The 57,671-nt window shown below is 40.4% G+C and carries 45 protein-coding genes (2 of these 45 only partly in view); 20 read left to right on the forward strand and 25 right to left on the reverse strand.

The features are described from left to right. From NDN11_RS12935 to NDN11_RS12945, 3 genes are all read right to left on the reverse strand, one after another. On the reverse strand, positions 1–774 hold the 5' end (the start) of the coding sequence (locus tag NDN11_RS12935) for an ESPR-type extended signal peptide-containing protein (RefSeq protein WP_251119280.1). 18,297 nt of this gene lie to the left of the window's left edge; only the first 774 of its 19,071 coding nucleotides appear in the window; its start codon is at positions 772–774; the stop codon falls past the left edge of the window. A 412-nt stretch (positions 775–1,186) separates the two neighbouring features. Continuing rightward, positions 1,187–1,978, reverse strand: coding sequence for a trimeric autotransporter adhesin/peptidogylcan-associated protein TpgA (gene tpgA, locus NDN11_RS12940; RefSeq protein ID WP_251109868.1), 792 nt, complete (start codon positions 1,976–1,978; stop codon positions 1,187–1,189). 62 nt (positions 1,979–2,040) lie between these two features. Continuing rightward, a complete protein-coding gene (locus tag NDN11_RS12945) occupies positions 2,041–9,795 on the reverse strand; it encodes an ESPR-type extended signal peptide-containing protein (protein WP_251109869.1) in 7,755 nt (2,584 codons plus the stop codon). Between the two features lie 482 nt (positions 9,796–10,277). Here NDN11_RS12945 and NDN11_RS12950 point away from each other — a divergent pair, with 482 nt between their 5' ends. The 5 genes from NDN11_RS12950 (at position 10,278) to NDN11_RS12970 (ending at position 16,414) form a co-directional block, all read left to right on the forward strand. After that, entirely contained in the window at positions 10,278–10,865 is a 588-nt protein-coding gene (locus tag NDN11_RS12950; protein ID WP_167250610.1) for a 5-formyltetrahydrofolate cyclo-ligase, read from the forward strand. A 144-nt stretch (positions 10,866–11,009) separates the two neighbouring features. Next, entirely contained in the window at positions 11,010–13,439 is a 2,430-nt protein-coding gene (gene lon, locus NDN11_RS12955; protein ID WP_251109870.1) for an endopeptidase La, read from the forward strand. Between the two features lie 324 nt (positions 13,440–13,763). Further along, complete coding sequence (gene rlmH / locus NDN11_RS12960) at positions 13,764–14,243, forward strand: 23S rRNA (pseudouridine(1915)-N(3))-methyltransferase RlmH (RefSeq protein WP_167250614.1); 480 nt, start codon at positions 13,764–13,766, stop codon at positions 14,241–14,243. A 100-nt stretch (positions 14,244–14,343) separates the two neighbouring features. Continuing rightward, complete coding sequence (locus NDN11_RS12965) at positions 14,344–15,117, forward strand: DODA-type extradiol aromatic ring-opening family dioxygenase (RefSeq protein WP_251109871.1); 774 nt, start codon at positions 14,344–14,346, stop codon at positions 15,115–15,117. Between the two features lie 190 nt (positions 15,118–15,307). After that, positions 15,308–16,414 carry an META and DUF4377 domain-containing protein gene (locus tag NDN11_RS12970; protein WP_251109872.1) on the forward strand — a complete coding sequence of 369 codons (1,107 nt, stop codon included), beginning with the start codon at positions 15,308–15,310 and terminating at the stop codon, positions 16,412–16,414. Between the two features lie 88 nt (positions 16,415–16,502). On the opposite strand, the gene gdhA is transcribed toward NDN11_RS12970, so the two are convergent. After that, a complete protein-coding gene (gene gdhA, locus NDN11_RS12975; protein WP_167250620.1) occupies positions 16,503–17,849 on the reverse strand; it encodes an NADP-specific glutamate dehydrogenase in 1,347 nt (448 codons plus the stop codon). A 375-nt stretch (positions 17,850–18,224) separates the two neighbouring features. Here gdhA and NDN11_RS12980 point away from each other — a divergent pair, with 375 nt between their 5' ends. Both NDN11_RS12980 and nth read left to right on the forward strand, forming a co-directional pair. After that, positions 18,225–19,022, forward strand: a complete 798-nt coding sequence (locus tag NDN11_RS12980; protein ID WP_251109873.1) for an RnfABCDGE type electron transport complex subunit B — start codon at positions 18,225–18,227, stop codon at positions 19,020–19,022. Further along, positions 19,023–19,709 (forward strand): endonuclease III, encoded by a 687-nt coding sequence (gene nth, locus NDN11_RS12985; protein WP_216076286.1) that lies wholly within the window; start codon positions 19,023–19,025, stop codon positions 19,707–19,709. Here the strand turns inward: nth and NDN11_RS12990 are convergent. The 4 genes from NDN11_RS12990 to NDN11_RS13005 form a co-directional block, all read right to left on the reverse strand. Further along, complete coding sequence (locus NDN11_RS12990; RefSeq protein ID WP_251109874.1) at positions 19,706–19,888, reverse strand: hypothetical protein; 183 nt, start codon at positions 19,886–19,888, stop codon at positions 19,706–19,708. The two genes, nth and NDN11_RS12990, sit on opposite strands and share 4 nt — an antisense overlap. A 61-nt stretch (positions 19,889–19,949) precedes the next feature. After that, positions 19,950–20,603, reverse strand: coding sequence for an adenylate kinase (gene adk, locus NDN11_RS12995; protein ID WP_004801251.1), 654 nt, complete (start codon positions 20,601–20,603; stop codon positions 19,950–19,952). Positions 20,604–20,686: 83 nt separating this feature from the next. Then, positions 20,687–22,000, reverse strand: coding sequence for a DUF445 domain-containing protein (locus NDN11_RS13000; RefSeq protein WP_167250624.1), 1,314 nt, complete (start codon positions 21,998–22,000; stop codon positions 20,687–20,689). 61 nt (positions 22,001–22,061) lie between these two features. Then, complete coding sequence (locus NDN11_RS13005) at positions 22,062–22,580, reverse strand: hypothetical protein (RefSeq protein ID WP_251109875.1); 519 nt, start codon at positions 22,578–22,580, stop codon at positions 22,062–22,064. Positions 22,581–22,819: 239 nt separating this feature from the next. On the opposite strand from NDN11_RS13005, the gene mrdA reads away from it, so the two are divergent. Next, positions 22,820–24,859 (forward strand): penicillin-binding protein 2, encoded by a 2,040-nt coding sequence (mrdA, locus tag NDN11_RS13010; RefSeq protein ID WP_251109876.1) that lies wholly within the window; start codon positions 22,820–22,822, stop codon positions 24,857–24,859. After that, positions 24,859–25,407 (forward strand): 16S rRNA (guanine(966)-N(2))-methyltransferase RsmD, encoded by a 549-nt coding sequence (gene rsmD, locus NDN11_RS13015; protein WP_251109877.1) that lies wholly within the window; start codon positions 24,859–24,861, stop codon positions 25,405–25,407. The genes mrdA and rsmD overlap by 1 nt, the downstream gene beginning before the upstream one ends. On the opposite strand, the gene NDN11_RS13020 is transcribed toward rsmD, so the two are convergent. After that, positions 25,404–25,808: a hypothetical protein gene (locus tag NDN11_RS13020; protein WP_251109878.1), complete on the reverse strand. Its 405-nt coding sequence runs from the start codon at positions 25,806–25,808 to the stop codon at positions 25,404–25,406. The two genes, rsmD and NDN11_RS13020, sit on opposite strands and share 4 nt — an antisense overlap. A gap of 300 nt (positions 25,809–26,108) precedes the next feature. Between NDN11_RS13020 and NDN11_RS13025 the strand changes: the two genes are divergently transcribed. Together NDN11_RS13025 and NDN11_RS13030 are read left to right on the forward strand one after the other, a co-directional pair. Next, the gene (locus NDN11_RS13025; RefSeq protein ID WP_251109879.1) at positions 26,109–26,459 is read left to right on the forward strand and encodes a hypothetical protein; all 351 of its coding nucleotides are present in this window, start codon (positions 26,109–26,111) and stop codon (positions 26,457–26,459) included. 41 nt (positions 26,460–26,500) lie between these two features. Beyond that, positions 26,501–27,139, forward strand: a complete 639-nt coding sequence (locus tag NDN11_RS13030; protein ID WP_251109880.1) for a DUF2238 domain-containing protein — start codon at positions 26,501–26,503, stop codon at positions 27,137–27,139. Between the two features lie 24 nt (positions 27,140–27,163). Here the strand turns inward: NDN11_RS13030 and blp2 are convergent, their stop codons facing one another. The 6 genes from blp2 to NDN11_RS13060 all read right to left on the reverse strand — a co-directional run bounded on the left by blp2 (position 27,164) and on the right by NDN11_RS13060 (position 35,496). After that, on the reverse strand, positions 27,164–29,305 hold the full coding sequence (blp2, locus tag NDN11_RS13035) for an Ig-like repeat protein Blp2 (RefSeq protein WP_251109881.1): 2,142 nt from the start codon (positions 29,303–29,305) through the stop codon (positions 27,164–27,166). A 249-nt stretch (positions 29,306–29,554) separates the two neighbouring features. After that, positions 29,555–30,517, reverse strand: a complete 963-nt coding sequence (sohB, locus tag NDN11_RS13040; protein WP_251109882.1) for a protease SohB — start codon at positions 30,515–30,517, stop codon at positions 29,555–29,557. 148 nt (positions 30,518–30,665) lie between these two features. Continuing rightward, positions 30,666–31,580, reverse strand: coding sequence for a phosphate ABC transporter ATP-binding protein PstB (gene pstB / locus NDN11_RS13045; protein ID WP_065343367.1), 915 nt, complete (start codon positions 31,578–31,580; stop codon positions 30,666–30,668). A 14-nt stretch (positions 31,581–31,594) separates the two neighbouring features. Continuing rightward, positions 31,595–32,989 (reverse strand): phosphate ABC transporter permease PstA, encoded by a 1,395-nt coding sequence (gene pstA / locus NDN11_RS13050; RefSeq protein WP_251109883.1) that lies wholly within the window; start codon positions 32,987–32,989, stop codon positions 31,595–31,597. Continuing rightward, positions 32,986–34,365, reverse strand: coding sequence for a phosphate ABC transporter permease subunit PstC (pstC, locus tag NDN11_RS13055; RefSeq protein ID WP_167250645.1), 1,380 nt, complete (start codon positions 34,363–34,365; stop codon positions 32,986–32,988). Before pstC ends, pstA begins: the two co-directional genes overlap by 4 nt. Before the next feature lie 99 nt (positions 34,366–34,464). After that, the gene (locus tag NDN11_RS13060; RefSeq protein WP_004652127.1) at positions 34,465–35,496 is read right to left on the reverse strand and encodes a substrate-binding domain-containing protein; all 1,032 of its coding nucleotides are present in this window, start codon (positions 35,494–35,496) and stop codon (positions 34,465–34,467) included. A 355-nt stretch (positions 35,497–35,851) separates the two neighbouring features. Between NDN11_RS13060 and NDN11_RS13065 the strand changes: the two genes are divergently transcribed. Next, the gene (locus NDN11_RS13065; RefSeq protein ID WP_251109884.1) at positions 35,852–36,301 is read left to right on the forward strand and encodes an SRPBCC family protein; all 450 of its coding nucleotides are present in this window, start codon (positions 35,852–35,854) and stop codon (positions 36,299–36,301) included. A 49-nt stretch (positions 36,302–36,350) separates the two neighbouring features. On the opposite strand, the gene NDN11_RS13070 is transcribed toward NDN11_RS13065, so the two are convergent. The 3 genes from NDN11_RS13070 to NDN11_RS13080 all read right to left on the reverse strand — a co-directional run bounded on the left by NDN11_RS13070 (position 36,351) and on the right by NDN11_RS13080 (position 40,063). Then, on the reverse strand, positions 36,351–36,539 hold the full coding sequence (locus NDN11_RS13070) for a hypothetical protein (protein ID WP_251109885.1): 189 nt from the start codon (positions 36,537–36,539) through the stop codon (positions 36,351–36,353). Between the two features lie 282 nt (positions 36,540–36,821). Beyond that, entirely contained in the window at positions 36,822–38,204 is a 1,383-nt protein-coding gene (locus NDN11_RS13075; protein ID WP_167250649.1) for an amino acid permease, read from the reverse strand. Positions 38,205–38,341: 137 nt separating this feature from the next. After that, positions 38,342–40,063, reverse strand: a complete 1,722-nt coding sequence (locus NDN11_RS13080; protein WP_251109886.1) for an alpha-keto acid decarboxylase family protein — start codon at positions 40,061–40,063, stop codon at positions 38,342–38,344. 135 nt (positions 40,064–40,198) lie between these two features. Here NDN11_RS13080 and NDN11_RS13085 point away from each other — a divergent pair, with 135 nt between their 5' ends. Further along, positions 40,199–40,684, forward strand: a complete 486-nt coding sequence (locus NDN11_RS13085; protein ID WP_251109887.1) for an Lrp/AsnC family transcriptional regulator — start codon at positions 40,199–40,201, stop codon at positions 40,682–40,684. A gap of 72 nt (positions 40,685–40,756) precedes the next feature. On the opposite strand, the gene NDN11_RS13090 is transcribed toward NDN11_RS13085, so the two are convergent. After that, positions 40,757–42,187: an aldehyde dehydrogenase family protein gene (locus tag NDN11_RS13090; protein WP_251109888.1), complete on the reverse strand. Its 1,431-nt coding sequence runs from the start codon at positions 42,185–42,187 to the stop codon at positions 40,757–40,759. Between the two features lie 434 nt (positions 42,188–42,621). Here NDN11_RS13090 and NDN11_RS13095 point away from each other — a divergent pair, with 434 nt between their 5' ends. Beyond that, positions 42,622–43,677: a Rieske 2Fe-2S domain-containing protein gene (locus NDN11_RS13095; RefSeq protein ID WP_251109889.1), complete on the forward strand. Its 1,056-nt coding sequence runs from the start codon at positions 42,622–42,624 to the stop codon at positions 43,675–43,677. 87 nt (positions 43,678–43,764) lie between these two features. Here NDN11_RS13095 and NDN11_RS13100 read toward each other — a convergent pair whose 3' ends face one another. Together NDN11_RS13100 and NDN11_RS13105 are read right to left on the reverse strand one after the other, a co-directional pair. Next, entirely contained in the window at positions 43,765–45,297 is a 1,533-nt protein-coding gene (locus tag NDN11_RS13100; protein WP_251109890.1) for a pyridoxal phosphate-dependent decarboxylase family protein, read from the reverse strand. A 3-nt stretch (positions 45,298–45,300) separates the two neighbouring features. Next, complete coding sequence (locus NDN11_RS13105) at positions 45,301–46,671, reverse strand: diaminobutyrate--2-oxoglutarate transaminase (protein ID WP_004652118.1); 1,371 nt, start codon at positions 46,669–46,671, stop codon at positions 45,301–45,303. A 464-nt stretch (positions 46,672–47,135) separates the two neighbouring features. Between NDN11_RS13105 and NDN11_RS13110 the strand changes: the two genes are divergently transcribed. From NDN11_RS13110 to NDN11_RS13120, 3 genes are all read left to right on the forward strand, one after another. Then, positions 47,136–47,837 (forward strand): SIMPL domain-containing protein, encoded by a 702-nt coding sequence (locus NDN11_RS13110; RefSeq protein WP_251109891.1) that lies wholly within the window; start codon positions 47,136–47,138, stop codon positions 47,835–47,837. Between the two features lie 186 nt (positions 47,838–48,023). Continuing rightward, positions 48,024–50,240: a TonB-dependent receptor family protein gene (locus NDN11_RS13115; RefSeq protein ID WP_251109892.1), complete on the forward strand. Its 2,217-nt coding sequence runs from the start codon at positions 48,024–48,026 to the stop codon at positions 50,238–50,240. A gap of 249 nt (positions 50,241–50,489) precedes the next feature. Continuing rightward, positions 50,490–52,646, forward strand: a complete 2,157-nt coding sequence (locus NDN11_RS13120; protein WP_251109893.1) for a TonB-dependent receptor family protein — start codon at positions 50,490–50,492, stop codon at positions 52,644–52,646. Between the two features lie 32 nt (positions 52,647–52,678). Here NDN11_RS13120 and NDN11_RS13125 read toward each other — a convergent pair whose 3' ends face one another. Together NDN11_RS13125 and NDN11_RS13130 are read right to left on the reverse strand one after the other, a co-directional pair. Continuing rightward, positions 52,679–53,140: a GFA family protein gene (locus NDN11_RS13125; RefSeq protein WP_251109894.1), complete on the reverse strand. Its 462-nt coding sequence runs from the start codon at positions 53,138–53,140 to the stop codon at positions 52,679–52,681. A gap of 25 nt (positions 53,141–53,165) precedes the next feature. After that, positions 53,166–53,795 carry a TetR/AcrR family transcriptional regulator gene (locus tag NDN11_RS13130; protein ID WP_251109895.1) on the reverse strand — a complete coding sequence of 210 codons (630 nt, stop codon included), beginning with the start codon at positions 53,793–53,795 and terminating at the stop codon, positions 53,166–53,168. Between the two features lie 111 nt (positions 53,796–53,906). Between NDN11_RS13130 and NDN11_RS13135 the strand changes: the two genes are divergently transcribed. Continuing rightward, positions 53,907–54,374, forward strand: a complete 468-nt coding sequence (locus NDN11_RS13135; protein WP_251109896.1) for a hotdog fold domain-containing protein — start codon at positions 53,907–53,909, stop codon at positions 54,372–54,374. Positions 54,375–54,427: 53 nt separating this feature from the next. Here NDN11_RS13135 and NDN11_RS13140 read toward each other — a convergent pair whose 3' ends face one another. Both NDN11_RS13140 and NDN11_RS13145 read right to left on the reverse strand, forming a co-directional pair. After that, entirely contained in the window at positions 54,428–55,522 is a 1,095-nt protein-coding gene (locus tag NDN11_RS13140) for a fatty acid desaturase family protein (protein ID WP_251109897.1), read from the reverse strand. Positions 55,523–55,536: 14 nt separating this feature from the next. Beyond that, positions 55,537–56,604: a ferredoxin reductase gene (locus NDN11_RS13145; RefSeq protein ID WP_251109898.1), complete on the reverse strand. Its 1,068-nt coding sequence runs from the start codon at positions 56,602–56,604 to the stop codon at positions 55,537–55,539. A 140-nt stretch (positions 56,605–56,744) separates the two neighbouring features. Between NDN11_RS13145 and fabR the strand changes: the two genes are divergently transcribed. Both fabR and NDN11_RS13155 read left to right on the forward strand, forming a co-directional pair. Beyond that, positions 56,745–57,440, forward strand: coding sequence for an HTH-type transcriptional repressor FabR (fabR, locus tag NDN11_RS13150; RefSeq protein ID WP_167250675.1), 696 nt, complete (start codon positions 56,745–56,747; stop codon positions 57,438–57,440). An 85-nt stretch (positions 57,441–57,525) separates the two neighbouring features. Next, positions 57,526–57,671, forward strand: the beginning of a protein-coding gene (locus NDN11_RS13155) for an AI-2E family transporter (protein WP_167250677.1). 871 nt of this gene lie beyond the right edge of the window; the window shows 146 of its 1,017 coding nt (coding positions 1–146); it begins with the start codon at positions 57,526–57,528; the stop codon falls past the right edge of the window.

A 57,671-nucleotide genomic window follows, 5' to 3' on the forward strand; every position in this document is an offset into this window, starting at 1 on the left:
CACCCCAATACTTACAGCCCCTGCACCCGTTGTTGTAGACATATACTGACTTGTATCTGTCGTATTCGTTGACCCATCAAAGTTTACTAAATAATCACCTGTCAAATTTTTATATGTTTGTGCGGCACTCGAATTATTGAGGATGGCATTTTTCTGAGCTTGAGTAGAACCACCAGGTACTGTCGGATTACCTGTAGTAGCTACGCGATCTAAATCATCTCCACCAATTGCGACAGATGAATTACCTTGAGCAGTTACATTATTACCAATAGCAGTCGATTGATCTCCGACTACTTTAGTGCCAGAACCTAATGCTAGACCTTGACCAATCCCTGAACTAACAGTTGCACCATCACCGATTGCAATACTTCTAGCTGAACCTGCATATGAACCTTGACCAATTGCAATTGCCTGAGCGGCTGGTGCACAAGCTTCACCATTCGCATTATTTCCGCTATTTGCACTTCCAATAGCAATAGCACTGCTACTCTCTGTTCCTGACCCTGCAGCAGAGGAGGTACAGTCAGTACGCGTGCTTCCTCCTCCTCCTTCCCAACCAGCAAATACATATGCAGGCGCAATTACCGTCAAAATGGCAAGAGATAACGCTTTGTAATTAAATAATTTAGCTAAGCTATTTTTCTGTTCGTGCTGATCTAAACAAGCTACCTGGCCAACGCTTCCGCTCTTTTTTGTTTTTCCTCTAGCAAGTTCCGAAACCGCTACCCAAACACCCAATGAGGCGTTCCATACAACCTTATAAACCTTATTCATAATATTTTTCCAAACGCAGATAAAAGTTACAACATGTTCACTTATGTGTACAAGTCTGTCTGTTAAGTAAAGAAATGTAATTTATTGCAGTTAAAATAACTTTTTTAAAATGAGATGTAAATCACATTAGTACAAGTTACACATCTATCAATTCACCAATTTAAATTAAATTTTTAATTTTTATTTCTATAATTAAATATTATAAATCAATAGTTAATTTTTAATTAAAAGTAAAAAACTCATCTCACAATTTTCAGATTATGCAAATCTGTATACAAAAAAAGTCGATACATGACGCAAATTGACATTCTTCTCCTAAATTTATGTTCAAATTTTGCATTAATATTTGTATCTAAATGTCAAAAATAAAAAAAGCCAGTATTTATACTGGCTTTTTTTATTCTCAGATATCTTACCAAGTAACGTTGACACGTCTATTTGGTGCTAAACAGCCAACGAGTTGTGCATTTGCTTTATTGCCTGCGCATTGTTGATATAAATCAGTCTGACTATTGGCTTGAATTTGAATACGATTTGCATCAATTCCCTGATTAACCAATAACTTCGCCACTGTATTGGCACGTTGTGATGAAAGTTGTTGGTTATAAGCGAATTTACCTAATGGATCAGTAAAGCCTGCGACAACGATCGGGCCAGTCGAATTACTTTGTTTAATACGTTGTGCAATTGAAACTACAGAACTTGAGCCTTGTTCGATCGCACCAGCATTAAAACGATCAAATGCAAAAAATACACTTCCTGAACGTTCACTATTCACATTGGCATTAGTGGGAACTTGGTTATTCGCACCCCAAGCCATTAAGCCTTCACACGCCTCACCTTTCCAAGACAGTCTTTCTGAAAGATATTTCTTATCAAAATCGACACGTAGCTGACAACGTAAATAGTCTTGGCTATTCGGCTGACGAATATCTAAAACATAGTTCCAAGTTTTTACAAAAAATACACCTTCGCTAAATTGAGGATGACCTAAGATATGGCGAATCTGATCTTTGGTTAAACCTGTATCTAAGCGCGCTACATTATCGTATTCATAACGTTGAACTTGCTTTAAATAGCTTTTATCGACCGCTGGAAATTTGATTTCCTCTTGTTGAGCGGCATCAGCTTCTTGTGCAAACGTAGTAGTTGCAGTCAAACCAACTAACGTTGCCATCATCAAAATTTGAATATTTTTGTTCATTTCTTTACTCACAATATCTGTTGAAGATAAGGAGAGCTTTTGACTCCCCTTATTGAAGGCAATTAGTCGATAATTGTACTTACACCAATACGCACTAACGGACTACCTTGGCTACCTAATGCAGCACCAGTCGTTAATGACCAACGACCATTATCCGCAGTACGACGGAACGTCACACCCACCGCATTTTGATCATTGTAATACGCAGCACCTACTGCCATGGTTAACTTACCAGGAACATAAGGCGCTTGCTCAAGCGCAGCAGTCGCAGCAATACCAGCAGACATTTTGTCTTCCAAGTTATCGATACGCTTGTTAGTGTCATAGAAGACTTGTTGTAACTGATCACCAAGATTGTTGATTTTGTTACCCAACTCTTGATTCGATTGATTTAGGGTTCCAATCGCATCATTGATATTGTTTTTACCCGTACCGCCGATATTGTTGGTCGTGATACTACCATCTTGATTAACAACTGTTTCACCACCAATGCTGTTCTTGATACTGTTCGAGATGTTATGGATCTGACCACCATTCACGGCTTGGTTAGAACCTGCTTTGATTTCACCATCCTTAACACCCTGTACAACACGATCACCGTCTTTTCCAGCCATATTGATACTTGTACCGCCAGTATCTTTACCAACAGTAATTTCACCATTCGGTGTCTGTTGCTGAACTAAACCAGATTTACCATTGTTGATGTTATTGATGTTGTTATTGATGTTCTGAATATCATTTGAGTTTTTATCAACTTGCTTCTGAACATCCCATAACTGACCACCATTTACAGCGTCTTTAGAACCTTCCTCAACCTTACCATCAGCAACATTCTTCAAATTCGTGCCTTTATCACCACCGCCTAAAGTCACAGAATTTTTATCGACATTGCCATCTTTATCTTTGTCATACTTCACAGCATTATCAGACAAATCACCGATCTCTTTACCAATTTGGTCTTTAACATCATTGATTTGCTTATCAAGCTGACCTTTATTTACTGCATCTTTAGCATCAACACCATCAGCAACATTGGTAATTTTCTTACCACCTGCATCGATACCATTAATTGTGATGCTTGGGCCACCTTTAATCGTCAAACCGTTGTTATTAATGACTGTATTGCCAGTTGTAATGCTGTCGAACTTCGCATCTTTCAACAATTCAATCTGGATACCATCTTTCGTTGTACGGGTAATCACGTTCTCACCGCTGGTTTTGTCTTCTGCTGTCGAAGCATCAGCACCACCAACAATGTTTAACTTCTCACCCAACTTACGATGAACATCAGCACCTGTATTACCTGCAAAGTTCAAGCCTTTGTTGGTGAGGTCATTTACACCATTGGTGACTTTCTCATCAACTGATTTGATTGCATCATTGACGTTGTCTTTACCAGTTCCACCAATGTTATTGGTCGTGATGCTGCCATCTGGATTAACCGTTGTGTTTCCACCAATGCTGTTCTTGATGCTGTCAGAAATATTCTTGATCTGACCACCATTCACCGCATCTTTAGAACCATTCGAGATTGAACCATCTGCAACATTGCTAATGACTTTATTACCCGCATTGATGCCATCTTTAGTGATGCTTGGACCATCTTTAATGGTTAAACCCTTGTCGTTTAATACCGTATCGCCAGTCGTGATGCTGTCTAAATTAAGGTCTTTCTTGGTTGAAACTTCGTAGTTAGTACTACCATCTTTATTGGTCGTCTCTTTAACAACAATGTTGTCGCCTTCAGTCACTGTGGTTTTCGCTTTAGTTGCAGCGTCTTTCACATTGCTGATCGCATCATTGATGTTGTTTTTACCTGTACCACCAATGTTGTTGGTCGTGATGCTACCGTCTGGGTTAACAATCGTGTTTCCACCAATGCTGTTCTTGATGCTGTCAGAAATATTCTTAACCTGACCGCCATTCACTGCATCTTTAGAACCATTCGCAATTGAGCCATCTGCAACATTGCTAATGACTTTATTACCCGCATTGATGCCATCTTTAGTGATACTTGGACCATCTTTAATGGTCACACCTTTGTCGTTTAATACCGTGTCGCCTGTCGTAATGCTGTCGAACTTCGCATCTTTCAACAATTCAATCTGGATACCATCTTTCGTTGTACGCGTAATCACGTTTTCACCGCTGGTTTTGTCTTCTGCTGTTGAAGCATCAGCACCACCAACAATGTTTAACTTCTCACCCAACTTACGATGGACATCCGCACCTGCATTACCTGCAAAGTTTAGACCTTTATTGGTCAGGTCATTTACACCATTGGTGACTTTGTCATCTACCGACTTGATTGCATCATTGATGTTGTCTTTACCTGTTCCACCAATGTTATTGGTCGTGATGCTGCCATCTGGATTAACCGTTGTGTTTCCACCAATGCTGTTCTTGATGCTGTCAGAAATATTCTTGATCTGACCACCATTCACCGCATCTTTAGAACCAGTCGCGATTGAACCATCTGCAACATTGCTAATGACTTTATTACCTGCATTGATGCCATCTTTAGTGATGCTTGGACCATCTTTAATGGTCACACCTTTGTCGTTTAATACCGTGTCGCCTGTCGTAATGCTGTCGAACTTCGCATCTTTCAACAATTCAATCTGGATACCATCTTTCGTTGTACGCGTAATCACGTTTTCACCGCTGGTTTTGTCTTCTGCTGTTGAAGCATCAGCACCACCAACAATATTTAACTTCTCACCCAACTTACGATGAACATCCGCACCTGCATTACCTGCAAAGTTCAAGCCTTTGTTTTCCAACTCAGTCTTGGTGTTGTCAATCTTGGTGTTCAGTTCTGTTTTGGTGTTATTGATCGTGTTGTTGAGCTCAGTCTTGGTATCTGTAATCTGATTACCTAAGTCTTTCTTCGCATCATCTAACTTGTTGTTAGTATCCGTGATTTGGTTACCCAAATCTTTCTTCGCATCATCTAACTTGGTATTAGTATCAGTAATCTTGCCATCTAAACCATCTTTAACCTTGGTTAACTGGTCAACATTCACCGCATCTTTACCATTCACACCATCTGCAACATTGCTAATGACTTTATTACCCGCATTGATGCCATCTTTAGTGATGCTTGGACCATCTTTAATGGTCACACCCTTGTCGTTTAATACCGTGTCACCAGTCGTAATGCTGTCGAACTTCGCATCTTTCAGTAATTCAACTTTGATGCCATCTGCCGTAGTTCGGGTAATGACGTTTTCACCGCTGGTTTTTTCTTCTGCTGTTGAAGCATCAGCACCACCAACAATGTTTAACTTCTCACCCAACTTACGATGTACATCCGCACCTGCATTACCTGCAAAGTTCAAGCCTTTGTTGGTGAGGTCATTTACACCATTGGTGACTTTGTCATCTACCGACTTGATTGCATCATTGATGTTGTCTTTACCTGTTCCACCAATGTTATTGGTCGTGATGCTACCATCTGGATTGACCGTTGTGTTTCCACCAATGCTGTTCTTGATGCTGTCAGAAATATTCTTGATCTGACCACCATTCACCGCATCTTTAGAACCATTCGCGATTGAACCATCTGCAACATCGGTAATTTTCTTACCACCCGCATTGATGCCATCTTTAGTGATGCTTGGGCCATCTTTAATGGTTAAACCCTTGTCGTTTAATACCGTGTCACCAGTCGTAATGCTGTCTAAATTAAGATCTTTCTTGGTTGAAACTTCGTAGTTGGTACTACCATCTTTATTGGTCGTCTCTTTAACAACAATGTTGTCGCCTTCAGTCACTGTGGTTTTCGCTTTAGTTGCAGCGTCTTTCACATTACTGATCGCATCATTGATGTTGTTTTTACCTGTACCACCAATGTTGTTGGTCGTGATGCTACCGTCTGGGTTAACAATCGTGTTTCCACCAATGCTGTTCTTGATGCTGTCAGAAATATTCTTAACCTGACCACCATTCACCGCATCTTTAGAACCATTCGAGATTGAACCATCTGCAACATTGCTAATGACTTTATTACCCGCATTGATGCCATCTTTAGTGATGCTTGGACCATCTTTAATGGTTAAACCCTTGTCGTTTAATACCGTATCGCCAGTCGTGATGCTGTCTAAATTAAGGTCTTTCTTGGTTGAAACTTCGTAGTTAGTACTACCATCTTTATTGGTCGTCTCTTTAACAACAATGTTGTCGCCTTCAGTCACTGTGGTTTTCGCTTTAGTTGCAGCGTCTTTCACATTGCTGATCGCATCATTGATGTTGTTTTTACCTGTACCACCAATGTTGTTGGTCGTGATGCTACCGTCTGGGTTAACAATCGTGTTTCCACCAATGCTGTTCTTGATGCTGTCAGAAATATTCTTGATCTGACCACCATTCACCGCATCTTTAGAACCATTCGCGATTGAACCATCTGCAACATTGCTAATGACTTTATTGCCCGCATTGATGCCATCTTTAGTGATGCTTGGACCATCTTTAATGGTCACACCCTTGTCGTTTAATACCGTATCACCAGTCGTAATGCTGTCGAACTTCGCATCTTTCAGTAATTCAACTTTGATACCATCTGCCGTAGTACGGGTAATGACATTTTCACCGCTAGTTTTGTCTTCTGCTGTTGAAGCATCAGCACCACCAACAATATTTAACTTCTCACCCAACTTACGATGTACATCCGCACCTGCATTACCTGCAAAGTTCAAACCTTTGTTTTCCAACTCAGTCTTGGTGCTGTCAATCTTGGTGTTCAGTTCTGTTTTAGTGTTATTGATCGTGTTGTTGAGCTCAGTCTTGGTATCTGTGATCTGATTACCTAAGTCTTTCTTTGCATCATCTAACTTGTTGTTGGTATCCGTGATTTGGTTACCCAAGTCTTTCTTCGCATCATCTAACTTAGTATTGGTATCGGTAATCTTGCCATCTAAACCATCTTTAACTTTGGTTAACTGGTCAACATTCACCGCATCTTTACCATTCACACCATCTGCAACATCGGTAATTTTCTTACCACCCGCATTGATGCCATCTTTAGTAATGCTTGGACCATCTTTAATGGTCACACCTTTGTCGCTTAATACCGTGTCACCAGTCGTAATGCTGTCGAACTTCGCATCTTTCAACAATTCAATCTGGATACCATCTTTCGTTGTACGCGTAATAACATTTTCACCGCTAGTTTTGTCTTCTGCTGTTGAAGCATCAGCACCACCAACAATATTTAACTTCTCACCCAACTTACGATGTACATCCGCACCTGCATTACCTGCAAAGTTCAGGCCTTTGTTTTCCAACTCGGTCTTGGTATTGTCAATCTTGGTATTCAGTTCAGTTTTAGTATTATTGATTTGATTACCTAAATCTGTTTTAGCATCATTCAAATTGTTATTGGTATCTGCAATCTGGTTACCTAAATCAGTTTTGGTATCATCCAATTTTTGATTCAAATTCGTAATATTTTGGGCATTATTACTGATATTTTGAGCATTATCATTAACACGAGAATCAACATTTTTAAGCTGACGAACCGTCACTGCATCTGAATCAGCAGAGCCATCTTCAACATTGGTAATACGGCGCTCTTTTCCAGCAGAACCTACTGACACAACTCCATTTGACATTGAAGCGTCGCGATTCGTAAGGAATGAGTCACCAGTCGTTGCCGTTGCAATAGCATCTTGACCCAATGCCACACTATTTTCAGCTTCAACACGGCTGCGGGCACCCAAAGCCACACCGCCAACAACCATTGATTGCGCACCTTGACCAACAGCTACCGCATTTTCTTGGTCAGCTACAGCACCGCCACCAATCGCAGCAGAGTTTTTGCCTGACGCTTTAGCACCACCACCAATCGCAGCTGCATTTTCATTGCTTGCTTCAGCACCTTTACCAACTGCAGCAGCATTATCACCAGTCGCTTTGGCATTACTACCAATTGCAGCAGCACCATTACCTGTTGCCGTCGCACCTTCACCTGGTTTATTACCCGAACCAATTGCGGTTGAATTGGTACCAGAAGCAACTGAGTTAATCCCCATTGCTGATGCACCATCACCTGTCGCTTGAGCAACAGCACCAAATGCAGCAGCACCTTTGCCCGCTGCATTCGACATTACACCGAAAGCAGATGAGGCATCACCCGTTGCCTTAGAGGTCATACCAAATGCAGATGAAAATGCACCAGTACCAACTGCCTGAGTACCAACTGCTGTTGAACCATGATTCGCTTCAGTTGTTGGATAACGACCCGCTTTTAGCAATCCACCAGTGATATCCGTATAGGTTTTACTCAGTTCAGCATCTTGTGCAATTTTATCAACATCATCACCACCAATTGCAACAGATGAGTTACCACGTGCAATTACATCTGCACCAATTGCAATAGATTGGTCACCGATGGCTTTGGTTTGATCACCAATTGCTATCGACTGATTGCTATATCCAGCCGCAGTACCAGCCGCACCTTTTGTTGATGCATTACGACCGATCGACACATCACCGCTGCCTACTGTTTCACTTGCGCTACCAACAGAAATAGCACCTGTACCAACACTTCTTGCGTTTGACCCAACCGCAACCGACTCAGAACCTTTTGAGGTTGTATTAACACCGACTGCAATTGAATTACGGCCTTCTGCACCATCATTTTCGTAGTTACCGCCTTGTACACCATTATCATTTACACTGACATAATGGGTACGTGCTGCTTTTAACTGACCAACTGTTGCAGCATCAGAATCTACAGCACCATCGGCAACATTTTGGATACGACGTTCAGCACCTACATCACCGACAGATAGAACACCTGTTGGTGCAGCTTTTTTAGTAAGGAAACTTTCACGCGTTGCTTGTGTTGCTTTTGAATCTTTACCTAGAGCAATACTGTTTTCAGCTTCTGAACGTGCGCCTTTACCAACGGCAACACCACCATCGAAAGTTGTTTCTGCTTGATCACCAATAACAACAGCATTATCTTTTTTAGCTTTTGCGCCAGTACCAATTGCTACAGATTTTGCACCCGTCGATTCAGAGAATGCACCAATCGCCAACGAGTTTTCTTGAGTTGCAACAGCACCACCACCAAATGCGATCGAGTCTTTACCTGTTGCTTTAGTTGCCATTTTTGATTGATATTCAGCACCTGCTTGCCCTGCAACTGAACCCGCATTTTCAATATCAGGTGAACCAATTGCAATTGCACGATAACCTTCTGCTGTTGCAGAATGACCAATTGCTAAAGAACCCTTACCTGTTGCCGCAGCCACGTTACCAATTGCTTGAGCAAAATCAGCAGTTGCTGCTGATTGACGACCAATAGAGAGGGCTGTATTACCTTTTGACAAAGCCCCAGTACCAATAGCCACCCCTGCAATATCAGTAGTCGTCGCATATGAACCAATTGCTGTACCTAAACCTTTTTCAGTACTAGCGCCTGTACCTAAAGCAATTGATCCCCCTTCTTTATTTCCACCAGCAAATGCACCAGTTGAATTGTTATATGGGTTTTTACGATCTGCAATCGTTGTCGCTCTTGATGTTGTCGCTGTTTGAGATGCACATCCAATTGCAATATCAGATCTATTCCCTGCACTTGCAGGATTTTCTAAGCATTTAGCTGATGAAATCCCTGTTCCTGGGCCTTTTCCATTTTCTATGCCCTCTGCAGCAAATGCAGCAGGAGAAAAACTAATGGCACCAACTAAAACTGCAGCAGATAAATTGAGAACTTTTGATTTAGTTTTTGTTTTGCTTTTTGCAAGTTCAGATGTTGCAACCCATGCGCCAATCGATGCATTCCAAACCACTTTATATACTTTATTCATAAAAATTCTCAGATAATTACTACAGTTATTGATGGTCTAAAAATGCCAATGAGCATTTTTAGTTTCGGTGCCAAAAAAGAGCTGCGGATGCTAATAAAATCGAGTAAATTGGTAAAGATTAGATAAATATTGTTATTAAAAAAATGAGACATATTTCTCATATTCACACACAAAACAATAAAACAAATGTATGATTTAAATCACAAAAATATAAAAATGTTTTATTTTGTTCTGCTTTTGTTTTATTTTATAAAGAACATGAAAAATAGAGCAATTGCTCCATAGTAAATAATAAAATATTATTCAATACCTAAAATTCACATTAGTGATTGGAATAAATTATTAAAATTTAATTTATTAGAAAAAATACAAATAATGCTACAAGTTTGAAATTTTACTTATAAATAACAGTATTTTTGATTTTAGAATTCAGGCAATAAATCAGGTAAGATTGCTTTTACCTCGAAACAGTTTTTGAACTTATGAGCCAGACATTAAACTTATTAAGAAAACAACTCCGCTCAAAAAGAAGACAACTATCCTATTACGAACAAAAGAAGACCGAACAGCAAGTTTTGGTTCGTCTCAGACAATTCTCTCGATTTAAATCCTCATCAAAAATTGGACTTTACCTTCATGCCTTTGGGGAAGTACATACCGACCAACTGCTAAAGCTTTGTTTTCGGCAAAACAAGCAGGTTTATTTACCTATGATTTGTAATATGAATCAAAATTTGGTTTGGGTGCGCGTAACGTCAAGACAATATTTAAATAGACGTTTTTCTCACCATCCGCTAGGGATGAAAGAACCAATGGCTAGTCGTGGCAAACATGTTTCTCATTTAGACCTACTCATCCTACCATTGCTAGCTTGTGATCCTCTTGGAACACGAATTGGTATGGGTGGTGGCTACTATGACCGAACATTAGCATCCGCTAAACATCACCCCTATCGTCTTGGTCTTGGCCACGAATTTCAATATGTTGATACCCCACTATTCAGGCAAAAATGGGACCAACCACTAAACGCCTTGCTTAGCCCTAAAAAGTTTTATTATTTCATGCCTTAGCATGCTTTTTTTCTTATTTCCGCAATGAATCTTGAGTAATTTAGTCTTTTTTTTATATTTTCTAATCCTACCCCCTTGTATTTTTTCAAATGCACATCACTATAAAAAACATGGCAACACCGTTGTCACTCATTAGGAGTGCCCATGTCTGAATATATTTTAAATAATGAAACTAGCTTAGAGCCACAGGTTCCAAGTGTATTACCACTATTAGCGTTACGTGATGTTGTGGTGTATCCGCACATGCAAATCGCGCTATTCGTGGGTCGTGAAAAATCGATCAATGCAGTGGATGTGGCTCGTAACAGTGACAATTTAGTATTTGTAGTTGCGCAAAAAGATTCGCTCACAGAAGAAATTGATCACGATAATCTCTATCAATATGGAACCGTGGCTAAAATCGTACAAGTAGTCAATCATGAAAATGATGAGAACTGCATTAAAGTACTTATTGAAGGTCTACATCGTTCTAAGTTAGAACGCATTATTGACGGAGAAGAATACTTAACAGCTGAACATCATTTAAGCCCAATGACCTTGCCTTTGGACGAAGAGACCCAAGAGACTCGCTTAAATGAATTACGTACCCTATTCGCTCAATATGCAGAAGCGAAACTACGTAATGCACGTGAACTCGTTGCAGCAGCAAATAAAATTGAAGACTTATTGCAGTTGATGTTCTTCGTTGCAACTCGTGTGCCTTTAAATATTGAAGTGAAACAAAAGTTTTTAGAACACGACGAGTTTGAAGATCACTTGCAAGAGTTGATGAGCTATTTGATGAATCAATCTGCTGAACAGCAAATTGAGCAAACGCTACACGACAGCGTAAAACGCCAAATGGAAAAGAACCAACGTGAATACTTTCTAAATGAAAAAATGAAAGTCATTCAACGTGAACTTTCCGATATGAATGGCGGTGCGGAAGATGACGTTGCAGAAATTGAAAAACGTCTTGCTGAAGCCGATTTACCTGAACACGTGCGCAAAAAAGCTGAAGCTGAGTTTCGTAAACTTAAAGCAATGCAACCAGCTTCAAGCGAAGCTGCCGTAGTTCGCAACTATCTAGAAGTGATTTTAGATACGCCTTGGAACAAAGCGAGCAAAGTCAGTATTAACCTTGCTAAAGCGCAAGAAATTCTTGATACAGATCACTACGGCTTAGATGACGTAAAAGATCGTATCGTTGAATACTTGGCGGTTCAGTCTCGTGTTAAAAAACTCAAAGGCCCGATCCTTTGTTTAGTTGGCCCTCCTGGTGTAGGTAAAACTTCGCTTGGTGAGTCAGTTGCTAAAGCAACAGGTCGTGAGTTTGTTCGTATGGCACTTGGTGGTGTACGTGATGAAGCTGAAATCCGTGGTCACCGTCGTACTTATATCGGTGCGATGCCAGGTAAAATCGTGCAATCGCTGACTAAAGTCGGTGTCAAGAACCCATTGTTCTTACTCGATGAAATCGACAAGATGGCGCAAGACTACCGTGGTGATCCTGCATCTGCATTGCTTGAGGTACTCGATCCATCACAAAACAACAAGTTCAATGACCATTACTTAGATCTTGATCTTGACCTTTCAGAAGTCATGTTCATCTGTACAGCAAACAGCATGAATATTCCTGAAGCTTTGCTGGATCGTATGGAAGTGATTCGTCTTCCAGGTTATACCGAAGATGAGAAAGTGAATATTGCTGAACGCTACCTTGTTCCGAAAGCAATCAAGAACAATGGTTTACGTACAAAAGAATTGACTGTTCACGAAGAAGCAATCCGCGACATCGTACAACGTTATACACGTGAAGCGGGTGTTCGTAGCCTTGAACGTGAAGTCTCGAAAATTGCACGTAAAGTGGTAAAAGAAGCGGTTAGTAAAAAGTCTAAGAACTTACAGATTGATGTAACTTCTGCCAATCTTCCAGAATACTTAGGTCCACACAAATTTGACTTTGGTATTGCCGAAGATGAAGCACAAGTGGGTCGCGTAAATGGCTTGGCTTGGACGTCTGTCGGTGGTGAATTACTTACCATTGAAGTTGCAGCAGTAAAAGGTAAAGGTAAATTCATTACTACGGGTTCACTCGGTGATGTAATGAAGGAATCGATTACCGCTGCAATGACTGTAGTACGTACCCGCGCCGATGAATTGGGAATTGAAGCATCTCGTTTTGAAGAAACTGATGTGCATGTTCACTTACCTGAAGGTGCAACGCCAAAAGATGGACCATCTGCTGGTTTAGCACTCACAACTGCCCTTGTATCGGCATTTACAGGTATCCCGATTCGTCCAGATATTGCGATGACAGGTGAAACTAGTCTTGGTGGTCGTGCGATGCGTATTGGTGGCTTAAAAGAGAAACTTCTTGCAGCACACCGCGGTGGAATCAAACTGGTATTTATTCCACAAGATAACGTCCGTGATTTAGCTGAGATCCCTGACAATGTCAAAGAAGGATTAGAAATCAAAGCAGTGAAAAGCATTGATGAAATCCTACCTTTAGCATTGACAGATACACCAAAGCCTTTGCCGAAAACACCTATTGTTAAACCAGTAGAAGATGCAAAAGCTGCACGTCATTAATCAGTAAGTAATTGGAAATAAAAAAGAGAGCTTCGGCTCTCTTTTTTTGTTACACAATATGGTTGAAAAATAACCAACATGCGGCATAATAAAATAGAGTCGATAAAAACAAAGGCTAAATTTGACTCATGAACTCATTTTAGTGCCATCCGAACTCCAGACGGACGGCATTTTGATCGCAGCTCATACGCGTTTTGAGCTGCGTTTTTTATGAGTACTGTATAAGTGCTTGTTGTATTTTTTATGACTAGATAAATCGCACTTCCCGACATGGAAGAGACAACAGCGTTATAATATTGTTCATTTCCTCAATCACACACGCCTATGAAAATCCGCATTCTCACCATTGGTCAAAAAATGCCTGCTTGGGTGCTGACTGGATTTGAAGACTATTTCAAACGCATTCAGCCTTTTGTACAAACTCAGGTCGTTGAGCTTCCTATGGCAAAACGCGGCAAAAATGACTCCGAAGCAGATATTTTGAAATACTGTCAAATTGAAGGTGAAAGTATTCTCAATGCACTCAAATCCAATGAAACCTTGATTGCTTTAGAAGTGGGTGGACGTGAATTAAGTACTGAAAAGCTGGCAGATACCATGAAGCTATGGATGCTTGAAGGTAATGATATTGCGATTGCGATTGGTGGTCCAGATGGACATTCCGATGCTGTCCGTAAAGCGGCTGCTTGGCATTGGTCACTGTCAAAACTGACCATGCCACACCCAATGGTACGTATTTTGTTGATTGAGCAACTTTATCGCGCGATGACGATTAATCATAACCACCCTTACCATCGTGCTTAAAACTGTTCTAATTTTAGAACAACATGTTGAAACTTAAGGGCTGTCATATCGATGCCCATTTTGTCAGGATAGGCTTATATTCCTTCTCAGGTAGTTATTTATGGATCTGCAAACTTTACCCGGATTATTTATCTCACATGGTTCACCCATGCTTGCGCTTGATCCAGAACAAGTGGGTCCAGCACTTCATCGCTTGGGTAATAATCTCCCTAAACCTCAAGCTATTGTGGTAATGTCCGCGCACTGGGAAAGCCAAGCCTTAGAGGTCAATACATCAACTCGACCACAAACCTGGCACGACTTCCGTGGCTTTCCTCCTGAGCTATATGACATTCGTTATCCCGCAGCTGGTGCACCAAAACTGGCAGAAGAAATTCTTACACGATTTGCCGAAGCAGGGATTGCTGCGCATGCAAACAGTACCCGTCCGCGTGATCATGGCGTCTGGATGCCTCTATTGCACATGTATCCGGATGCAGACATCCCAGTGATTGAGATTTCGCTGCCGATCCAAATGAATGCAGATGAAATCTATAAAATTGGGCAGGTTCTATCTCCATTACGCGAGCAGCAAATCCTGTTGATCGGTTCGGGTAGTATTACTCATAACCTTGCTGAGCTGTCATGGCAAGCAGATGCCGATGTACCAACTTGGGCCAGCACTTTCCGCAATACAGTTGTCAGTAAACTGACCCATCAAGATTATGATGCAGTGCTGGACTGGCCAACGCTTCCTTATATCCAGCGTAACCATCCAACACTAGAGCACCTTGCCCCACTCTTTTTTGCGATGGGCACAGGCCATCGCTTCAACGTCGTGCATAGCAGCTTCTCGATGGGTTCTTTGGGTATGGATATTTATCGCTTTGATTAAATATCCAACTAGGTCACATAAAAATAAAATGGGCTTGCTGAAAATAACGGCAAGCCTATAAATCTGCTATATTTTCCAAAATTTTACAAATAGAAACATTTAACAAACTTAATTGCTAAAAGGATGACATGTTCTCTTTTTAAGAATACTTTAAGCTTATGTCTGTTATTTATTTATCGTTGTTTTGAATATGAAAATCAAATATTTAGTTCTTGCATTACTTCCGCTTTCTTTAATGGCGTGCCAAACTGTGCAAAATGTAACTGATAATGTAATTTCTCAAATTAATACAACTGCTGTAAAAAACTTAACTGAATATAATTGGACTTACCAAGGTTCTAAGGCTTCTAAGCCTTTAGTGTTATCTTTTAACGCTGACCAAAAACTTGCAATCCAAACTGGCTGTAACAACCAAGGCGGTACTTGGGCTGTTGAAGGCAACAAAATTGTAACCTCTCCACTTGTATCAACAATGATGGCTTGTGCTGATGATTTAATGCAGCAAGAGCGTTTATCTGCTGACATCTTCAGCGAGAAAAAAGTACCATTTGAAATCAGCACAGTAAATGGTCAAGCAATTTTGACAGTTACTGATGCTAAAGGTCAAAAGCATGTATTTACAGGTGCAAAAGTGGCAAATAGTAACGTATTAACCAACTACACTTGGTCATATCAACCTGCTAATACTAAGCGTCCAATCGTATTAAGCTTCTTAGCGAATGATCGTTTATCTGTAGATACAGGTTGCAACCGTTTAAATACATCATGGAAAATTGAAAATGGTTTAATCGCTACAGGCGACGGTGCATCAACCATGATGGCATGTGAACCAGCATTGATGGCACAAGAAAAATTCGCGGGTGATCTTCTACAAAAACGTCAAATCGCGTTTGAAGTAAATGCAACCAATCCAGAGCAACCAACATTGGTAATCGCGGATGCTAAAGGTCAAAAATATACTTTCGTTGGTAAAATGACCCCTGAAGCGAAATACCAGTCTGAAGGTAAAACTGTTTTCTTGGAAATTTCACCAGAAACTAAGTCTTGCACAGGTGTTGCTCCACAAACTTGTATGCAAGTTCGTGAAATCAAATATGATGACAAAGGTTTGAAAACTTACGCGGATAAAAACTGGTCATTGTACTACGGTCAAATCGAAGGTTTTGAGCACAACCCACAACAACGTGTGATTGTACGTGTTAAACGTTTTGACATTAAAAATCCTGCTGCTGACCAATCAAGCATTGCAGACGTACTCGATATGGTTGTTGAGCAAGAAATTGTGAAAAAACCATAATTTCATTTAGAAATAAAAAATCCGATGCTTTGTCATCGGATTTTTTATGAGAATTCCCTCTTCATTAAAGAAAGAATTCTTAAGATTTTTAATAAATGCCCTGCGCTAAAATTGCATCAGCAACTTTTACAAAACCTGCAATATTCGCCCCATCCACATAGTTAATTGAGCCATCTTCCTGAGTCCCGTATTTGACACAGTTACGATGAATCTCTTTCATAATCGCATGTAAGCGCTCATCAACCTGTTCAAATGACCAACCCAAGCGATTGGCATTCTGCGACATTTCCAAACCTGAGGTTGCTACCCCACCTGCATTCGATGCTTTACCTGGTGCATATAGAATTTTCGCTGCAATAAATTTTTCAACAGCCTCAAGTGTGGATGGCATATTCGCGCCTTCTGCTACGCAAATCACGCCATTCGATAATAAGCTTACTGCATCTTCAGCATTGAGCTCATTTTGCGTTGCACAAGGTAAAGCAATATCTACGGGGATATGCCACGGAGTTTTTCCTTCGAAATATTCAAAACCATGTTTTGATGCAAATTCTGAGATCCGACCGCGTTGAACATTTTTCAGTTCCATTACTTCATCAAGCAAGGCTTTACTAAAACCATTCTTTAAATAGACCGTACCATTTGAATCAGACAAAGTTACGACTTTAGCACCTAAGAACATCGCTTTTTCTGCGGCATATTGCGCCACATTGCCTGAACCTGAAATCGATACTGTTTTATTGGCAAAACTATCGCCACGGGTTTTCAGCATTTCTTCAGCAAAATAAACCGTACCGTAACCTGTTGCTTCAGGGCGAGCCAGTGAACCGCCAAATGAAATCCCTTTACCTGTAAATACGCATGATGTGTCGTTACTTAACTTCTTCATCATACCTGTCATATAGCCAACTTCACGACCACCCACCCCAATGTCTCCAGCAGGAATATCGGTATTTGAGCCAAGATGACGGTATAGCTCCAGCATCAAAGCTTGGCAGAAGCGCATGATTTCTGCTTCAGATTTACCTTTCGGGTCAAAATCAGAACCACCTTTACCACCGCCCATTGGCAGAGTAGTTAGAGCATTTTTAAATGTTTGTTCAAAGCCTAAAAACTTCAAAATGGATAAATTCACAGAAGGATGGAAACGCATTCCCCCTTTGTATGGACCAATTGCAGAATTGTATTGAACACGGAAACCACGATTGACATGAGTCTGGCCTTGGTCATCCATCCACGATATGCGGAATTGAATCGCTCGCTCAGGTTCAACCAGTCGTTCTAACAAGCCATATTGAGCATATTTCGGATTTTTCTCAATGAATGGCCACAAGCTGGTCATCACTTCTTCGACCGCTTGCAAAAATTCAGGTTGATATGGATCTCTAGCTTTAACATAATCCAGAAAGTCATTTAAGCTATTGTATTTCAACATTCACCCCCAAGCTTGTGATTTATCTTGGTGCTAAAAATGCACCAAAATAGAGTTTTCACCTATTAAATACAGATTACTATTTCATCACAATATTATTTTTAAGCTTAACTATTTTTATTAATTAAAATCATAATCTTATGTTAATAAATATTCATTATTTATATAATAAATACAGGTCAAAAGTGTAGAAGAAGTCGCATTTCAACAGAAAGGTAGATTCATTTAAAAATTAAATTGCACTAAAAAACACCACCAAAAGCACTATTTTTAAGCACAACCTATTTTCATCTGTATGGATATTTTTCGATTGCTTCGCCGCGATAAATCATTATTTGCTATACTAAGCTCCCTGTTTTTTTGCTTCATCCTCGATACATGTCCCCAACTGCACAACATGCGCTTATTGTCCAAATTGACCAACTATTACCACAAACACAATGTGGTTTATGCGGGCATCGTGATGGCTGCTTACCTTACGCAAAATCAATTGCAGAGGGTGAGGAAGCCAATAAATGTGTGCCTGGTGGACAACCTGTTGCAGATGCACTGGCAGCCTTGTTAGCGCGCCCGCAACTCAAAGCTGAACCTAGCGTTTGGGATATTCAACTCGATGGTCGACCACAACGTATCAAAGCAGTAATTCGTGAAGATGAATGTATTGGCTGTACCAAATGTATTAGTGCCTGCCCTGTCGATGCGATTATTGGTAGTGGCAAGTTGATGCACAGTATTTTAACTGACCTGTGTACAGGTTGTGAGTTATGCATCCCGCCTTGCCCAGTCGACTGCATTGATCTCGTCGAAGATACCCAACCTTTACCTACCACAACACAACGTACGGCTGAACAGGATGATTTAAGACATCGTTATTACGCACATATCCAACGTGAAGAAAAACGTCGCTTGAGCCGTAAAGGGCCAATTGTACGCGCTGAAATTGATGTGGAATTCTTCGCCCAATTTTCTCAAGCACTCAATAATGTGCCGGTGATAACCTTGGCAGATAAGCAGAAAGAAAACACCACACTCGATGCAAAAACAACAATCGAACTTGCAAAAGTACGCACCCAGATTAAAAAACTCGAAAAACAACTCAGTGTTCGGGCTGACGAATCAAAGCAAGCCCAATTGATTGCTTTACAACAACGTTTAACAGAATTGCAGGAGGTCTAAATGTCCGTAAAAAATATGACTAAAAAGCAGATCCAGACCTTTTTTGAACGTTTACGTGAACAGAGACCACATCCTCAGACAGAGTTGAACTATTCCTCCCCTTTTGAGCTACTGATTGCAGTATTGCTGTCTGCCCAAGCAACTGATGTCAGTGTCAACAAAGCCACAGATAAACTGTATCCTGTTGCCAATACCGCTCAAGCCATTTTAGACCTTGGAATTGATGGTTTAAAATCATATATCAAGACCATTGGCTTATATAATTCTAAAGCTGAAAACGTGATTAAAACCTGCCGAATTTTAGTGGACCAATATCAAGGGAAAATTCCAGAAACACGTAAAGAGCTAGAGGCACTCCCTGGTGTTGGGCGTAAAACGGCGAATGTGGTGCTGAATACTGCCTTTGGTCAACCCACCATGGCAGTTGATACTCATATTTTTCGTGTCGGTAACCGTACAGGTTTAGCTGTTGGAAAAAATGTGTTAGAAGTGGAAGATCGCTTGATTAAAGTGATTCCGAAAGAATTTATTATTGATGCCCACCACTGGCTGATTCTCCACGGACGTTATTGCTGTATTGCAAGGAAACCGAAGTGTGGTGAATGTATCGTTGCTGATGTCTGTAACTGGCCAGATCGTTTTGAATTTGGTGCAAGCAAACCAATCGCAATAAAAAACCTCAGTTAATCCTGAGGTTTTTTTTGCTGTTGCAGTTTCGGATGTAATTGGCGAGCTTTACCATTCAATTTATTTTCCAAAGCCTGCTGTTTCTGCACATGACGCAGCATTTTCTGACTTTGATACAAAAGAAATAACAGTAAGATAACGCTGAAAATGACCACTAAAATTAAAACGACTTTTAGCATGAGCTTTCTCCAAATAAAAAGAGCTCTGTATTCAGAGCTCTTTTAAAATCGGCAACTTAAATTATTTATCTAAGATTGCAAATAAATCAGCTTGAACGTTTTCGATTGCACGTAAACCATCTAGCTTGTCATACGTTGGTGCATTTTCACCAGAAGCAGCACGACCTTGATAGAAACCAACCAATTGCTCAGTTTCGCTGTGGTAAGATCCAAGACGCTTACGAATCGTTTCTTCTTGGTCATCTGGACGTTGCACAAGGTCTTCACCTGTTTCATCATCTTTACCTTCCACTTTCGGTGGGTTGTAAACGATATGATAAACACGACCCGATGCAGGGTGCTGACGACGACCAGAAAGACGTTGCACAATTTCTTCGTCAGGTACAGCAATCTCAATCACGTGATCAATGCTAATTCCAGCTGTTTCTAATGCTTCAGCTTGTGGAATTGTGCGAGGGAAACCGTCAAAGATACAACCATTTTCACAGTCAGGCTGAGCAATACGTTCTTTAACCAAGCCAATAATCAGTTCATCAGAGACTAAACCACCTGATTCCATGACGCTTTTCGCTTTTAAGCCAAGTTCAGTACCTTCACGAATCGCAGCACGGAGCATATCACCGGTTGAAATTTGTGGGATATTGTAGCGCTTACAGATCAACTGAGCTTGAGTACCTTTGCCTGCCCCAGGTGGTCCGAGTAAAATAATGCGCATAAAAGAACATCCTCATTTAAAAACAATAAATCTTAAATTGAGCAATATCATACAGACTTATCACTCAACCAACATCAAATTAATTATAAGAAAGCAACAAATAAGTGAATTAAACCAGCAAAGAAACCAGTCACCCCACCGAGTACAATTAAGATCCACTCATCTTCTTGGAACGCAGGGCGCAATAAGTTTTGGAACTCTTTCGGTGTTAGTTCACGGATGCGGTCTCTAAACATTTGAAAGATCTTCTGCGCGCGACTTGCATTCAAAGCTGGGTCACATACTGGTCCCATGGTAATTTCAATTGAGCGATCAATCAAGTCGGTCTTGAGTCTAGCATATTCTCTTGGCCCTAATGAAAGCTGCAAAGAGGTTCTGACCAACGGGGTTTCCATAATTTCATTGATATGACGCTTGACAATTCGACGTGTTTTGTCTTTTTTACTGCCATACATCATTTCAGTCATGATTGACTTTAAGGTGATTAAATCTTCCGTCACCACACTCGCAAACACATCCGAAACCTCCTCTTGACGCTTCATAAATGCACCCTGAACGTTATATGTACCAATCTTTAACACAGGTACAATCCAAGGGAATTTACGGTCTTTGGTTAGACGGAAAATCTGCGGATAACGAATATAATGTGGCTCAATCGGATTAAATACCATCCAAATCGCAATCCAGTTGGTTAAAAATCCCCAAATTGCTGCCCAAAACGGAACAGTCCAATGCCATGGCACGACAAACCAAACGATCATCTGAAAAATACCAAAGAACATCCCGATTAACGCACTGATATGCCAAATAAAGTTAATTTCTTTTTGGCCCACTTTCAGGAACATGCGCACCATTAAACGGCGATCACCTTCCATCTGACTGACCACCATTTCACGCATATCTACCAGTGACTCAACGTTCATGGTCAGCTCAGTCACCAATTCTTTTAGCGTGGTTGGTAACTGTTTATGTGCTTGCGCATAAATACGACGTTTAATCGAATAAGGTAGGTTTTCCCAAAGTACTGCATTACGATCAATCATCACCTCATCAATCAGATGCTCAAGCTCAAAACCAACTTGTTCCCCAATGATCATTGCCATATCTTCGGGATCCATTGCTTCTAAAAACTCTCGCAATGAACCTAATTTAGATAAAGTATTGTCGGTAATGATGCCTGAAATACGTCCAGCTTTACGTGGCACAATCCCTTGCCAACCTACAGGTAATGGTCCTAAATGGAATCCCCAAAAATTAATTGGGTAAAATACCATTTTTAATGCCATCCACACGTGCGCCCAAGTTACAAAGGCGGTCACAGGAATGATACTTAAGACTGCCAGATGGTCAGGTCGATTTAAGAAAATCTGCCACAATTCATTGACGTAATCAAACATGCATGACTCTCAGAATTATTGATACATAATGGCCTTTAAAAGAATGAACGTTACTTCCCTCTTATAAACCAAAACTTAAAGTGTAAGAAAACTGAAGAACAGGCTCTGATTTTTTCACAGTGTTTCCATCGCCATCTTCTATTTTTTCACGTACTCCGGCACCTACGCTGAATGTGCTAATGCGTTCACTATTCAACCAGACATAAGCAAGATCAGCACCAACACCTAAATTGGCTTTTTCTTTACCGCCATAATTTCTACTATCTAAATGCCCCGCATAGACACCTATGTAATAACCATTTTTATCTGTACCCGTTAAATAATACGGATAACGAAAGCCAACTTGCCCACCCGCTTCATTGTCATCATTTAAAAATGCACCCGCTTTGGCGTAGGCAATACCGTATGGGTTTACCCATTCAAGGTTCGCGTGTAATAATTTCTTGGTAAAACCTGCACCTATATTCCATGTTGAAACGTTCGCATCTTTTAATTTAGGCTCAGGCTTAAATGGATTGTCATCCGCATGACTTAAGCCTGTAAGTGTTAAAACCGATAATAAAAGGCAAATTTTTCTCATTATTTTCTCCATTTTCCCTAAGAGTGTATTGGAAAATCCTATTTCAAACTGTTTGTGACTTTAACAGAATTATTTTGCTTCTAGTATACAAGACCATACAATTTTAATGTCTGCAAAGTCAAAAGCTGTCGCACCATCATTTGCATGATTTGTTGAAAATTCTACAGTATGATCATTCAACTTACGTTAAAATGCGTAGCCTTTATATTCTCTCCATTTTGTAATTAAGTCGACACCCTATGAAACAGCACTTTCCTTTAAAAAATATGCAACAAGAAAAGCGCATTTATAAGGGTCGAATCTTTTTTGCAATCTTTGTCGTGGCTATTTTTCTACTTTTATTGATCTGCCGTTATGCATATTTACAGATCGTTCATTACGATGATTTTACAACAGCATCAGATAAGAACCGTATTCGGTTACAACCCTTAGCCCCCGCTCGTGGATATATCTACGATCGTAACGGTGTGCTATTGGCAGATAACTATCCAGTTTTCACTGCAACACTGAGTCGTGCTGATGTCAGCGATATTGACGAAACCATTACTCGTCTAATTCCGATTTTAAGTTTGACGCAAGATGATGTTGAACGTTTTAAAAGCCGTGTGAAAACCGCACGCAAAACAGAACGCCTCGCGATTAAGCTAAATTTAACTGAAGCCGATATTGCCAAATTCAGTGAAGTCAAATATGCCTTTCCTGGGGTAAAAATTGAAACTCAGATGACCCGTTACTACCCACATGGTGAGTTATTCGCCCATGTGATTGGTTATGTGGGTCGTATTAATGACAAAGAACTCAAATCCATTGATAAGGATTTATATGCAGGGACCAACCTGATTGGTAAAATTGGGGTAGAGAAAAGCTATGAAGACCTATTACATGGTGTACCAGGCTACGAGTCAGTTGAAGCTGATGCACATGGTAATGTACTGCGCAATCTAGGTCGTCAAAACCCTACCCGTGGTAATGACCTGTATCTGTCTATTGATTATGGCCTGCAAACCATTGCAGCAAAACAATTGGCGGATCGTCGTGGGGCAATTGTTGCTATAGACCCTCGCACAGGGGAAATCCTTGCACTGGTCTCTAGTCCAAGTTTCAATCCAAACTTATTTGTTACGGGGATTAGCTCAAAAGATTATAGCGGACTGCGTGATAATCTGGATCAACCGCTTTACAACCGTGCAGTTCAAGGTGCTTACCCTCCTGGCTCGACCATTAAACCGATGTTTGGCTTAGGTGGTATTCATTATGGTCTTGTTGATTGGAGCACCGCGATCTCCGATCCAGGTTATTTCTCACTGCCAGGTGATAGCCATCGTTTCCGTGACCATAAGAAAAGTGGTCATGGCTCAGTCAACATGCATAAAGCGCAAATTGTGTCATGTGATACCTATTTCTACGTCCTGTCTTATCGCATGGGCATTGAAAAAATGAATGACTGGATGCGCCAATTTGGTTTTGGTGAAAAAACAGGGGTCGATTTACCAAGCGAAAGTTCAGGTCTTTATCCAAGCCCAGAATGGAAAATGCGTACTCGTAAATCTAAATGGCTAAAAGGTGAAACTATTTCTGTCAGTATTGGTCAAGGTGCATTTACTGCAACACCATTACAATTGGCTATGGCAACTGCAATCACAGCCAATAAAGGCTCGCATGTCACACCGCATGTACTCAGAGAAAGTAAGGGATCTAAGAAATTTACTGTACATAATGCCCCTGACGGCAAAATCCAGTTTAATGGTACAGAACAAGATTGGACCAATATGCATGATGCGATGGTGGATGTGATTCAATCTGGCACAGGACGTGGCATTAAAGGTGGCTTGCAATATTCAATTGCAGGTAAGACAGGTACAGCTCAAGTCAAAAGTATTGCTCAAGGAAAACGCTATAACGAAGCAGCACTTTCCTCTAGACAGTGGGACCATGGTTTATTCGTTGGTTTTGCACCTGCCGACAATCCTGAGATTGCGATTGCTGTGGTTTGGGAAAATGGTAAACATGGTGGTTCTGCTGCCCAATTGGCACGTCCAATATTTGACTATTGGCTGGTAACTCGTAAAAAGAATCCACTCCGCCCTGCCAGCCATCAAGTCAGTGGTGGCTTAATGACTGCGGGAATTAAACCTGGTGAACTACCAAGCAGCAGTATCTCAACCACAACAACACAGAATGACCAAGCGGCTTCGACACCAGCCACTTCGTCTGCCCCAGCCTCCATGCCTGTTACACCAACAACGGCTGTTCCACCTGCTGATGGAGTCACTGAATAATGAAAAATCAATTACGCATTATTGGCGGTGAATGGAAGCGTCGTACTTTACCCTTTGCCAGTATTGAAGGCTTACGCCCAACCCCTGATCGTGTTCGTGAAACATTATTCAACTGGCTCATGTGGGATATCCAGAATGCACAGGTTCTGGACTTGTGCAGTGGCTCAGGCGCATTGGGATTTGAAGCCCTTTCTCGTGGTGCTGCCAAAGTGGTGATGATTGAGCCTAATCCAACACAGGCACGTTTTTTAAAAGACAATATTCAACTTTTAAAAGCAGAAAATTGCCAACTGTATGTTGCGACCGCACAGCAAACCTTAAAAAAATTAAGCTCAAGCTTTGATGTGATATTTCTTGACCCACCCTATAGTCTTGATTTATGGCAGGAACTAGCTGAACTCTCCGATCCGATGATCGCAAACAATGCTTTTATTTATGTCGAAGCAGATCGAGATTTATCTCAGCTCAGCTTACCCAATACATGGCAGAAAATTAAAGAAACCAAAGCAGGTGTGGTTAGAGCTGGTCTCTATCAAAAAATCAGTTAAAAAATCCGTAACCAGAAAAACCGAATTAACTGCCCTCGATCAAAGGGAAAACTGGATAAATATTCATAGCCAATTCGGTTGGTCCGGTTCAACTGATACATCATTCCATAACCGACTGAAATCGAAAAATCATCTAGCGATAGACTCGTAGTATCGCCTGTCAACATCTTATGGTTGAATTGATTGGTTTGATAAGCTGTATAGTTATAAACACGCCAACGTTCATTTTGAAAAAACTGATTATGTAAAACAGAATACTCTGTTTTCATTTGAGGATAAGCTGCATCAAACATTTGTTCCGTATCTTCATCAGGCACAGAAAAAAAATCATAGTCATCCGCATAAGACCAAACAGATAAGCTGATCAAAAAACAGAATAGACAAAAACGCTTAATGTACATAACAAGATGTGTTGAAGATTTCCCTATTTAGCATACCGTTAAAAATCATTTTTTATCAATCAATTGATACTTGTTATACAAACAAAATATGCTGAAATGTTGCAATACGGCTCAAGTATAAAAATTGACTAGATGAGACCGTGGTCACCTCAGCTAATTCTGCTCATGCGATAAATCACATTATTTTTTTAAATAGCTAAGTGAGGACAAAAAATTTTATCGTGTTAGACATAAATAATTAATTTATAAAATTAATCTTATATACAATAATAGCACTTTTAAAATTCTACTTTATCGATCATGAAACTTTTGTTCCTGCTCATTGCCACTGTGGGCTTATCAGGCTGTATTTTTGGGAAATCTAGTGAGCTAAAGCGCGCTGAAAAACTGCTACAGGGTTTTCAATGTCATAACATTGAATCCAATGAGTTAGCAACTTCTTCTATTTCAAATTTTTATCAACAATCACTGGCAGCGAATAAAGACAAAGCAGCATCTTATATTGAACAATATAAAAACGGTGAAGATCTCTTTGACATCCCACTCGATGAAGTTGTACAACAAAAATATCAATTATATAAACAAGCTTGTCAGGCACTCGGTGGCGTCTCTACAACCAAAGAAACAATCGCTGTAGGAACAACAGAGTAAGACGAATAAAAATTTCCTGACTGTAATACTTAGGATACAGCATGATCGAAAAACAACTGAGTTTAAAACACTATATTGCACTTGCAATTGTTCTTCTTGTGGTGGCTATTGCAAGTATTCAACCACTTGAGTTTGAAGCTTATTTACTACATCAAGCGGGTACAGTATTGATGTTGATCGCACTTATCGTGACGATGAAAAAGATTGGTATTAGTTTTTATAGTTTCTGCCTCTACCTTGCTTTTCTTTTGATTCATATTCTAGGTGCACATTATCTATATTCATATGTTCCATATAATGAGTGGATTGAAAATCTGTTTCATTTTGATCTCAATCAAAGCATGGGCTGGTCTCGCAATATGTATGATCGGCTGGTTCATTTTGCTTATGGTTTACTACTCTATCCCTTCTTTTATCGTTGTTTTCAAGTTTGGTTACCCTCAGCCAAACCATTTACCTTATTCTTACTTGTGATTCAATTTGTGATGGCATCGAGTATGTTCTATGAATTGATCGAGTGGTGGATTGCAATTGGTTTATCACCTGAAGATGCCGAGAACTATAATGGTCAACAAGGTGATATTTGGGATGCTCACAAAGACATGTTCCTCGCTACTGTCGGAGCAATTCTGATCGGTTTCATTCAACTCCTCAAAGAAAAAACGCTTATTCAAAAATAAGCGTTCTTTTGTTCACAATGTCTATTAAATAATAGAGTGCTGCAATACAGTAAGCTGATCTAATGGATCAGCTTTGATACTTTGTGGGTAATCAAGATTGGCTGAATCAGAATTGCCAGAGTTGTTCACTACAGTTGCAATTGTTTGACCTACAAGCAATTGATCTAAAATGCGATCTAATTGATTTGAGGACTGATTTGAAGGTGCTAACAATTCATTTAAATCTGGCTTTTCCATAACGGCAGATTCAGACGTTGGTTCAGCTTGTCGGGTTGGTAAGGTATTCAGATCAATCGCATCTGCCAAAGATGCTTTCACTACAGGCGCGACCACATTAAAGCTAAATGCACTACTCATTTCACTAATATTTCCAGCAGCATCAGTCTGAGTCAACGTAATTTTATGTGTTCCCAACCCTAAATCTTTCGTAATTTCAAAACTCCAGTTTCCATTATCACCTACAGTAACAGTGCCTATAGGTTGCCCATTATCATAAATCGTAAGTACTGCTTTTGCTTCCCCCGTACCTTCTAATTTTGGTTTGCTGTCATCAGTATCGCTACCCGCTGCAATCGCCCCTTTTACTGCTCCAACATCATCTATTACTTTTTGCAAGACTGGACTATTTGGGGCAATCGTATCTTTGGTACCGATTACATCCGTTGCCTCAGAGCGGTTACCTGCCGCATCCACAACATAAACTTTACCGATATTTTTATCAGTCAAAATAGGGTTTATTGGAATGGTAAATTTTCCATTAGCATCTGCTGTACCTGTGCCCAATACTGTCTTTCCATTCGCACTTTTAATTTCTATCTTACTGTTTGCTTCGGCAATCCCCGTAACTGAGTCTCCTGCCGCATTGATTTGAACTAAGGCTTTGTCTGGTGCAATGGTGTCTTTCCCTGCGCTGATCTCAAGTGGTTTGGATTGGTTTCCTGCCGCATCTTCAATAATGATTGAAGCTTTTTTATCTGCGGTTAATGCGGGTGAAAGCGTAATTTGAAATTTGCCTTGCGCATCCGCAGTTCCACTGCCAATCACTTTTCCATCAGCATCTTTTATCTGTACTTTGCTATTAGCTTCAGCCCGACCTTGAATGGAAGTCCCCTCTTTATTTACATCGACCAAAGGTTGGTCAGGTGGCAAAGTATCTTTTCCAGCAATGACTTTAGATGGAGTGGATTTATTCCCTGCTGCATCTTGAGCAATCACTGTTCCTCCCTTGTCACTGGTTAATGCAGGTGAAACTTTAATTGAGTATAGACCTTCTTTATTTGCGGTAACGGTACCAAGTAATTTCCCATCAGCATCGTAAACCGACACTTTAGCATTCGCTTCAGTCTTACCAGAGACAATCGTACCATCAGCATTCAATTGTGCCATTGGTGCATCAGGTGGGGTCACATCTTTATTTCCAACAACTTCACTCTTCGCAGCATTTCCAGCACTATCGATTGCCGTTACCGTAACTTTTTCACCTGCTGGCAAGGGCTGGGGTAATTTAAAGGTGTAATTTCCCTGAGCATCCGCTTGTCCCGTTGCAAGTATTTTCCCTGTTGAATCTTTAATTTCGATTCTAACATTTGCCTCTGTTTTTACAGTGATCATTTGCGAATCATCAGTTGCTATTGTGGCTTTAATTGCAGGTGGGGTTATATCTATTGGCTTGTTATCACTCTTATTTTTATCATCTTTATCGTCATCTTTGACGGCCCACAAATACGTGCCTTCAGCAACTAAAGCAGCTAAACCGACTTTCCATAATTGTGATTTACTAATGCCTAAATCATTCTCCGTAGTTTGAACAGGCATCGCTTGTGTAACTGGCTCGGTATAAGCAAATTGCGCCAGTGAGGTCGCTGATGAATAACCTACAAATTTGCCTGAATCATCAAATTCAGCGATTGCATAGGAACCTTCTGTTTTAGAAATTGCCAAACTATGTTCAGTCAGATTGGCATCACTATAAAAACCACTAACAACAATCTTTTCACCATTTTTTAATGTAATGACAAGATCATTACCTTGCTTGATAATTGATTTAATATCCGCCTGATTTACGCCAATTTGCACGATTGAAGGTTGGTTTAAAACCACACTTTTCAATTGTGCATCTTGTAGAATATTTGAGTTTTTCTTTGAAAAAACAACGACTCTTGTCATTATTATGCTCACTTATCAATTATATTTTTAAGTCATTCTTAGATTAATGAATAATTAAGTAATTCATCTTGCAAATAAAATATCAAATGATCGATATGACTACAATCTCTTCGATCATAAGTTTTGTCATGTTTTTTAATTAACCAAATGTTCAAATATTAATATTATCTAGGATAAAAAGTCATAAATATGAATCAGAAAAAACCAGCCATATAGGCTGGTTTTTAAAAGAGCAATTGAATGAAATACTTAAAATTTAGGATCTCGCATTTGTACCAATGTGCTATTTGCTTTTGCAAGACTATCAGTAATTTTACCCATGACTGCAGGAATCAAACTCTCCGCCATTTGTGCTGCTTGCAAGCCTAATTTTTCACCAAAGGTTGGGCGTTTACGGGTATTAATCACATAAATATCATGCTTTGGTAATAAACTTAATAAGTACTCATCAGAGGTCTGTAACTTATCAACCAAGTTAAGCTGACGTGCATCTTCACCATACCAATGCTCACCTGTTGCCACTTTTGCAACATCTAATTGTGGGCGATATTTTTCAACGAAGTGCTTAAATAGAGAATGGGTTTGTTGCAGCTCTTCTTCAAACTTGGCCTTACCTTCTGGGGTATTTTCACCAAACATCGTCACAGTACGCTTGTATTCACCTGCGGTATAAAGTTCAAAATCGACATTATATTGTTTTAACAAACGATTAAAGTTTGGCACTTGTGCAACGACACCAATCGAACCCACTACAGCAAAAGGTGCAGAAATAATTTCATTGGCAATACACGCCATCATATAACCACCGCTTGCTGCAACTTTATCGACACAGATGGTGACATTAAAGCCTGCATCACGTAAACGCACTAATTGAGCCGCTGCTAGACCATAGCCATGTACCATTCCACCAGGACTTTCTAAACGTACGACCACACGATCATGCCCTGCTTTAGCCGTAGCTAAAATCAGAGTGATCTCTTCACGAATGGTATCGACCGCAGAAGCTTGCACATCACCTTTAAAGTCGAGTACATAGATTTTTTGGTCATTCTTTTTACGAATTTTTGCTTCTTTAGCAAGTTGTTGAAGGAGTTGTAATAATTCCAAACGAGATGCTGTGCTTTGCGCGATTCTTTTTCTTTGTTCATTCACACGCGCGTTGAGATGACTGATACGAATTTCAGCAGGAAACTTAGGTAAATGGAATAACATGAAGTATGTGCTCTATAAGTTCGGCATTATTGTTCTAAGATGTGGTCTGCTCAATAAAAATTCAATAGCGATTTTGCAAAATAGATTCATTTTCATTTATATAAACAAAAAAGAGCCCGAAGGCTCTTATTTTTATTTGATCAAAAAATTAACCAAAACGACCTGTGATATAGGCTTCAGTCAACTGATGATCAGGTTGGGTAAACACTTTTTCAGTCGAGTTTACTTCAATTAAGTCACCCAAATGGAAGTAAGCCGTACGGTCAGAGACACGTGCCGCTTGCTGCATAGAGTGGGTTACGATTGCAATCGTGAACTGCTCAGACAACTCGGAAATTAATTCCTCAATTTTTGCTGTCGCAATTGGATCGAGTGCCGAACATGGTTCATCCATCAAGATCACTTCTGGGCTCACCGCAATGGTACGTGCAATACATAAACGCTGTTGCTGACCACCTGAGAGGCCTGTACCTGGTTGACTCAGACGATCTTTAACTTCATCCCATAAACCTGCTTTACGCAAACTATTTTCCACGATTTCTTCTAAATCATATTTATCACGTGCCAGACCATGTAATTTAGGGCCATAAGCAACATTGTCAAAAATTGATTTCGGGAATGGGTTTGGCTTTTGGAAAACCATGCCGACTTGAGCACGTAGCAATACCACATCAAGGTTTGGATCGTAGATATCTTGATTATCTAAAGTCACTTTACCCGTCACACGACAGCTATCAATGGTGTCATTCATGCGGTTTAAAGTACGCAAGAATGTCGACTTACCACAACCTGATGGACCAATGAATGCAATCACTTCATTCTGGTAAACATCAAGGTCAATTCCTTTGATTGCCTCAGTTTCGCCATAGTAAACATGAACATCCTTAGTACTGATTTTCACTTCACTCGTTTTTGGCTTTTTATTTGAAGAAGCCGTTTCAAACTGAGAGACAAATGCAGTATTTGATTGCTGAACTTGCGCTTCAGATGACGTAAATTCTGTTTGCTGTGGATTCACTGATTTATCCTTTTCTACGGCGTTCATAATATCAATCGTATTCATTGTACTCTCCTCAATTACCAACGCACTTCAAATTTCTTACGGAGCCAAATGGCAAGGCTGTTCAAACCAATCATTAATGCCAGTAAAACAATAATCGCTGCTGCAGTACGTCCTTCAAAGAAGTTACGTAATTCATTACCTTGCCATAAATAAACCTGTACAGGTAATGCAGTCGCTTGATCTAAAGGTGTAGTCGGAACACTAGCAACGAAAGCGCTCATACCGATTAAAAGCAACGGTGCAGTTTCACCCAATGCATGTGCAACCCCGATGATCGCACCTGTCATAATGCCAGGTAATGCCAACGGTAATACATGATGAAAAATGGTTTGTACTTTCGATGCACCTAAACCTAACGCGGCTTGACGAATCGAAGGTGGAACTGCTTTTAACGATGCACGTGTCGTGATAATCACGGTCGGCAATGTCATTAAACTCAGAACCAAACCACCGACTAAGGGTGCTGATAATGGTAGCTGCATCCAAGCAATAAAGATTGCAGCACCCAATAAACCAAATACAATCGAAGGAACCGCGGCCAAGTTGTTAATGTTGACTTCAATAATGTCAGTCATCATGTTTTTTGGTGCAAACTCTTCAAGATAAATTGCACTGGCAACACCGATTGGTATCGAGATCACGATCACGATCATCATCATGAATAATGAACCCATGAATGCGCCTGCTAAACCACTGGTTGCTGGTGAACTACGAGAGTCTGGACTAAAGAACAAGTTGGTATTGAAGGTACTTTTAATAATTCCTTCCGCCTTTAACTGATCTGCAAGTTGGCGTACTTCTGGTTCAAGTTGTTGCTGATCATCAGGCAGACTACGATCAATATTACCCGCTAACCATACATCAACATTGGCATCTGCTAAAAATTTGATCTCTTCTTTGCTTCCAATCAGCGCAGGGTTTTTAAGCACCATATCACGCAAACGGTATGCTTCAGAACTGGTATATAAACTGCTTAGATAATCACGTTGAGACTCTAATGCTTTATTTTTAGCAACGATTCCATTTACGATCAAGGCATCCCAATCCACCATACCCATTTCAGTTTGCCAAGCGACCATGCGCTCTTCGAAGTGAGCTGGGGTTTCACCTGCTGTTTGTTTTGGCTTCGCCCCAACATTGATGATCGCTGGATCAAAAAAAACAGGAACAGTAATACTGCTTTGCCAGAAGGACGGTAGACCTTTTGCCAAAATACTGCCGAACAATAAGGCAACAAATGCGAGAGCGATCACAACCGCTGAGATACCTGCAAAGCGAAACGTTTTTTCCTTACGATGACGCTTGGCCAAAGAACTTTGAATCTTTCTTTTACGCTGCTCACGTTGTTCAGCAGCTACTTGAGGATCCAATAACTTCGGATCCAGAGGAGATGTATTTGATGAACTCATTCGTATTGCTCACGATATTTACGCACGATGTACAGTGCAATAATGTTTAGACCCAAAGTAATCACAAACAAGGTTAAACCAAGGGCAAATGCCACCAGTGCTTGTGGGCTCGCAAAGTCAGTATCCCCTGTTAATTGCTTCACAATCGTGACGGTTACTGTCGAAACTGCTTCAAATGGATTTGCATGCAACAATGGACTGTTCCCTGCTGCAAGCACCACAATCATGGTCTCACCTACGGCACGGGATACGGCAAGCAAAAATGCACCAGTAATCCCTGGTAAGGCAGCTGGCAGAACCACTTGACGAATAGTTTCTGATTTCGTTGCACCTAAGCCCAAAGAACCATCACGTAATGCGCGAGGTACCTGAGTAATGATGTCATCGGATAATGAGGAAACGAATGGGATAATCATAATTCCCATTACAAAACCTGCTGTTAGAGCGCTGGTCGCATTAATATTGATACCAACACTTTCACCCACAATTTTAAAGAATGGGCCAATAACCATTAAAGCGAATACGCCATAAACGATCGTTGGAATCCCCGCCAAAACCTCAATCGCAGGTTTTGCCCAAGAACGTAAACTTGGCGATGCATATTCAGCCAAATAAATCGCGACCAACAAACCAATCGGCACCGCAACCAACAATGCGATACCACTCACCATCAAGGTACCCCAGATTAACGGTAAGATACCGTAACTACCTTCTGCATTTCCTGATGTGCTAAAACCCGGGTTCCATTCAGTACCAAAAAAGAAATCAACTGGGCTCACAAAATGGAAAAAGTGTAGCGCCTCTTTCAACATCGATAAAACAATACCGATTGTTGTCAAGATTGCGACACCTGAACACAGAATCAAAGCAACATTAATGGTTTTTTCGACTTGGTTACGTGCACGGAATTGCTGGCTGACATGGCGTTTTGCCCAAACTAAACCTGCTAATCCTGCACTAATCACCACTGCAAGTTTTGCAAAAGATCCAATCGTTTGGAATTTAGCAAGTTGTTGTGCTGCTGCAACTTCATATGCTGCTGGCTGATCTGTTACCCCAAAACCAGATGCAATCGCTTGTACACGACTGGTTAAAACATCACGACCTGCCGCATCTAAAGTTGAACTCACAGATGCAGGAATATTATTAAAAATAATATGTTGTAAAATACTTGGTTCAACCAAGTTCCAAATAATCAAAATTAAAAAAGCAGGAATACCACACCACAAAGCAACCAACGCCCCATAATATCCTGGACGAGAATGTAGTGCTGCTGAGTTATTTCCCTTACCTGCTAGGTTACGGCTTTTGCTCAGCCCGATTTGATATGCAATTGCCACAAGGGCTAATAACACACCGATAAGTAGCAGATTCATGTAATCTCCACTGTTTTCTCAATTTTCATGATTTGAAAAAACTTAGCTAGACAAAAAGGCTGATGATCCAACGTCTCACCAGCCTCCCTTTTAACAATATTACTTAACTGATTTACCAGCTTTAAAATCAGCTAGGATTTTTGCGCGCTCTTTGTCGCTTAAAGGAATCAAACCAGCTTTTTCTAATTTAGAACCTTTACCAGAAATTTTCTTGTTTAAGAAGAATTCTGTATATTGTGGTAAGCCTTTGATTGATTTCAAGTGCTCGCCTTTCACGTAGAAGAACAATGGACGTGAAACAAGGTAGCTACCATCTAATACCGTTTTCTCAGATGGAGTCACGCCATTTACAGTTGCTACACGTAATTTATCACGGTTTGAATCATAGAAACCTAGACCAAATACACCCACTGCGTTTGGAGAAGTCTTCAAGCGAGCTAAAGTTTCAGTATAGTCACCCGCAATTTCAATCACACGGCCATCTTTACGGAAAGTTGAACATGCTTTCTTTTGATCATCTTTGCTTAAAGCTTTGTAGTAATCAAATGCTTCACAACCAGCATCAACCATTTTCTCTTGGAACACTTCACGCGTACCGTGGTTAGATGCAGGAATAACTAAAGTAATTGGTTCATTTGGTAATGATTTATCAATTTGGTTCCAAGTGGTATATGGGTTTGGAACTAATTTACCATTTGAAGGCAATTGTGCAGATAATGCAGTAAATACATGTACTGGTTTTAATTTATATGCTGCTTTTTTAACGTTTGATGCAAATACGATGCCGTCATAACCGACTTTAATTTCTTGTACTTGGTTTACGCCAGATTTTTTACATGCATCAAGCTCTGTGTCTTTAATTTGACGAGAAGCATTTGCGATGTCGATAGTGTTATCACCTACACCTTGACAGAATTGCTTCAAACCACCACCCGTACCACCTGAACCAACAACGGGTGCTTTGAACTGTGGGAATGTGTTGCCAAACTCTTCAGCAACAATACTTGCAAACGGTAATACAGTAGATGAACCAGCAATTTGAATCGTATCACGAGCTGCATTTGCAGTCGTTGCTACAGTTGCCCCAGATACAGCTAATGCAATTGCGATGTGACGTGGATTTAAGCGCATTCTGTTTTCTCTCATTTATGCAATTTGATTTACAACTCTTTTCTATTTAAGTGTTGTACTTTGGTTAACTGCATTTTGAGCAGATAATATGACAATTAAGTGACAACTTTATGACGCTTTTGTGATGGTCAATTATTCGAGTCATTTTTTAGAAAATTATTGGTCATAAAGTCATATTTTCTGCTGTATTTTTTGCAGCTCGGAACTCGATTACACTAAGAAAATAACTTTTAGATATTGAATTTTATAAAATTTAAAAGCCCCCCGCTGATTCTGCTTAACAAAAAGCTTCTTGGGTAGAGCAACCAGTTTATATATGTTTTATGACAATTCCCTATCGAAAAGAACAGATATAATGCTAAATCCTGTCATCATTGAAACACAAATGCTGATTCGTAAACCGATTCACAGCACTTTTGAAGCATTTATTGATCCAGAAATCACCTCAAAGTTTTGGTTTAGTTCAGCTACAGGAAAGCTAGAACAAGGAAAAACCGTTGAATGGACATGGGAAAAATATCAAGTTTCAGCAAAAGTAAAGGTGACCAAAATCATTTCCAATGAATTGATTCAAATTCAGTGGGGCGAACCGAGCAGTACGGTTGATTTCATCTTTGAAGCTTTAAACGACAACCAAACTTATGTCAGGATTCAGAACTACAACATCCCTTTTCAAGGCGATGAACTGATTTCTTTTATTATTGATAGTACTGGCGGTTTCACAACAGTACTGGATAGCTTAAAAGCCTACTTAGAACATGGTCTAAAACTTAATCTCGTACAGGATAAATTTCCGCCCTTCTAAATAATGAATAAACCTAGGAACTTTTAGGAACTAAATAGCTCTAAACATGTCATACCATTTTCGCAGCAGCCTCTGTCACAATCATGGCATTCTGTCCAAAGCGAGTCTGTAACAGTGGATCAGCTTCAGTTGTCAGTACTGCCGTTGAACTCATAATCGACAGAAACGTAAAAAAATGATGTGGATACGGTAGGTCGGGCATAATAATGCCATAGCGGCTCCAACTACATTGCTGCATACAATGTTCAGGTTTAAGTGCATATTCTGCTGGGAAAGACCAATCTGCCTATATTATTGGTTGATCCAACGCATGATGGAATTGCCTTATAAAGCTTGTTAATGCTGGTCATTGATTACTCATCTTTATTTTTCTCATTTTCTAATAACGATAATTTATTGAAGAAGAACCTAATCTTTGACAAAAATGAGCATTTTTAAAAATAACTCGCATTATTCAGTTCTAAGTCTTTTTAAAATAAAAAGAGCCTTAAATTTGGGCTCTTTTTATGTTTTATCAGATTCAAAGATTCGGCTGAATCTCTGTAGCAATTACCACTTTTTTACGATACTTCAATACATAGACTAAAGCTAAACCACCCAACCACAGTGGTACCATCATCACAGCTATGCGCATATCTGGTGTCATTGCCATAATGATCAAAATAAAACAGACAAAACTAATGGTTAAATAATTACTCCATGGACTTAAGATACTTTTAAACTTGGTTTGATGTCGCTTTAACTGCATTGCTTTATTAAATTTCAAATGTGTCACTGAAATCATCAGCCAGTTAATCACCAATGCCGCCACAACCAGCATCATAAATAGTTCGAAAGCTTTGCCAGGGATCAGATAATTAACCACTACACAAACGGCCGTAATTGAAGCCGAGACAATCGCAGCAGGTACAGGAATACCACGCGCATTCACTTTTTTTAGTATCGCAGGTGCATTGCCTTGTTCAGCTAATCCATGCAACATGCGGCTATTACAGTAAATACAACTGTTATAAACAGAAACGGCTGCGATCAAAACCACGAAATTTAAAACGTTGGCAACGCCATTGCTATTTAAAGACTGGAAGATCAAGACAAAAGGGCTACCACCTTCTGCTACCATGTTCCATGGATAAAGACATAAGAGAATCCCGATCGCACCGATATAAAAAATCAAAATACGGTACACAATCTGATTGACCGCCTTAGGAATCGTGGTTTCTGGTTTTTTAGTTTCTGCCGCTGCAATCCCGATTAATTCAAGCCCACCAAAAGCAAACATAATTACAGCTAATGCCATAATAAAGCCATGCGTGCCGTGCGGGAAAAAACCACCGTGCTGCCATAAATTGGCAATACCCGCCTGCGGACCCGCAGAACCAGAAAGCAATAAATATGCACCAAAGCCAATCATGCTTAAAATTGCAACAATCTTGATGCAGGAAAATAGAAATTCCGATTCACCAAAAAAGCGAACATTGACCAAATTGATCGCATTCAGCAAAATAAAGAATACCAAGGCTGTCAGCCATGTTGGAACATCTGGCCACCAAAAATGGATGAAGGTTCCAATGGCACTGAGTTCAGCCATACTGACCAACACATACAGCACCCAATAATTCCAACCCGACATAAAGCCAGCCATGCGGCCCCAGTACTTATTGGCAAAATAACTAAATGAACCACTGACGGGTTCTTCAACCACCATTTCACCTAGATGACGCATGATTAAAAAAGCAATCACACCTGCAATCGCATAGCCCAATAATATAGAAGGTCCTGCCAGTTTGATGGTTTGTGAAAGCCCCAAAAATAATCCTGTACCAATCGCACCACCAAGTGCTATCAGCTGGATATGTCGATTGGACAATCCTTGTTTTAACTCATGTTTATTGTTTACATCCATCACTTTATCTCCAATGTGTGTGTCACATCCTGTACACCTTTTATACAGCGTATGATTCGAAGCTCAGCATGAAGCTCCGAATCTGATCCGCTCTCTTATCAATTTATAAATTTGAAGATTTTCCAACGCCCTTCTCTTCAGAAGGAAATTACTTTTTTACTGGGTAATGATTGGGAACGTTGTTTTAAGATTTCATAGCCTCGATCGCCATAATCAAAACGTGCAATCACTGACGCAAATTTTTTCAGACTGAGGGGTGCATCCATGGCTGGTAGCTTTAATTCGATAAAGGTCAGACCATCGAACTGGTCGATACTATCCAAGGTTTGTTTAAGTTGACCTGCGGTTTCTATCACACAACTTTTATAGGCTTTCGTGCCATTAAAGACATTTGGAATTTCGGCATATTTCCAATTTTGCACATCGTTATAAGCGGCATTCTCTCCCATGATCAAACGTTCAATGGTATAACCACCATTATTGAGTAAGAAAATAATCGGCTTGAGGTCATGACGGATAATGGTTGAAAGCTCCTGTACGGTAAGCTGAAATGAACCATCACCAATAAATAAGATTTGGCGGCGTTCAGGTGCAGCCAACAAACTACCAAGTAATGCTGGCAAGGTATAACCAATCGAGCCCCACAGTGGTTGTGCAATATATTTAGCGGTTGCAGGTAGCTTTAAACCGGCCAAAGCAGAATTAGATGTTCCAACTTCACCAATAATCACATCATCTTCTTTTAGAAAACCTGAAATAGCATTCCACAAAACATCCTGACTCAATGCTTGCTGTTCAGGAACATCTACAATCGTCGAAGGCTGTTTTTCCAACATTGGCTTGCTTAACTTACGTGGTGCAACCTTCTTATTCAGTTCCACCAACAATTGCCCAATTTCAATACCTAGAAAATCCTGTCCAAAAATCGTTAATGCATACGGTTTAATTTCAATGTAATTTTCAGTGGCAATTTGATGGGTAAATACACCTGTCCCCACATCGGTAAAACGCACACCGATGCCAATCAGGCAGTCCGATTGCTCAATGGTACTGCGGACATGTGGCTGGCTTGCTCCACCGACATAAGTTCCCACATAACGCGGTGAACCCTCATCCATAATATTTTTAGCGGTCAGCATACTGGCAAAAGGAATCGAACATTTTTTGGATAAATCATCCAGTAGCGAGGTAATCCCAAAAACAGAGGCTTCATTATCAATCAGCAGCGCTGGCTGCTTGGCTTGCGCAATCACCTCACACAGTTTAGTGACTGCGCTTTGTAACAGCTCTGGCTCAACCCTTGGATAAGATAAATCGAGTGAACGATCTGTCACTTCAATTTTGACGTGAGTAATATCCGATGCCAACTGGATATGTACAGGTCGACGTTCAAGGAAACATTGACGTAACACACGGTCAATTTCAGAGGCGGCATTGGCTGGTGTTAAACGGGTCTGTGCAACCGTGAACTCTTTCATGCAGTTCATGATGTTGTCGTAGTTACCATCGACCAGAGTGTGATGAACTAGAGTTCCTTTCTGAACTACATGTAAAGGTGGAATCCCTGAAATATGCACCACTGGCACATTCTCAGCATAAGCACCTGCAATACCATTAATCGCACTTAAATCACCGACCCCATAGGTCGTTGTCAAAGCAGCAAAACCGTTGATTCGTGCATAACCGTCAGCAGCATAAGCCGCATTTAATTCATTACAATTACCAATAAATTCGAGTTGGGCATCCGCCTCAACTTGTTCGAGATAAGAAAGGTTAAAATCACCAGGTACACCAAACAGATGTTGGATACCCATTTGTTTTAGACGAAGATTTAAAAAGTCACCGATTTCTATGAACATTGCTCTACATCCTTTCAAGTCAATTTTTTATTCCATAGAAAAATAATATTTCATCTACCTATTAAATTTCGTGCATAATAAAAACGCATTTTAATAAAAATACAATATTTGTGTATCATAAAAGGATTTTATGCAATGGATAAGTTCGACTGGCAAATCATTCAGGCCCTACAAAAGAATGGACGGCTCACCAATCAGGAAGTTGGAGATTTAATCGGTTTATCGGCCTCACAATGTTCAAGAAGACGACAGTTACTGGAGCAAAAAGGCGTGATCTTGGGTTATGCTGCCCGCATCCACCAACAAGCTTTAGGCTTGGAGGTTACCGCGATGATCCACATTAACTTACGTATTCACGAGGCAAAGTCACAACAGGCCTTTCAGGACTTAATTGAAGCTGAGGATAATATTCAAGATGCTTTTTCAATCAGTGGCGATGCAGATTTTATCCTAAAAGTCGTCGCAGAAAATTTGGAACAACTTTCCCAATTTGTGACAGAACGGCTGCTTTCTTATGGATTTATTGGGCATATAAAATCTTACATCGTGTTAAAAAAAATCAAAGAACAGAATCACTTCATCAGCAAACCCAAGGGTCACAGCTACCATCCAGCCACTTAAACCTAGTTTTAAGCAGCACCATGCATAAAAAGAAAAAGGCGGATATTAGATCCGCCTTAAAAATATGAAGGTTTAAGTTTTATTGATATGCACAGTTTGTCCAACGGTATTCTCTAGCAAACCTTCCATACCAAACTCAGCACCAACGCCTGACATTTTCCAACCGCCAAACGGTGCATGTGGAACAATCTCTGCATGGGTATTGACCCATGCCGTACCACATTGTAATTGAGCAGCGTAGAACTGTGCGGCTTTTAAATCAGAAGACCAGATTGAACCGCCTAATCCAAATTCACTGGCATTGGCCCGTGCAATTGCATCATCAATATCACGATATTTTAGAATTGGTAACACTGGACCAAACTGCTCCTCTTGTACCACTCGGCAACTTTCATCCAGTCCAGTTAAAATCGTTGGTGCAATAAAATAGCCTTGCTCAGGTACCATCTGATCACCTGACAATGCCTTGGCGCCTTGCGCAAGCGCATCGGCAATTAAAGCTTTTACTTTCTGATATTGCAGCTGATTTTGCACAGGACCAAATGTAGTCTCTGCAGCCATGCCATCTCCAACATTTTGGGCATTGGCAATATCAGCCAACTTTTGTGCTAGCACGTCATATTGGCTTTCGTGCACATATAAGCGTTTTAATGCAGCGCAGGTTTGTCCAGCATTTAGAAATGCCACATTAAATATTCGCTTGGCTATTTGATCTAGATCGGCATCAGGTAAAACAATCCCCGCATCATTACCACCTAATTCTAGGGTCAAATGTTTTAAGGTTTTTACCGCACCCGACATAATGTGCTGACCTGTTTTGGTCGAACCTGTAAAAACCACCTTTGCGATATCGGGGTGACTCGATAATGCCTCACCAATTTCACCATTACCGACAACAATCGAAATTACACCCGCTGGGACTTCTTGCTGAATGATTTCACAGAGTTTTAAAGTCGCTAAGGGGGTAAATTCAGATGGTTTATTAATCACCACATTACCTGCACGTAAGGCAGGCATGATATGCCACACCGCAATCATCAAAGGCCAGTTCCACGGTGTAATCGACGCCACCACACCTAAAGGCTGATAATGACGTTCAATCCGTTTCTGTTCACTGTCTTCAATAATATTAACTGGCATTTCTAAACTTGCGGTATAACGTGTCCAGCCAATCGCACCCTGCACTTCCATTTGTGCCAATGCCAATGGTTTGCCTTGCTCAAGTACAATCAACTCTGCCAAAGTTTCGGCATGTTGTTCAATCCCATCCGCAATCTTATTCAGTATGCTTTTGCGTTCCTCATGAGAACTGCGTTGCCAGCTTCCAAAAGCTTGCTTTGCTGCATCGATTGCTTGATTCACCTGTGCAATCGATGCCTGTGCACATTTTGCTGCAACGGCAGCTGTTGCAGGATTGATAATCTCAAGTTCGCCTGCTTCACCGAGACAAGATTGACCGTTAATAATAAGTTTAAATTGGTTTTGCATATTCAAGTGTTGCATGCCTTGTTCCTTCTATTCATTGTAATCATGATGTTTTGCCTGATCCGAGCTCAGCTCTAGGTCAAGTGCAAAAGTGATGACATCTATCCATCAAAATATTGAGCATCTATCACTACAATATGGAATTTGTGCATCACAGTTTATGCATAATTATTTCTGGTTTAGATTAAAAATGCACAGTTTGTGCAGAACAGCGACAATTTTCTACCTTGCCATCATAAAAAACCATCGTACACGCTCTAGACATGATCCATGTATACAGCAAGTCAAAGGCACGCCCTTCTACAATCCCGTCTGATCTCCAAACATCACATCAAAAATTTTAGCTCTGCTTTAGTGTTCTAAAAGTTACGACACTTCATTCAATTAATTGAAATTTCTTAGAACGGCAAGCTTCGTTATATTCAATGCAAATGAGTCCGAAGATAAAAAAGATGAACAGCAAAGTAATCGCAAGCTTTAATCCTATAGATTTACCCGTACATATGACTTTTTCAGAGCATGATTGGCAGCTGCTTGCTCAACACTGGTACCCGATTGCGCTCGCCCGTGAGATTTCAGAACAACCAACAGCAGCCACATTGTTAGATATGCCATTGGTCATCTATAAAATGGGAGATGAACTGATTGTTGCAAAAGATGTTTGCCCACATCGTGGTGTCCCCCTCAGCTTAGGCCGTCATGATGGTCAAGGCATTGTGTGCCGTTATCATGGATTACGCTTTGGACTTGAGGGTAAATGCAACCGTATTCCAGCGCATCCACAGCATAAAATATCTGATCGCTTTCATTTGAAAACCTATGCTGCCACTGAAAAATATGGATTAATCTGGTGTTGTCTAACAGCTCGCCCTGATGATAAACCTGTTATTCCTGACATGCCGTACTGGGATCATTCAGACTACCAGCAACTGGTGTGTCCTTTTGTAGATTTGAATTGTTTTGCTGGTCGACAACTGGAAGGGTTTATTGATGTCGCCCATTTTGCTTGGGTGCATCCCGATACCTTTGGCGATCCTGATGATGTTGAAGTGCCAGACTATAGCACCACAGAAACCAGTTATGGATTCAATGCGGATTATATCAGCAGCGTTGGACGCTATCCGATTGGTGCAGAGCAACGTGGGCAAAACAATTTCAACTGGCTCAGACATTTTGAAATCAGCCTACCTTTTACAGCAACGCTCACCATTCATTTTCCGAATCAAAGCAAACAGGTGATCATGAATGCGGCCTCTCCAATAAGCGCGCGAAAAACTCGCCTGTTTGCACCAATCTGCCGTAATTATGATAAAGATTTACCTGTTGAGGATGCTTATGCATTCAATTTACAAATTTTTGAAGAAGATCGCCTAATTGTCGAAACACAAAAACCTGAATATCTTCCCCTAGATTTATCGATGGAAGCACATTTTCCAGCAGACCGTAGCTCAAGTATGTATCGTCGACTCCTAAGAAAAATGGGATTCAATCCTATTTTTGCCGCCTAGCTGATTTATATATTCAATTCCAAGAGGCAATAAAAAAGAGGTCTATTCAGACCTCTTTTTTATTTTAATGGTTGTGCCAGATTGAAATTAATCAATCGCTGGAACATATGTTCCAGCAGCAATTGCATCTTTAATACGATCAGCTTCTGCCAACACAAGTGCAAGCAGATTTTGAACGTTTTCAAGCGTTGCAACTGGGCTTAAAGTAGTCATCTTCAATGATTGAACATTACCCACTTTAGTTACACCAATATTCGCTTCACCACGAGCAAACAATTCATCTGCCACGTTTTGGTTCAAGCTATCGATAAATTCAGCAGGATAAGCTTCTGGTACGACACGGAACAGGACTGAAGCGAATTGTGGTTCAACCAACAATTCAAGACCCGCTGTTGCTTTAATATAATCTGCAACTTCACGTGTTAATTTCACACCATGATCAATCATTGAACCATAAAGCTCTTCGCCTAATGCTTCAACCGTCATCCATAATTTCAATGCATCAAAACGACGGGTCGTTTGTAATGATTTAGACACAAGGTTAGGTACACCATGTTCTTCATCATAAGCAGAGTTTAAATATTCTGCTTCATAATGCATAAAGCGATAGTTTGCTTCGTCTTTCAACAAGAAAGCGCCACAGCTAATGCTTTGGAAATAATGTTTATGGAAATCAAGCGTGATTGAGTCTGATAATTCAATTCCATCCAACATTGCGCGATGGTCATTTGAAAGAATCAGTGCGCCACCCCAAGCTGCATCAATATGCATCCATGAACCATACTTCGTGGTAATTTCACGGATTTTCTTAAGTGGATCAATAGCACCAGCATCCGTCGTACCCGCTGTTGCAACAACACACGCGACGATTTTGCCTTCTGACTGAAGATGCGCCATGGTTTTTTCCAGTGCATCAACATCCATCTGTGCATTTTCATTCACAGGAACAGTGACAACAGACTGGAAGCCCATGCCCATCATTGCCATATTCTTTTGCACAGAGAAGTGTGCGTTTTCAGAACAAATGACTTTGACGTTTTTCATTGCTTCTGCTGGGATACCATCACGCTGAACCGACCATGGCTTGCCATTTTCGTCTTTCCAGTTTTTCGAGATACACCAGTCACGTGCCAGCAATACACCCATCAAGTTTGATTGTGTACCACCAGATGTGAACACACCTGCTTGACCTGCACCATAGCCCACTTTTTGGCGAAGCCAATCAATGAGTTGAACTTCCATCAAAGAACCCGCTGGGCTTTGGTCCCATGAGTCCATCGATTGGTTGGTTGCATTGATCAACACTTCCGCAATCTGGCTCATCACCATGGTTGGGCAGTGTAAGTGTGCAAGTGAATGCGGGTGATGTACTTTTAAGCTTTTGTTGAGGAAAAGCTCAACCATACGTTGTAATGATTGCTGTACACCTAGACCTTCTTTTGAAGGTGCAAAAGAGATTGCTTCGCGCAAATCTTTAATGCTACCACCAGTGTACATTTTATCATTTTGCAACCATGCTGAAACGGCATTTACCGCCTCGCCCATTGCTGACTGATAGTCAGCAATAGATTGAGCATCATTGCAGAGTAACGCTTTACGATGTTCTGCAAAATCAACCATGAATTAGCCTCGTACTGCTTTTAATGCTTCAGCAACAGCTTTCTTGAAGCGAGCAACCGCCTCTACGCACTCTTCTTGATTGATAATCAACGGGCAAAGTAAACGAATTACAGTACCGTTACGGCCGCCTTTTTCAAGCAATAATTTATTGTTGAAACAAGCAGTCTGGATTGCAGCAGCCAATTGAGCATCAGCTGGTAATGAACCCATATGGTCCGCAGGTTTACGCTCATCAACGATCTCAACACCGATCATCAAACCACGACCACGTACGTTACCAATACATGGGAATTCTTGTGCAAGTTTCTTGAACTCTGCTTGTAAGAAATCACCACGCTCTTGCGCATTTTGAGCAAGGTTTTGTTCTTTGATCACTTGAAGTGATGCTAAACCTGTACCCATCGCAAGTTGGTTACCACGGAAAGTACCCGTGTGACCTGCAGGCTGCCAAGCATCAAACTTACGTTTAATACCCAATACTGCAAGTGGTAAACTACCACCTACCGCTTTAGACATCACCACCACATCAGGCTCGATTCCTGCATGTTCAAAGGCAAACATTTTACCTGAACGTGCAAAACCAGCTTGAACTTCGTCCAAGATTAAAACGATGTTGTGCTTTTCAGTCACTTCACGGATTTTTTGCAACCATTTTACTGGCGCAGTAACAACACCACCTTCACCTTGAATCGCTTCAAGGATCACAGCTGCAGGCTTAGTTACACCACTTTCAACATCTTCAATGAAGTTTTCAAAGAAGTAAGTTAAAGCGTCAACACCTGCTTCCCCACCTAAACCAAGTGGGCAACGATATTCATGTGGGTATGGCATAAACTGTACGCCTGGCATTAAGCCATTGACCGCGTTCTTCGCTGACAAGTTTCCTGTCATTGCAAGCGCGCCGTGCGTCATACCATGGTAGCCACCAGAGAAACTAATCACTGTGCTACGACCCGTATAAGTTTTCGCTAATTTAATCGCTGCTTCTGTACCATCTGCACCAGATGGACCACAGAACTGTAGGCAATATTCTTCTTGACCGCCTGGCAAATAAGCCAAAAGCGCTTCAGTAAACGCATCTTTTAAAGGAGTCGTTAAGTCTAAAGTATGCAATGGCAAACCACTTGCCAATGTGTCTTGAATACTTTGAATCACCGCAGGATGATTATGGCCCAAAGCCAATGTTCCTGCCCCAGCTAAACAATCAAGGTACTCTGTACCTTCAACATCAGTAACCCAACAGCCTTGTGCTTTTGCTATCGCTAACGGTAATTTACGTGGATAACTACGAACATTCGATTCCATCTGACTTTGGCGAGTCAGATAATATTCGTTAGTTGCATTAGCGGCAGGATTTACGGAAGTAACGCTCATATCGAATTACCATCTCTGATATGGGTAAAAGAAATAAGTCTGGTGACTTGCGGTCGTTTGACTCGGTGCTTTTTAGAATCTAGTGCAGACACTTGTTTATATCTTTCAACTAGGAGCGAGATGATACCTAATTTTGAAATAAAATAAACACTTTTTGTGTCTTACATGCATCTAAATTATTGAAAAAATATTTCATTCCAATAACTATGATGGATTATCATCATACTATGTGACAAGCTAAAGAAAGTAAGCTTTTTTTAATCCCACTTGCGTTTTTAGATAAATGGTCAAATTAATAGACTTAATAAACTGATTTTAAATATTTTTTGTTTTATTTTTCTGTTGCAAAACACTGCTAATCTCTTACAAAGTCACCACAAAATATGCAGAAGTTCGCCATCAGTTCTTTTTAATATCGAACTGGTAAAAATAAATTTTCGATACCAAATTCTAAGGACATTTTTATGCGTACTTTAGCACTTGCTACATTAATGATCGGGGCTGCATTGAGCCCAAGCCTTTTTGCTCACGAGACTGAGAACTTGAACTACAACATTGTGAATATCCAAGCGGATGCATCACGTCAGGTTGCCAATGATGAAATGCGTGCCGTGCTTTATGTTGAGAAAAGCAATAAGCAACCTGCAGAACTCTCAAATCAGATCAACCAACTGATGAATCAAGCGCAAGCGATTGCACGTAAATATTCACAGGTCAAAGTCGAAACAGGTGCACAAAGTACCTACCCTGTGTATGACAATGACAGTAATAAATTGAAGGAATGGCGCGCTCGCGCTGAAATCCAACTGGAAAGTAAAGACTTTAAAGCAGCAAGCCAGCTCATCAGTGAATTACAACAGAGTTTCCAAACTCAATCGATTAACTTTACCGTGTCTGATGAACAGCGTAAAAAAGTTGAAAATGAGCTGATGATTGAAGCATCGAAGAACTTTCAACAACGTGCACTAGCAATTACTCAAGCTTGGAGTAAAGCACAATACAATTTAGTTAGCCTAAACCTAAATACCAGCAATTACTTCCCACAACCGATGATGCGCGGTGGCATGGCCAAATTTGCCATGGCAGAAGCAGCCCCTGCTCAGGATATGGCAGCAGGTGAATCAAAAATCACCGTCAGTGCCAATGGTTCAATCCAATTTAAATAATAGCGCTGACAGCAACAAAAAACCGTGCTTAAGCACGGTTTTTTGTACTTTTAAATAGCCAAAAATATCTTTAGCAAAAAAACAATCAACTTAACTTATCCTATAGTTATAAGTGATAATCGTTCTTATTTCATTTCATGCAATAACTGATTAAGATTCGGGAAATTTACAGCACTTGGCATTGTTATGAAATCTGCATCCTGTTCTGCTGCGTCATTAATAAAATTTCAGCCCTCTTACCTGAGTCTAGCCATTGCCATTTCATTGAGTGGCATATCACATGCGGCTTTTGCCAATGAAGCACAACCGAATGAAACGCAAACACTTGCAACAATTTCAATTCAGGCACAAGGTAATTGGCTAGAAAATGCCAATGCAGAAAAAGTACAACAGCATGCGGGTGCTAGAACCATTATAGACCGCAAACGATTAGATGAAATCGCAACCACCTCTATTCGTGATGCGTTAAAACAAATTCCAGGCGTACAAGTTCAGGACAGCAACGGTACTGGTGGCAGTGATGTTTCGCTCAATCTTGGGGTACGTGGACTGGCTTCACGTTTATCACCACGTTCTACAGTGTTAATGGATGGCGTACCCCTCTCTTTTGCCCCATATGGTCAACCGCAATTGTCTTTAGCCCCTGTTTCGATGGGTAATATTGAGTCAGTTGATGTGGTTCGCGGTGCGGGTTCCGTTCGTTTTGGGCCACAAAACGTTGGTGGAATCATTAACTTTACTACTCGTGCAATTCCACAAGCCTTTTCAGGTTCAGTTGGCTTAACTACTGAGTTCGCAACAGGTACAGATCAACTGAAATACACACCGAATTTGTTTATTGGTGGAACACTCGATAATGGTTTAGGGCTAGCCTTACTTTATTCAGGTAGTAAAGGTGATGGCTATCGTGAAGCGAATAATAAAATTGATATTGATGATGTCATGTTAAAAACCGCCTATCAATGGACTGATCAGGATGCCATTGCAGTCAACCTGCATCATTACGAAGGCCGAGGAGAAATGCCAGAAGGTTTGACTGCCGCACAATTTGCAGACAATCCTTATCAATCCAATCAAAGCCGCAACTATTTCGCAGGCCGTCGTTCCGATGTATCAGTGAAATACAGCCATAAAGATGAACAGAATAACTTTGAACTGTTGGGCTATTACGTCGATTCTTTTCGTACCAGTGACTTAGAGTCCATTGGCAATAAAGGCACCAACATACTCAGTAACTCTCCTCGCGATTATAAATATTTTGGCATTGAACCACGTTATTCACGTGCCTATAGTTGGGCTGGAATGGATAACGAAGTCACTGTCGGCTATCGTTATTTACAGGAAGAAAGTTCCGAGTTTTCAGGCCGCACCGTTCCTTATAGCACCCTGACTGGTACACCAGGTGATCGAATTCCGAATACAACCAGTGATGGTGGCACTAAAGCACATGCGGTCTATATCGACAACCGATTTGGACTCGCGAATTGGGTGATTACGCCTGGCGTACGTTTTGAATCTATTGATACACACAATGATTTCACTGCTTATCAAGATGGTGTTGTTACCAATACAGTTTATCCAAAAATCAAATCCGAAGAATTCCTTCCAAGCTTATCCGTACTCTACAAAGCCAACGAAAACTGGAATATTTTTGCCAATGCGGGTGTTTCGTTTGGCCCACAACAATATAACCAGTTAGTCACTACCCAGATGGTAAATAAAACCACCAATACAGCCTTTACTACCCTTGATGGATTACATCCTGAAAAATCTAAAAACTATGAGATCGGAACCAAATATCTAGGCAATGGTTTAAGTGCTGAATTGACCGTCTTCTATTTAGATTTTGACAAAGAATTAATGCTGGAACGCCCTGATAATATCGGTACAGGTATTTGGACTAATTTAGGTGCCACCAGTCATAAGGGTGTTGAAACTGGAATCAGCTATGATTTTGGTCAGCTCGCTGATGCTTTAGAAGGTTTAAAAGTTTACGGAAACTACACCTTTACCAAAGCAACCTCAGAAGCCGGAAAATTTGAAGGTAAAGACTTATCTTATTATTCACGTCATATAGGTAATTTGGGTATAGCATATCAAGTTGATCATTGGTCAGTTAATGCAGATATGTTCGCGCAGTCTAAACAATATGCACCAGGTTCAGGTAATGTTTATCAAACTGAAGAAACCGCTGATGGTCGCACGGGTAACATCCCTGGTTATTCAACCTTTGCGGTACGAGCAGGTTATGACTTTAGCAATCAGCTCAATGGCTTAAAAATTGCAGGTGGTGTAAAGAACGTGTTTGATACGCAATATTATACGCGCTCATCGGATGCCACAGGGGGCAAGTACGTGGGACAACCGCGAACCTTCTTTTTACAAACCTCTTATGATTTTTAAATCAAACAAAAAAGCCGAGCTGTTAAGTTCGGCTTTTTACCTTCATATGTAGCGTATACATTAAGACAACCAATAAAATCTTTTGACCTATGTATTCGAATACATTTCACTTCTTAACAAAAAAAATTATATATTTTATGTGAAATTTTAATTAGTTTTTCTAAACAATAACTATAAATGAGAATTATAATCAATTAGAATAATAGCACAAAATATCTCCTCCACCTCATCCCATTCGGCAATCCACTTATGACATGCTCGATTTCTGCTCCTCTTAATTTCTCCAAATTTAAGCCCTCATCTTTGAGCTGTGCAATCGCAACAATGATCAGTTGCTTTGCCACGACAACATTTGCAGAAGATAACCTAGCGAATACAACCCAAACTCTAGCAACAATTTCAATTCAAGCAGAAGGAAACTGGTTGGAACAAGCCAATGCTAAAAAGGTTTTAAATCATTCTGGTGCCCGTACCGTAGTTGATCAGCAAGCATTAGAAGCACGTGGCATTACTTCCGTAAAAGAAGCCCTACGTACGGTTCCAGGCATTCAAGCTTCTGAGAATTCAGGTACTTCAGGTAGTGATGCCTCTTTAAGTATCGGTGTTCGTGGTCTAGTCTCAAGATTTTCACCCCGTTCGCAGCTGATGATCGATGGTGTCCCTTTAGCTGTTGCACCTTATGGACAACCACAGCTTTCTTTAGCACCTACCACCTTGGGCAATATGGAATCGATTGATGTGGTTCGTGGTGCTGGCTCTGTCCGCTTTGGGCCACAAAACGTCGGTGGGATTATCAATTTTAATACGCGCAGCATTCCAGAGCATTTTGCAGCGAACATTGGCATGACCACAGAAATTGCTGAAAATGGCAATTTAAAAGTCAATCCAAACCTCTTTGTTGGAACCACACTAGACAATGGCTTAGGTCTAGCTTTGCTCTATTCTGGGGTAAATGGCGATGGTTATCGAGATCAAAACGATTATTCAAATATCAATGATCTACGTTTAAAGGCCAGTTACGCTTTAGATGATTATTCAAGTATCGAAGCAAACCTACATCGTTACGAAGCCAAGGTCGACATGCCTGGAGGTTTAACGCCTGCACAGTATGCTCAAAATCCATATCAGTCGTTACGTAACCATGACTATATGGAAGGCAACCGTAATGATATCTCACTCAAATATAATTATAAAAAAGACAATAATGCTTTTGAAGTTTTAACTTATCACCTCGATAGTTATCGTGATGCTGGTGTAGAACGTCTTGGTTCTAGCGTCTATCAAACTGCACCGCGTGATTATAAAGTCACCGCAATTGAGCCTCGCTATTCACATGCATTCCCTCTTGGCAATACACTTAATGAAGTGTCTGTCGGCTATCGCTATTTAAAAGAAACCAGCCGTGAATCGGTTGATCGTGCAAGTTATAACAATGATACAGGTCCACGCGATTTTTATGGTTGGACCAAAGCCGATGGTGATACCGAGGCTCATGCATTCTATGTCGATAACCGTACCGATCTAGGTGCTTGGTCACTCACACCAGGACTTCGATTTGAGCGGATTAAAATCAATGAAAACATGTACAAGCTCAATCGTGATTATTCGGTTTTAAATGGCGTCAATGCCAGCAAGACTTATGATTCCCTACTTCCAAGCTTTGCGGTTATGTATAAGGCCAATGAGCAATGGAACATTTTCGCCAACTATGGCAAATCATTTGCTCCTTTCCAATATAGCCAGATGACTAATACTGATTCTAATGGTGCGTATCTGGCGATGAATGGCTTGAACCCTGAAAAGGCAGATAACTATGAAATCGGAACACATTATTTAGATGATTATTTATCACTTGAGTTTACCCTGTTTTATATTGATTTCGCAGATCAACTCAAACGTGATGATGCGACTCAGACTTATACAAATCTTGGTGCAACCAAACATAAGGGTGCAGAGCTGGGTTTGAAATATAACTTGGGGGCCATCAACGATACTTTAGCCAATGTATCTGTATATGCCAATACCACTTATACCAAAGCAACGGCATCGGCAGGTCAAGACTCAGGCAATGACCTAGATTTCTATTCAAACTGGATTGGTAATGCAGGCATTGATTACAAATATGATCAATGGACCTTCAACACCAATGTGTATGCACAATCTAGCCAAGTTGCTGCTGGTAAGGATGATGCTACTGGACGTTATGGTAATATTCCGGGTTATGGCATTGTTGGCATGCGTGCTGCCTATGACTTTACCAACACCTCATTGTCGGGATTAAAAGTAGGATTGGGGGTAAAAAACCTATTCAATCAAGAATATTACACTCGTTCATCTGATCAGGTCGGCGGGATCTATGCTGGCCCTTCCCGTACTTATTATTTACAGACTTCGTTTGACTTCTAAATAAAAAAAGCCGAGCTGTTAAGTTCGGCTTTTTACGAATTCATTTCAAAATAATTTTTCAATTCAACCATATTCGGCAGCTCATCAAATTCAGTAATTTTTTGATGAGTTTCGGCCCAACTCACTTTAGAGTTCACACAAAAATTTAACTCAAGCTCTGGGCTAAAGTCTTCCTGAATCAATCCTAAAGGAACCCACATGATCTTTGGATTAATACCAAGTGCGTTCGGTACAGGTGAACCGCATTGTGTACAGAAGCTACTATTAAAGCCTGTATCCTTGATATAGGTTCGAATCAACTGCTCGCCTTGCTGCCACTGAAATAATTCTGTCTGCACAAAGGTTGAAGCATTCGATGTAGCTCCACTCTGCTTACGACATAAGCTGCAATAGCAACGATACATCATTTTAATTTTTTTCAGATTTAATTTAAAAATCACTGCCCCGCACAAACACGCCCCTGTATATTTTTGATTCTCACTGATGGGTTTCATCTATTATCCTGATCATTTTCGATTATTAATTTTTGCTTAAATGTTGTAATGAATCCCAAGCAGCTTGCGCCAAAGTTTCACGATATGCTCTGGGATTAGTCATTACTTTTTCAGACAACCAAGCGCGGCAATAGCTTTCTGTTGCACCAATGACCAAAGACATCATTAACTCTGCTGGCACTGATTTTAATAAACTAGCATCTGCGTAATTGGAAATATAGCTGACAATCTTTTGATTTCTGAGTTTATTTTTATCGTGTAATTGTTGCCGAAACTCACCCTGCTGCACACTAAAATGGGCAAGTAATAAAAACTGTGCAAATTTAGGCTGATCAGATACCCAGTCGACATAACTATAGATCAACGCATAAAGCAGTTCTTTAAGCGATTTTGCTTGTTGTAAATATTGATCACGCAGCTGAGCTTGATCATCTAAAGCTGCAAACACCAATACTGCAACGATGCCATCTTTATTCTTAAAATGATGATAAATCGCCCCCACACTACTGTCAGATTTTTCCCGAATCATTTCAATACTGGTGGTTTCCAAACCATATTCAATAAAGCATGACAAAGCATCCAACAAAATCTGTCGTTTTAATAATGACCTACGTTGTGGATATAAACGTTCTAATAATTGTTGGGCTGCTTGCATAGTTTAATCATATTTACCAATCATCGGAACTATTGTGTATGACTTGACCATAACTTGTAAACAGAATTATATTCTGTAAAAGAATTTAATTCTGTTATAGGAAGTTTAATCATGGCCTCAACTCTAGATTTATGGAACAAAGTATCTGTCTTACCTGCTGGTAAATGGACATTTACCCGTATGCTCTGTTTAAAGGCACCTTATTTCAGTAGTATTTCTCCTTTATTTGAGGAGCTAAAACCCAACTCTTGCAAAATCAGCATTAAGAAAAAACGTACTGTACTCAATCATATTGGCACGGTACATGCGATTGCGATGTGTAATATGGCCGAGCTTGCTGGCGGTACCATGACCGAGGTGACCGTTCCTTCAAGCCATCGCTGGATTCCGAAAGGCATGACAGTTGAATATTTAAAGAAAGCTGAAACTGATCTGATTGCAATTGCCACGCCTGCTGAGCCTAACTACGATTGGGAACAGGCTGGAGAATACTTAGTCAATGTTGATGTGCTTGATCAGCACAATGAAAAAGTTTTCCATGCCGCCATTACCATGTGGATTTCCCAAAAAAAGAAATAAAATAAAAAAGCCCTGAAGCAAATTCATTCAGGGCTTTTTTCAAACATTTTCGCTTATTTTTTAAATGGCAGCGCATATTTAAAAATACGCCCGACTACTTCACCAAACTGCTTTACAAAACTGGCATTATTATAGTTTAAACCATACTTTTCACACACGGCCTGCACTTTCGGTGCAACTTGACGATAACGGCGTGCAGGAATATCAGGGAACAAATGATGCTCGATTTGATGACTCAAATGTCCCGTCAAAATATGAAAAGCCTCTGAGCCAGTTAAATTTGATGAACCGCGAATCTGGCGCATATACCAATGTCCACGACTTTCATCTTTTAAAATTGCTTTAGGGAATACTTCCACGTCTTTGGTAAAATGCCCACAGAAAATAATACTGAATGTCCACACATTACGAATCCCGTTTGCAACCAAGTTGCCTGTAAATACAGGAATCGCAGCAGGTCCCGCAATCAAAGGAAAGAATACATAATCCTTAAACATCTGCTTTAAAATTTTCTTTTGTGCAGGCTGCCACTCTTGTTTGAACTCAGCCATGGTTTTACGCTTATACAGCACTTTACCCAATTCAAGATTTTGGATTGCCACTCCCCATTGGAACAACAAACTAAATGGCACGATATAGATCGGCTGAATTAAAGTGAACTTTGACCAACGTTGTTCTGGAAATAAACGGAATACGCCATAACCAACATCATCATCCATGCCTTTTACATTAGTATAGGTATGATGCTTATAGTTATGGGTTTGACGCCAGTTGTCTGAAGTCCCTACCGTGTCCCATTCATAGGTTTGACCATTAAATTTAGGATCATTCATCCAGTCGTATTGCCCGTGCATGACATTATGACCTAGCTCCATGTTTTCCATGATTTTGGCAAAGCCTAATAAACCTGTGCCGAGTAACCATGCTGGTGGGAACCAACCTAAAAACAAACAAGCACGCCCAGCCATACTGCTATAACGAATCGTGGAATAGACACGGCGAATATATTTAGCGTCTTTCTCGCCTAAATCATCCAATACTTCTTGTTTGATTTGATCGAGCTCACGAGCAAAAGCATCTAATTCTGCAGCAGTTAAATCACGATTTTTGGGATTTTTAAAAAATTCCATCTTAACAGGCATGTTCATAATCAATTACTCTCTTATAGATCAATCACAAGATCAGACTGGGCTGAATTGACACAAATTTTTAACAGCTGTGTTGGCTCATTATTGGCAGCACCATTCAATAAATTTTTGGTCGCGCCCTGCGCCTTGTTACAAGCACATTTATTACAAATACCCATACGACAACCATGATTTGGTTTAATGCCTTGATGCTCAAGACTAGCCAGAATCGATTGTCCTTTTGGAATCGCAACAGTTTTATTTGATTTGGTTAAGATGACATTGATAAAGCCGGTTTCTGTGGCATCGGTACCAAACGGGCTTAAGCTAAAAGCTTCTGTTTGCAGTGCAGCAGCATCTTTAAACAGGCTTTCTGCTGATGCAGCAAAACCAGATGGCCCACAGGCATAAACAGTGGTTTGATCTAAAGCAAGCAATTGATCAACGTGATTCTGATTTAAACGCTGATCCTGTTCTTGGGTATAAAAAATTTGATAACTAAAATTAGCGAAATTTTCAGAGACTTCTTTGAGATATTCAGCATAAGCAGCATCGGCTTGGGTTTTAACCCAATACATCAATTGGACTGATGTTGTATTCAATTGTTTAGACTGGCATAAGCCTTCAATCAAACTCAACATCGGTGTGATACCACTACCAGCAGCCAGCAATAACAAATGCGGTGTCGCAACAGACTGCTGCATCTCACCGTAGGGTTGCCCCAAACGTAAGATATCTCCTGTTTGGCTGCTCTCAACCAACCAAGAACTCACTAAGCCTTGATCAACTTTTTTAACGGTTAAACAAAGATGATCTGCATCCACCTGCATCAAACTATAAGTACGCTCATAGTGACGACCTGCAATATCAACAGTAACAGGATGGTGCTGCCCTGCAACGCCACGTACCACATGTCGATTGCATTGCAAAATTAGGCTGACCGTATCTTTTGCCACGATTTGTTTTTTTACGATTTTGGCAAGAGACTGATTTATAGACCATAAAGGATTGATTTTCTGTAACCAAAAATTGGCATCATGGCTGTTCATCACACTGTGAGCCAACGAATTAAATAGAGAGTTTCTCTTTTCAATTGCATGCATGAGCAGTTTTACTCTGGTGGTTTTCTAATTATTATACATATGTATATATATTTGTATATACACTCGTATAAGAATTTACATTTCACAAGTCCACAGACAATCGCTATAATCCCGAGTAGCTTACTTATATATTGAAAACAATGGTTCATTCTTCTTTTTTACCACTCGGTCATGACAACGTAAACGAACAAGATGTCATTCCTATGAAATCTCCTGTGCGTTCAGTAGGTAGAAAAGCAACCATTACCAAAGAAGAGTTGTTTCAAGCCACGCTTAACCTGATTGGCCCGCAAAAAAGCATCGCTTCGCTCAGCTTACGTGAAATTGCACGAGAAGCAGGCATTGCGCCTAATAGCTTTTATCGTCATTTTAAAGATATTGATGAACTGGCAATTGCCCTGATTGATCAGTCTGGTTTGGTACTTCGTCGTATTATCCGTGAAGCACGCTTACAGGCTTCAAAGCAGCAAAGTATTATCCGCAGTTCGGTTGAAGTATTTATTCAACAGTTGAATACCGATGAAGGCAACCTGAGTTTGTTATTACGCGAAGGTTATACAGGCTCAACCTCGTATAAAGCAGCGGTTGACCGTCAACTTAGCTTCTTCCAGCAAGAGCTTCAAGAAGACCTGATTCGTTTAGAACGTTTGAATAACAGTAAGCTTAGTCATGCTGATCTTGCGGCTAAAGCCATCACTCAATTGGTGTTCAACATGGGCGCAAAAGTGCTCGATTTGCCTGCTGAGCAGCGTACTGAAGTGGCAGAACAAACCATGGTGATGATTCGCATGATTTTAGAAGGTGCGCGTCATATTAATGAAACGGAAATTGATTAATTGTTTGCACAGCAATAGGATAGATGTCATCAAAATCATATTTTTGTCCTTTAGCATAACAACAACCTAAACTAGGCCATAGATCATGAATCTACTCAATGACCGTCAAAGCATCATCGCCAGTTTCATTCTGATGGCTTTGTTTTTAATGATGGTCATTCCCCTGCATCTGCTTCCAAGTTTTTTTGCAGGCTTCTTGGTTTTTGAAATTATTAATAGTTTAAGTTCGAT

The organism is Acinetobacter sp. C26M (genome assembly GCF_023702675.1).
Classification (GTDB): Bacteria; Pseudomonadota; Gammaproteobacteria; order Pseudomonadales; family Moraxellaceae; genus Acinetobacter.

Excerpts from the sequence above, each read along its gene's own strand:
- NDN11_RS13020 (WP_251109878.1), bottom strand. The coding sequence starts at position 25,808 with ATGTACATTAAGCGTTTTTGTCTATTCTGTTTTTTGATCAGCTTATCT.
- NDN11_RS13070 (WP_251109885.1), bottom strand. The coding sequence starts at position 36,539 with ATGCAGCAATGTAGTTGGAGCCGCTATGGCATTATTATGCCCGACCTA.
- NDN11_RS12970 (WP_251109872.1), top strand. The coding sequence starts at position 15,308 with ATGAAAATCAAATATTTAGTTCTTGCATTACTTCCGCTTTCTTTAATG.
- NDN11_RS12945 (WP_251109869.1), bottom strand. The coding sequence starts at position 9,795 with ATGAATAAAGTATATAAAGTGGTTTGGAATGCATCGATTGGCGCATGG.
- fabR (WP_167250675.1), top strand. The coding sequence starts at position 56,745 with ATGGTTCATTCTTCTTTTTTACCACTCGGTCATGACAACGTAAACGAA.
- rsmD (WP_251109877.1), top strand. The coding sequence starts at position 24,859 with ATGAAAAATCAATTACGCATTATTGGCGGTGAATGGAAGCGTCGTACT.
- gdhA (WP_167250620.1), bottom strand. The coding sequence starts at position 17,849 with ATGTTGAAATACAATAGCTTAAATGACTTTCTGGATTATGTTAAAGCT.
- NDN11_RS13135 (WP_251109896.1), top strand. The coding sequence starts at position 53,907 with ATGGCCTCAACTCTAGATTTATGGAACAAAGTATCTGTCTTACCTGCT.
- sohB (WP_251109882.1), bottom strand. The coding sequence starts at position 30,517 with ATGTTATTCCATTTACCTAAGTTTCCTGCTGAAATTCGTATCAGTCAT.
- mrdA (WP_251109876.1), top strand. The coding sequence starts at position 22,820 with ATGAAACAGCACTTTCCTTTAAAAAATATGCAACAAGAAAAGCGCATT.
- NDN11_RS13120 (WP_251109893.1), top strand. The coding sequence starts at position 50,490 with ATGACATGCTCGATTTCTGCTCCTCTTAATTTCTCCAAATTTAAGCCC.
- NDN11_RS13005 (WP_251109875.1), bottom strand. The coding sequence starts at position 22,580 with ATGAGAAAAATTTGCCTTTTATTATCGGTTTTAACACTTACAGGCTTA.
- blp2 (WP_251109881.1), bottom strand. The coding sequence starts at position 29,305 with ATGACAAGAGTCGTTGTTTTTTCAAAGAAAAACTCAAATATTCTACAA.
- tpgA (WP_251109868.1), bottom strand. The coding sequence starts at position 1,978 with ATGAACAAAAATATTCAAATTTTGATGATGGCAACGTTAGTTGGTTTG.
- pstB (WP_065343367.1), bottom strand. The coding sequence starts at position 31,580 with ATGAATACGATTGATATTATGAACGCCGTAGAAAAGGATAAATCAGTG.
- NDN11_RS12965 (WP_251109871.1), top strand. The coding sequence starts at position 14,344 with ATGGATCTGCAAACTTTACCCGGATTATTTATCTCACATGGTTCACCC.
- NDN11_RS13025 (WP_251109879.1), top strand. The coding sequence starts at position 26,109 with ATGAAACTTTTGTTCCTGCTCATTGCCACTGTGGGCTTATCAGGCTGT.
- pstC (WP_167250645.1), bottom strand. The coding sequence starts at position 34,365 with ATGAATCTGCTACTTATCGGTGTGTTATTAGCCCTTGTGGCAATTGCA.
- NDN11_RS13100 (WP_251109890.1), bottom strand. The coding sequence starts at position 45,297 with ATGGTTGATTTTGCAGAACATCGTAAAGCGTTACTCTGCAATGATGCT.
- NDN11_RS13145 (WP_251109898.1), bottom strand. The coding sequence starts at position 56,604 with ATGCATGCAATTGAAAAGAGAAACTCTCTATTTAATTCGTTGGCTCAC.
- NDN11_RS13130 (WP_251109895.1), bottom strand. The coding sequence starts at position 53,795 with ATGCAAGCAGCCCAACAATTATTAGAACGTTTATATCCACAACGTAGG.
- NDN11_RS13080 (WP_251109886.1), bottom strand. The coding sequence starts at position 40,063 with ATGTTCATAGAAATCGGTGACTTTTTAAATCTTCGTCTAAAACAAATG.
- NDN11_RS13125 (WP_251109894.1), bottom strand. The coding sequence starts at position 53,140 with ATGAAACCCATCAGTGAGAATCAAAAATATACAGGGGCGTGTTTGTGC.
- nth (WP_216076286.1), top strand. The coding sequence starts at position 19,023 with ATGTCCGTAAAAAATATGACTAAAAAGCAGATCCAGACCTTTTTTGAA.
- NDN11_RS12980 (WP_251109873.1), top strand. The coding sequence starts at position 18,225 with ATGTCCCCAACTGCACAACATGCGCTTATTGTCCAAATTGACCAACTA.
- NDN11_RS13065 (WP_251109884.1), top strand. The coding sequence starts at position 35,852 with ATGCTAAATCCTGTCATCATTGAAACACAAATGCTGATTCGTAAACCG.
- NDN11_RS13000 (WP_167250624.1), bottom strand. The coding sequence starts at position 22,000 with ATGTTTGATTACGTCAATGAATTGTGGCAGATTTTCTTAAATCGACCT.
- NDN11_RS13105 (WP_004652118.1), bottom strand. The coding sequence starts at position 46,671 with ATGAGCGTTACTTCCGTAAATCCTGCCGCTAATGCAACTAACGAATAT.
- NDN11_RS13110 (WP_251109891.1), top strand. The coding sequence starts at position 47,136 with ATGCGTACTTTAGCACTTGCTACATTAATGATCGGGGCTGCATTGAGC.
- NDN11_RS13115 (WP_251109892.1), top strand. The coding sequence starts at position 48,024 with ATGAAATCTGCATCCTGTTCTGCTGCGTCATTAATAAAATTTCAGCCC.
- adk (WP_004801251.1), bottom strand. The coding sequence starts at position 20,603 with ATGCGCATTATTTTACTCGGACCACCTGGGGCAGGCAAAGGTACTCAA.
- NDN11_RS13095 (WP_251109889.1), top strand. The coding sequence starts at position 42,622 with ATGAACAGCAAAGTAATCGCAAGCTTTAATCCTATAGATTTACCCGTA.
- NDN11_RS12950 (WP_167250610.1), top strand. The coding sequence starts at position 10,278 with ATGAGCCAGACATTAAACTTATTAAGAAAACAACTCCGCTCAAAAAGA.
- NDN11_RS13140 (WP_251109897.1), bottom strand. The coding sequence starts at position 55,522 with ATGAACATGCCTGTTAAGATGGAATTTTTTAAAAATCCCAAAAATCGT.
- NDN11_RS12990 (WP_251109874.1), bottom strand. The coding sequence starts at position 19,888 with ATGCTAAAAGTCGTTTTAATTTTAGTGGTCATTTTCAGCGTTATCTTA.
- NDN11_RS13075 (WP_167250649.1), bottom strand. The coding sequence starts at position 38,204 with ATGGATGTAAACAATAAACATGAGTTAAAACAAGGATTGTCCAATCGA.
- NDN11_RS13030 (WP_251109880.1), top strand. The coding sequence starts at position 26,501 with ATGATCGAAAAACAACTGAGTTTAAAACACTATATTGCACTTGCAATT.
- pstA (WP_251109883.1), bottom strand. The coding sequence starts at position 32,989 with ATGAGTTCATCAAATACATCTCCTCTGGATCCGAAGTTATTGGATCCT.
- lon (WP_251109870.1), top strand. The coding sequence starts at position 11,010 with ATGTCTGAATATATTTTAAATAATGAAACTAGCTTAGAGCCACAGGTT.
- NDN11_RS13090 (WP_251109888.1), bottom strand. The coding sequence starts at position 42,187 with ATGCAACACTTGAATATGCAAAACCAATTTAAACTTATTATTAACGGT.
- NDN11_RS13060 (WP_004652127.1), bottom strand. The coding sequence starts at position 35,496 with ATGCGCTTAAATCCACGTCACATCGCAATTGCATTAGCTGTATCTGGG.
- NDN11_RS13085 (WP_251109887.1), top strand. The coding sequence starts at position 40,199 with ATGGATAAGTTCGACTGGCAAATCATTCAGGCCCTACAAAAGAATGGA.
- rlmH (WP_167250614.1), top strand. The coding sequence starts at position 13,764 with ATGAAAATCCGCATTCTCACCATTGGTCAAAAAATGCCTGCTTGGGTG.